The sequence below is a fragment of the Allobosea sp. TND4EK4 genome (assembly GCF_900156025.1).
Lineage (GTDB): Bacteria > Pseudomonadota > Alphaproteobacteria > Rhizobiales > Beijerinckiaceae > Allobosea.
This window is the reverse complement of record NZ_FTMO01000008.1, coordinates 55,756-113,426: the sequence shown is the minus strand read 5'-3', so window position 1 is coordinate 113,426 and position 57,671 is coordinate 55,756. Positions and strand designations below refer to the sequence as shown.

The 57,671-nt window shown below is 67.7% G+C and carries 42 protein-coding genes, 2 tRNA genes and 1 pseudogene (2 of these 45 only partly in view); 19 read left to right on the top strand and 26 right to left on the bottom strand.

All coding sequences use genetic code 11. From position 1 onward, the window contains the following. Positions 1 to 343, top strand: partial view of a YHS domain-containing (seleno)protein gene (locus BW981_RS14815; protein ID WP_083712380.1) — the 3' portion only. 155 nt of this gene lie to the left of the window's left edge; only the last 343 of its 498 coding nucleotides appear in the window; its start codon lies off the left edge, out of view; it ends in the stop codon at positions 341 to 343. 81 nt (positions 344 to 424) lie between these two features. Here BW981_RS14815 and BW981_RS14810 read toward each other — a convergent pair whose 3' ends face one another. Both BW981_RS14810 and BW981_RS14805 read right to left on the bottom strand, forming a co-directional pair. Then, positions 425 to 1,126, bottom strand: a complete 702-nt coding sequence (locus BW981_RS14810) for a glutathione S-transferase family protein (RefSeq protein WP_076440509.1) — start codon at positions 1,124 to 1,126, stop codon at positions 425 to 427. Continuing rightward, a complete protein-coding gene (locus BW981_RS14805; RefSeq protein ID WP_083712379.1) occupies positions 1,123 to 2,100 on the bottom strand; it encodes a DMT family transporter in 978 nt (325 codons plus the stop codon). The genes BW981_RS14810 and BW981_RS14805 overlap by 4 nt, the downstream gene beginning before the upstream one ends. Before the next feature lie 267 nt (positions 2,101 to 2,367). Here BW981_RS14805 and BW981_RS14800 point away from each other — a divergent pair, with 267 nt between their 5' ends. Continuing rightward, positions 2,368 to 2,967, top strand: coding sequence for a TetR/AcrR family transcriptional regulator (locus BW981_RS14800; protein WP_076440507.1), 600 nt, complete (start codon positions 2,368 to 2,370; stop codon positions 2,965 to 2,967). Positions 2,968 to 3,387: 420 nt separating this feature from the next. Beyond that, positions 3,388 to 3,741: a LysR substrate-binding domain-containing protein gene (locus tag BW981_RS23105; RefSeq protein ID WP_244560341.1), complete on the top strand. Its 354-nt coding sequence runs from the start codon at positions 3,388 to 3,390 to the stop codon at positions 3,739 to 3,741. A gap of 106 nt (positions 3,742 to 3,847) precedes the next feature. Here the strand turns inward: BW981_RS23105 and BW981_RS14785 are convergent, their stop codons facing one another. From BW981_RS14785 to BW981_RS14775, 3 genes are all read right to left on the bottom strand, one after another. Then, entirely contained in the window at positions 3,848 to 4,213 is a 366-nt protein-coding gene (locus BW981_RS14785; protein ID WP_076440501.1) for a DUF1850 domain-containing protein, read from the bottom strand. Continuing rightward, positions 4,210 to 6,210 (bottom strand): TRAP transporter permease, encoded by a 2,001-nt coding sequence (locus BW981_RS14780; protein ID WP_244560340.1) that lies wholly within the window; start codon positions 6,208 to 6,210, stop codon positions 4,210 to 4,212. The genes BW981_RS14785 and BW981_RS14780 overlap by 4 nt, the downstream gene beginning before the upstream one ends. Before the next feature lie 376 nt (positions 6,211 to 6,586). Further along, positions 6,587 to 7,540 (bottom strand): TAXI family TRAP transporter solute-binding subunit, encoded by a 954-nt coding sequence (locus BW981_RS14775; protein ID WP_076440499.1) that lies wholly within the window; start codon positions 7,538 to 7,540, stop codon positions 6,587 to 6,589. 231 nt (positions 7,541 to 7,771) lie between these two features. On the opposite strand from BW981_RS14775, the gene BW981_RS14770 reads away from it, so the two are divergent. Then, positions 7,772 to 9,040 (top strand): DUF2254 domain-containing protein, encoded by a 1,269-nt coding sequence (locus BW981_RS14770; RefSeq protein ID WP_076440497.1) that lies wholly within the window; start codon positions 7,772 to 7,774, stop codon positions 9,038 to 9,040. A gap of 85 nt (positions 9,041 to 9,125) precedes the next feature. Here BW981_RS14770 and BW981_RS14765 read toward each other — a convergent pair whose 3' ends face one another. Both BW981_RS14765 and BW981_RS14760 read right to left on the bottom strand, forming a co-directional pair. Beyond that, positions 9,126 to 10,589 carry a M81 family metallopeptidase gene (locus BW981_RS14765; RefSeq protein ID WP_076440495.1) on the bottom strand — a complete coding sequence of 488 codons (1,464 nt, stop codon included), beginning with the start codon at positions 10,587 to 10,589 and terminating at the stop codon, positions 9,126 to 9,128. A 62-nt stretch (positions 10,590 to 10,651) separates the two neighbouring features. Beyond that, positions 10,652 to 12,232, bottom strand: a complete 1,581-nt coding sequence (locus BW981_RS14760; protein ID WP_076440493.1) for an ABC transporter substrate-binding protein — start codon at positions 12,230 to 12,232, stop codon at positions 10,652 to 10,654. Between the two features lie 43 nt (positions 12,233 to 12,275). On the opposite strand from BW981_RS14760, the gene BW981_RS14755 reads away from it, so the two are divergent. Continuing rightward, positions 12,276 to 13,292 (top strand): LysR family transcriptional regulator, encoded by a 1,017-nt coding sequence (locus BW981_RS14755; protein WP_083712377.1) that lies wholly within the window; start codon positions 12,276 to 12,278, stop codon positions 13,290 to 13,292. A gap of 329 nt (positions 13,293 to 13,621) precedes the next feature. On the opposite strand, the gene BW981_RS14750 is transcribed toward BW981_RS14755, so the two are convergent. Together BW981_RS14750 and BW981_RS14745 are read right to left on the bottom strand one after the other, a co-directional pair. Then, entirely contained in the window at positions 13,622 to 18,109 is a 4,488-nt protein-coding gene (locus BW981_RS14750; protein WP_076440489.1) for an Ig-like domain-containing protein, read from the bottom strand. A gap of 135 nt (positions 18,110 to 18,244) precedes the next feature. After that, positions 18,245 to 19,156, bottom strand: coding sequence for a LysR family transcriptional regulator (locus BW981_RS14745; protein WP_076440487.1), 912 nt, complete (start codon positions 19,154 to 19,156; stop codon positions 18,245 to 18,247). Positions 19,157 to 19,306: 150 nt separating this feature from the next. Here BW981_RS14745 and BW981_RS23415 point away from each other — a divergent pair. Further along, positions 19,307 to 19,512: pseudogene (locus BW981_RS23415) on the top strand (IS5/IS1182 family transposase); the annotation flags it as partial. A 208-nt stretch (positions 19,513 to 19,720) separates the two neighbouring features. Here BW981_RS23415 and BW981_RS14740 read toward each other — a convergent pair. Beyond that, positions 19,721 to 20,767 (bottom strand): helix-turn-helix domain-containing protein, encoded by a 1,047-nt coding sequence (locus BW981_RS14740; protein ID WP_076440485.1) that lies wholly within the window; start codon positions 20,765 to 20,767, stop codon positions 19,721 to 19,723. Positions 20,768 to 20,799: 32 nt separating this feature from the next. Here BW981_RS14740 and BW981_RS14735 point away from each other — a divergent pair, with 32 nt between their 5' ends. From BW981_RS14735 to BW981_RS14725, 3 genes are read left to right on the top strand one after another with little or no spacing between them, the layout of a single operon-like run. Beyond that, positions 20,800 to 22,212 (top strand): MFS transporter, encoded by a 1,413-nt coding sequence (locus BW981_RS14735; protein ID WP_139333771.1) that lies wholly within the window; start codon positions 20,800 to 20,802, stop codon positions 22,210 to 22,212. Next, positions 22,209 to 24,386, top strand: a complete 2,178-nt coding sequence (locus BW981_RS14730; RefSeq protein ID WP_076440481.1) for a TonB-dependent receptor — start codon at positions 22,209 to 22,211, stop codon at positions 24,384 to 24,386. The genes BW981_RS14735 and BW981_RS14730 overlap by 4 nt, the downstream gene beginning before the upstream one ends. Beyond that, complete coding sequence (locus BW981_RS14725; protein ID WP_076440479.1) at positions 24,386 to 27,976, top strand: ABC transporter ATP-binding protein; 3,591 nt, start codon at positions 24,386 to 24,388, stop codon at positions 27,974 to 27,976. The genes BW981_RS14730 and BW981_RS14725 overlap by 1 nt, the downstream gene beginning before the upstream one ends. Positions 27,977 to 28,286: 310 nt before the next feature. On the opposite strand, the gene BW981_RS14720 is transcribed toward BW981_RS14725, so the two are convergent. The 3 genes from BW981_RS14720 to BW981_RS14710 all read right to left on the bottom strand — a co-directional run bounded on the left by BW981_RS14720 (position 28,287) and on the right by BW981_RS14710 (position 29,144). Continuing rightward, a tRNA-Arg gene (locus BW981_RS14720) sits at positions 28,287 to 28,363 on the bottom strand. A 119-nt stretch (positions 28,364 to 28,482) separates the two neighbouring features. Beyond that, complete coding sequence (hisE, locus tag BW981_RS14715) at positions 28,483 to 28,851, bottom strand: phosphoribosyl-ATP diphosphatase (RefSeq protein ID WP_076440477.1); 369 nt, start codon at positions 28,849 to 28,851, stop codon at positions 28,483 to 28,485. An 80-nt stretch (positions 28,852 to 28,931) separates the two neighbouring features. Further along, complete coding sequence (locus BW981_RS14710) at positions 28,932 to 29,144, bottom strand: hypothetical protein (RefSeq protein ID WP_076440475.1); 213 nt, start codon at positions 29,142 to 29,144, stop codon at positions 28,932 to 28,934. A gap of 273 nt (positions 29,145 to 29,417) precedes the next feature. On the opposite strand from BW981_RS14710, the gene ykgO reads away from it, so the two are divergent. Continuing rightward, positions 29,418 to 29,543: a type B 50S ribosomal protein L36 gene (gene ykgO, locus BW981_RS14705; protein ID WP_038363015.1), complete on the top strand. Its 126-nt coding sequence runs from the start codon at positions 29,418 to 29,420 to the stop codon at positions 29,541 to 29,543. A 138-nt stretch (positions 29,544 to 29,681) separates the two neighbouring features. Then, positions 29,682 to 30,311: a tetratricopeptide repeat protein gene (locus BW981_RS14700; RefSeq protein WP_076440473.1), complete on the top strand. Its 630-nt coding sequence runs from the start codon at positions 29,682 to 29,684 to the stop codon at positions 30,309 to 30,311. A 30-nt stretch (positions 30,312 to 30,341) separates the two neighbouring features. Here BW981_RS14700 and pyk read toward each other — a convergent pair whose 3' ends face one another. The 3 genes from pyk to BW981_RS14685 all read right to left on the bottom strand — a co-directional run bounded on the left by pyk (position 30,342) and on the right by BW981_RS14685 (position 33,583). Further along, positions 30,342 to 31,781: a pyruvate kinase gene (gene pyk, locus BW981_RS14695; RefSeq protein ID WP_076440471.1), complete on the bottom strand. Its 1,440-nt coding sequence runs from the start codon at positions 31,779 to 31,781 to the stop codon at positions 30,342 to 30,344. Positions 31,782 to 31,847: 66 nt separating this feature from the next. Continuing rightward, the gene (locus BW981_RS14690; RefSeq protein ID WP_076440469.1) at positions 31,848 to 32,303 is read right to left on the bottom strand and encodes a DUF1036 domain-containing protein; all 456 of its coding nucleotides are present in this window, start codon (positions 32,301 to 32,303) and stop codon (positions 31,848 to 31,850) included. Positions 32,304 to 32,308: 5 nt separating this feature from the next. Further along, positions 32,309 to 33,583, bottom strand: a complete 1,275-nt coding sequence (locus tag BW981_RS14685) for a glycerate kinase type-2 family protein (protein WP_244560337.1) — start codon at positions 33,581 to 33,583, stop codon at positions 32,309 to 32,311. Positions 33,584 to 33,852: 269 nt separating this feature from the next. Here BW981_RS14685 and BW981_RS14680 point away from each other — a divergent pair, with 269 nt between their 5' ends. Continuing rightward, positions 33,853 to 34,095, top strand: a complete 243-nt coding sequence (locus BW981_RS14680) for a DUF2312 domain-containing protein (RefSeq protein WP_076440465.1) — start codon at positions 33,853 to 33,855, stop codon at positions 34,093 to 34,095. A 143-nt stretch (positions 34,096 to 34,238) separates the two neighbouring features. On the opposite strand, the gene BW981_RS14675 is transcribed toward BW981_RS14680, so the two are convergent. From BW981_RS14675 to BW981_RS14665, 3 genes are read right to left on the bottom strand one after another with little or no spacing between them, the layout of a single operon-like run. Beyond that, a complete protein-coding gene (locus BW981_RS14675) occupies positions 34,239 to 36,935 on the bottom strand; it encodes a response regulator (RefSeq protein ID WP_076440463.1) in 2,697 nt (898 codons plus the stop codon). A 51-nt stretch (positions 36,936 to 36,986) separates the two neighbouring features. Continuing rightward, on the bottom strand, positions 36,987 to 39,533 hold the full coding sequence (locus tag BW981_RS14670) for an HWE histidine kinase domain-containing protein (RefSeq protein ID WP_076440461.1): 2,547 nt from the start codon (positions 39,531 to 39,533) through the stop codon (positions 36,987 to 36,989). Further along, a complete protein-coding gene (locus BW981_RS14665) occupies positions 39,530 to 40,072 on the bottom strand; it encodes a biliverdin-producing heme oxygenase (protein WP_076440459.1) in 543 nt (180 codons plus the stop codon). Before BW981_RS14665 ends, BW981_RS14670 begins: the two co-directional genes overlap by 4 nt. A 292-nt stretch (positions 40,073 to 40,364) precedes the next feature. On the opposite strand from BW981_RS14665, the gene BW981_RS14660 reads away from it, so the two are divergent. Then, positions 40,365 to 40,973, top strand: coding sequence for a glutathione S-transferase (locus BW981_RS14660; RefSeq protein WP_076440457.1), 609 nt, complete (start codon positions 40,365 to 40,367; stop codon positions 40,971 to 40,973). Between the two features lie 18 nt (positions 40,974 to 40,991). Here BW981_RS14660 and BW981_RS14655 read toward each other — a convergent pair whose 3' ends face one another. The 3 genes from BW981_RS14655 to BW981_RS14645 form a co-directional block, all read right to left on the bottom strand. Further along, positions 40,992 to 42,758, bottom strand: a complete 1,767-nt coding sequence (locus tag BW981_RS14655) for a peptidoglycan L,D-endopeptidase MepK (RefSeq protein WP_076440455.1) — start codon at positions 42,756 to 42,758, stop codon at positions 40,992 to 40,994. Between the two features lie 240 nt (positions 42,759 to 42,998). Continuing rightward, positions 42,999 to 44,972 (bottom strand): L,D-transpeptidase scaffold domain-containing protein, encoded by a 1,974-nt coding sequence (locus BW981_RS14650; RefSeq protein ID WP_076440453.1) that lies wholly within the window; start codon positions 44,970 to 44,972, stop codon positions 42,999 to 43,001. 156 nt (positions 44,973 to 45,128) lie between these two features. Beyond that, on the bottom strand, positions 45,129 to 46,625 hold the full coding sequence (locus BW981_RS14645; RefSeq protein WP_076440451.1) for a sigma-54-dependent transcriptional regulator: 1,497 nt from the start codon (positions 46,623 to 46,625) through the stop codon (positions 45,129 to 45,131). Positions 46,626 to 46,839: 214 nt separating this feature from the next. Between BW981_RS14645 and BW981_RS14640 the strand changes: the two genes are divergently transcribed. Next, on the top strand, positions 46,840 to 48,687 hold the full coding sequence (locus BW981_RS14640; protein WP_076440567.1) for a M3 family oligoendopeptidase: 1,848 nt from the start codon (positions 46,840 to 46,842) through the stop codon (positions 48,685 to 48,687). 120 nt (positions 48,688 to 48,807) lie between these two features. On the opposite strand, the gene BW981_RS14635 is transcribed toward BW981_RS14640, so the two are convergent. Then, positions 48,808 to 50,331: an outer membrane beta-barrel protein gene (locus tag BW981_RS14635; protein ID WP_244560336.1), complete on the bottom strand. Its 1,524-nt coding sequence runs from the start codon at positions 50,329 to 50,331 to the stop codon at positions 48,808 to 48,810. A 155-nt stretch (positions 50,332 to 50,486) separates the two neighbouring features. Here BW981_RS14635 and BW981_RS14630 point away from each other — a divergent pair, with 155 nt between their 5' ends. From BW981_RS14630 to BW981_RS14620, 3 genes are all read left to right on the top strand, one after another. Further along, positions 50,487 to 51,461 (top strand): KpsF/GutQ family sugar-phosphate isomerase, encoded by a 975-nt coding sequence (locus BW981_RS14630; RefSeq protein ID WP_083712372.1) that lies wholly within the window; start codon positions 50,487 to 50,489, stop codon positions 51,459 to 51,461. Between the two features lie 171 nt (positions 51,462 to 51,632). Then, a complete protein-coding gene (locus BW981_RS14625) occupies positions 51,633 to 52,844 on the top strand; it encodes a sensor domain-containing phosphodiesterase (RefSeq protein ID WP_076440447.1) in 1,212 nt (403 codons plus the stop codon). A gap of 179 nt (positions 52,845 to 53,023) precedes the next feature. After that, the gene (locus tag BW981_RS14620; protein WP_076440445.1) at positions 53,024 to 53,248 is read left to right on the top strand and encodes a DUF378 domain-containing protein; all 225 of its coding nucleotides are present in this window, start codon (positions 53,024 to 53,026) and stop codon (positions 53,246 to 53,248) included. Between the two features lie 211 nt (positions 53,249 to 53,459). Here BW981_RS14620 and BW981_RS14615 read toward each other — a convergent pair. Further along, positions 53,460 to 53,535: transfer RNA gene (locus BW981_RS14615), tRNA-Ala, on the bottom strand. 113 nt (positions 53,536 to 53,648) lie between these two features. On the opposite strand from BW981_RS14615, the gene BW981_RS14610 reads away from it, so the two are divergent. Then, complete coding sequence (locus BW981_RS14610) at positions 53,649 to 53,939, top strand: YggT family protein (RefSeq protein WP_076440443.1); 291 nt, start codon at positions 53,649 to 53,651, stop codon at positions 53,937 to 53,939. Between the two features lie 106 nt (positions 53,940 to 54,045). After that, a complete protein-coding gene (locus BW981_RS14605; RefSeq protein ID WP_076440563.1) occupies positions 54,046 to 55,641 on the top strand; it encodes a gamma-glutamyltransferase in 1,596 nt (531 codons plus the stop codon). 67 nt (positions 55,642 to 55,708) lie between these two features. Here BW981_RS14605 and BW981_RS14600 read toward each other — a convergent pair whose 3' ends face one another. Next, complete coding sequence (locus tag BW981_RS14600; RefSeq protein WP_076440441.1) at positions 55,709 to 57,295, bottom strand: ABC transporter substrate-binding protein; 1,587 nt, start codon at positions 57,293 to 57,295, stop codon at positions 55,709 to 55,711. Between the two features lie 68 nt (positions 57,296 to 57,363). Further along, positions 57,364 to 57,671 carry the 3' portion of an amidase gene (locus BW981_RS14595; RefSeq protein WP_076440561.1) on the bottom strand. Its footprint extends 1,186 nt past the window's final position, so 308 of the gene's 1,494 nt are visible here — the last part of the coding sequence; the start codon falls outside the window, past its right edge; the stop codon is at positions 57,364 to 57,366.

The window sequence follows — 57,671 nt, the reverse complement described above, 5'->3', positions numbered from 1 at the left end:
CGATCCCGTCGCCTATGTCCGCGAGGGTGTGCCCCGACGGGGGCTTCCCGAACACAGCATCGTCCGCGACGAGGCCCTCTGGTGCTTTGCGAGCGCCGAGAACAAGGCGCTCTTCGCGGCCGATCCGTTGCGCTATCTGCCGGCTTTCGGCGGCTTCTGCGCCTATGGCACCTCCCGGGGCTATCTGGTCAAGACCGAGCCCGAGGCCTGGAGCGTCGTGTCCGGTCGGCTCTATCTGAACTACGATCTCGGCACGCGGGCGACCTGGCTCCGTGACACGGCGACCTATATCGCCCGGGCAGAGCGGCTCTGGCCGACGCTGGGCCAGCGCGACATCCGCTGACCGCCGTGCTGCCGGACGGCCAGTCGCAGGCACGATGTCCGCCGGCCAACCTCGCAGCCGGTCTGGACGGCGGCGAAGGGCTCAGGCGGCGGGATAGTTCGACGGGAACAGCGCACGGCGCGCCTCCTCGTCGATCGTGGTCTTGAAGCTGTGGCCGGTACCCACCGCTTTGGCCCGTGCCACGGCGGGACGCCGCTCGACGGCGGCGAACCAGCGTTCGAGATGGGGAAAGCCCGCCAGAGGCCGTTCCGGCGTCGCCAGCACCCGCGCCGCGCGGCCGAGCCAGCCCCAGGCCGACATGTCAGCGACGGTGAAGGTCTCGCCGACGATGAACTCCCGGCCCGCCAGATGATCGTCGAGCACCTTGTAGTGGCGTTCGATCTCGCGGCGATAGCGGTTGATCGCATAAGGCAGAGGCTCCGGCGCCGCATGCTGGAAATGCACCGCCTGGCCGGAGAAGGGCCCCAGGCCCGAGGCAATGAACAGCAGCCAGGAGAGCAACTCCGGACGGTCTTCGGGCTCGCCGAGGAAAAGGCCGGTCTTCTCGGCAAGATAGAGCAGGATCGCGGTCGAATCGAAGACGCGGGCCTCCCTGCCGCCCGGCCCCTCGGTATCCACGATCGCCGGAACCTTGCCGTTGGGATTGATCGCCCGGAAAGCCGGCGCGTGCTGCTCGCCCTTGCTCGTATCGACCGGGATCACCTCATAGGGCAGGCCGCTCTCCTCGAGGAACAGCGAGACCTTCGCCGGGTTCGGCGTCGGGTGAAAATAGAAGCGGATCATGCGGCACCTCGTTGTGCGGTGGAGGATGAGCGGGACGCCAGCAACACGCCGGCGACGATCACGGCTGTGGCAAGGGCGTCCGACCAGGTCGGAGTCTCGCCGAGCACGGGATAGGCCAGAACGGCGGCCATGGCCGGCACCAGCGCAATGACGGCGCTCGCCGCCGCCGGTCCGAGCGCCGCGATGGCCCGGTTGAATGCCACGATGGACACGCCGCCCATCAGCACGCCCTGGTAGACCACCTGGATTGCGATCTCGCCCGGCGCGGCGAGAGACAGCCGGCTGAGCCCGAAAAGAAGGTAGATCGGCAGGAGCAGCGCAGCCGACCAGAAGCAGATCAGGGCCGCCGACTGCAGCGGCGTCAGGGTGCTGCGCCGAAACAGCAGCGTGTAGATCGCCCACAGCGCCGCCGCGGCGACCAACGCCATGAGGCCGGCTGGGTCCAGCGCGGCACCGTTCGGACCGGCGACGATGAGCCAGCACAGCCCCGCGAGAATTGCGGCATAACCGCCCCAGCGGATCATCCCCTGGCGCTGCCGGAGCAGGACGGCGCCCAGAATGCCGGCCCAGACCGGCATCAAGGTTGGGGCGATCGCAGCAGCCCTGGCAGCCGATGTGCGCTGAAGTCCGAAGGCGATCAGCAGCACGAAAGGCGCGCCCCAGAGCAACATGAACAGCAGGCCCTCGCGCCAGGCCCTGCCCGGCAACCGGTTGCGTCCTGCCAGCAGGACCGGAGACAGCAGGACCGCACCGATGCCGAAACGCAGCATCGCCACGTCCCATGCGGAGAGGTCCCGCGTCACGCTGAACCGCGTCACCACGAACCAGCCCGAGAAGATCAGGACGGACAGGCTGGCCCAGGCCAATCCCGATAGCCGTCGCATCCGCCGGCCGCGGATGCCCGGATCGAGGAGCCCTGCATCCGCAGTCACGATCTCGGCGGTCACGATCTCGGCGGTCTTGCGCGCTGCCATGGTGGTCGGCCTTCGGGCTCGCGCAAGCTCCCCCACTCCGGCGGGACCAACTCGCTTGCCTCCTGATGAGATTCTAGATCATATGTTCTAAAATGAACTGTGTCACCTGCTTCATCGGCGGCCTCGCTTCTTCCGGTGCCAGGCCGAGGCGCCTCTCGCGACGGGCGCTGCGCAGCTGGGTGCCCGCTCCCACGCGGAGAGCCGTCGCGATAGGATTGCGGCAGAGCGAGATCGTGCCGGTCGCTGACCGGGCAGGTTGAGGATGCGATGGCCAGACCGAGGGAATTCGACGAGGAGGCCGTGCTCGACGCGGCGATCGGCTGCTTCTGGTCCCGCGGCTATGAATCGACCTCGGTCCGCGACCTCGCGACGCAGATGGGCATCACCGGGGCCAGCCTCTACAATGCCTTCGGCGACAAGCGCTCCCTCTACGAAACGTCGCTGCGGGCTTATGTCGAGCGGCGTTTGATCGACCGTATCCGTCGCTGCGAGACACTGCCGCCCCGTCAGGCAATCGCGCAGTTCCTTGGCGAGGTCGTCCAGCATTCGGTGACCGACGCCGACTGCAAGGGCTGCATGCTGATCAATGCCGCAGTCGCGGGCATTCCCGAGGATCCCGCCTTGCGCGCCCTCGTGACCGCCGCGCTCGGCGAGATCGAGAGCTTCTTCAGACGCATGGCCGAGCACGGGCAGCGGGACGGGTCGATCGCCATGCGAAGCACGGCGGACGATATCGCGCGCCATCTGCTCGGTGTCCTGATCGGGGTGCGGGTGCTGGCAAGATCGCGACCCGAGCCCGCCCTGCTGAACGGCATCGTGCAAACCGCCCTGACCGCGCTCGAAGACCCGGCCAGGCGCAGGGAATGACCCGGGCGGCGGGGCCGCCGCGTCGCCCCACTGCAGCAATCAGCCGGCGCCAGCGCGACCGGGAGATGCTGGACGAAAGCTGAGGGCCGGCTTCGGGCTACGCGCTCACGCGGAGATGATCGCGGAACCGGTCGCGGGTCTTCGCGTCTGCCAGCGCGACGCTCCCGCCTTTTCGTCAGGATAGCCGCGCCAGGCGCGCTTTCACCTCCGACAGCTCCCGCTCCAGCGCCACGATCCGCTCATCGCGAAGGGCGAGCGCCTGGGCGACATCCTGCGCCTCGAACCGTTGCGGGATATGCTGGGGGCAGTTGAAATCGAAGGTCTCGACGTCGAAGACCAGCGCGCGCTCGGGGCGGGCCCGTCTGCTGCGCCGCGCCGGACTATCTCGCGGCCCGCGGGCGTCCGGACCATCCGCAGGCGCTGCAGGGCCACGACTGCATCGGCTTCGAAGGCGCGTTTTCCGGCCGGGAATGGCCTTTCCTGATCGCGGGCGAGCGGCGCAGCGTCAGCGTCGCGCCGCGGCTCATCGTCAACACCGCCGAAGCGGCCGTCGACGCCGCCATGGCCGGCTCGGGCATCACCCGGGTGCTGTCCTATCAGGCGGCGGAGGCGGTTCGGCTGGGCCGCCTCGAAACGGTGCTGGAGCCCTTCGCGCTGCCAGCCTGGCCGGTCCAGCTGGTGCATGCCATGCGCGGGCTCGCGCCCCAGAAGCTCAAGCTCTTCATGGATTTCGCAGCTCCGCGCTTGCGCGCGAGGCTGATGGCTCACCGCTGATACGGGCTGCCGCAACCTTCCGCCATCCGCACTTGCCGTTCGGCGGGGCCTGCAACCGGCCCTCCACCGCGTGCCGCATGGATGTGCCTGCCGCGATCTCCCGCTTTCAGCGGCAGATGGCGAGCTTGACCGGGTCGGCCTCCGCAGGCAGATAACTGCCGAGCGCACGGCACGTATCCCTGATGCAGATCTGCCAATCCGCCGTGGCCCCGGACCGCCGCATGACCACCTCGCGGAGCGCCGGCAGATCGGGATGCCATCGCCAGAACCCGTCGATCAACTTGGCGCCATCCGGCGGATCCATGCCGGCACCCGACCCCTCGATCCGTGCTTCCGTGAGCGCAAGGCCATCCGGAGTCTCGCGCCAGGTCTCCTGCCAGAGCGTCTTCTGCACGGAATGACGCCAGCTCAAGGTAATCTCGGGGCTCCCGAACGAGACGGCTATCGCGCCGGCGAGCAGACAAATGCTCATACGGCCGCTGGCGCCGCGCTGCGCGCGCGCCAGAGATGCTGGCCGATGACGACTGCCGCGATGGCGAAGCCGATCTCGTCCGTAATCGGCAAGGCGAGCACCAGCGACAACACCCCCAACGTCGCCAGGGCGCGTTCCCACATCGCCATCTCGCGCCGCATGAAGCCGATCGTGGCGGAGCCCCACAGCACGATCGCCAGCAACGCCTTGAAGATGATGTAGGCAGCGGCCAGCGCATAAGCCCCACCCGAAAGGCCCTCCTGAGGCTGCAGCATCAGGGCCGGGTCGTAGACCGCCATATAGGGGATGACGAAGCCCGGCATCGCGATCTTGAGCGCCTGGAAGCCGATCTTGAACCCCGATTCCTTGGCGATCGGCGCCGCCGCGAAGGCGGCCAGCGCGACCGGGGGCGTCAGGTCCGCCATGATGCCGAAATAGAAGACGAACATGTGGCTGACGATGAGCGGAACGCCGAGCTTGAGCAGGATCGGCGCCGCCAGGGACGAGGTGATGATGTAGTTCGGGATCGTCGGGATGCCCATGCCGAGGACCAGGCTGACGATCATGGCCAGGACCAGCGCGAGGAACAGCGAATCCTGGCCGACCGCGACAACCGCATTTCCGAAGACGGTACCGATCCCGGTCAGCGTCATCGTCCCGATGACGATGCCCACGACGGCACAGGCGATGCCGACGGGGATCGCCTGCCGCGCACCATCCGCCAGCGCCTCACGGCAGGCCGCGACGGTTTCCGCGCCACCCTTCGTCCGCAGGTTCGCAAGGATCAGCACCACGACCAGCGCGACGATGACGAGGATGCCGTACCAGAAGAACAGGCCGCAGAGCAGGCCGAGGCCGACCCAGAAGAGGACGCGAACCGCCAGCGCCCCGACTCCCAGCATCAGCGACCCGCCGAGGATGAGCACCACCGTCAGCGCCAGGCCGACCGAGCCGGAGAACAGCGGCGTGTATCCGGCGAAGAGCAGGTAGACCAGCACCGCCAGCGGCAGGATGAGGTACCACTTCTCGGCGAGGGCCTTGCCTGCGCTGGGCAGGGCCGAGCGCGGCATGCCGACCAGGCCGCGCTTGCCGGCCTCCAGATGCACGGCCAGGAAAGCCGAGGCGTAATAGAGGATCGCGGGCACGATCGCGGCCTGCACGACGGCCGCGTAAGGAACGTCGATCGTCTCGGCCATGATGAAGGCGACGGCACCCATGACCGGCGGCATGATCTGCCCGCCCATCGAGGCCGTCGCCTCGACGCCACCCGCGAAAGCCGCGCGGTAGCCGAAACGCTTCATCAGCGGAATGGTGAACTGCCCGGTCGAGACCACGTTCGCGACGCCCGATCCCGAGATCGTGCCCATCAGCGCCGAAGAGAAGACCGCCACCTTGGCCGGCCCGCCGCGAGCCCCGCCGAAGAGGCCCATCGCGACGTCGGTGAAGAGCTGGATCATGCCGGCGCGCTCCAGGAACGAGCCGAACAGGATGAACAGGAAGATAAAGGTGGCCGAGACGCCCGTCGGCGTGGCGTAGACGCCTTCCGTCCCGAACGACATGTGCTCGATGACCTGTTCGAGCGAGTAGCCGCGATGGTTCAGCGGCGACGGCAGATACTGGCCGAGCAGGCAATAGGCCAGGAACAGCCCGGCGACGATCGGCAAGGCCGGCCCCATGAAGCGCCAGCAGATGACGAAGAGCACCACGATGACCGCGACGCCGGTGACGAGGTCTGCTTCAGTCAGCTCGCCTGCCCGCGCGATCAGGTCCTGGTAGAAGTACCATTGATAGAGCCCGATAGCGAAGCCGGCGATCGCCAAGGCCCAGGCGAACCCGGCGCTGGCGCGGGAATGGCTCTTGTGCTGGGCGAGCAGGCCGCCGGCGACGAGGCACAGCATGCCGACGTGAAGCGCGCGGAGCACCTGGTTGGGGATCGAGCCTTCGAAGAAGGCGAGAAGTTCGACGACGGAGGCGATGGGAATCCAGGCCAGCGCCATCTCGTGCCAAGGCGCGCGTCGGGCCGCCTGAACGACGATGGCGACCGCCCAGAGCGCGATACCGGCGCGCAGCAGGTCGATGATGTCGATGCCGAAGAGTCGCTGGCCGAGCGGCACGTTGAAGGCGGTGGCGATCTGGAACAGCGAGAACCCCACCGCGATCCAGAACAGCAGGCGCCCGGCCCAGCCGGGGCCGAAGCCCGGCGGCAGGCCGTGTTCCGGATCGACGATCGGCTCGATCGCCGCGCTGGGCACGCCGCCGACATCCGGCGTTGCCAGAGGCTTGTGTTCGTCTTTGCTCATGCCGCCCCCGCCAGGGATATAAAAGGGCGGGGCCGATGGGCCCCGCCGGAGAGATGCCGACGCTGAAAGGCTCTCAGGAGCCGACCTTCAGCCCCTTTTCCTTGAAGTACTTCGCCGCGCCCGGATGAATCGGGATCGGCATCCCCTGCAGCGCGTTCTCGAGCTTGATCGACTTGCCGGCCGCATGGGCGGCGGCGAGATCGCCGAGGTTCTCGTACATCGCCTTGGTCATGGCGTAGACGAGGTCGTCGCTGACGCCCTGATGCGACACGAGGTAGTTCACCACAGCCGCCGTCTGCACGGCCGCCGTCTGGCCGCCATAGGTGTTCGCGGGGATCGTCGCCTTGACGAAGGGAGCCCCGGCCTTGTCGACCGTCGCAGCCGGCACCTCGACGACGGTGATCTCGACCGATGTCGCCAGATCGCGAAGGGAAGCGACACCCAGCCCCGCCGATTGCAGCGTGGCGTCGAGCTGGCGGTTCTTCATCAGCTCGACCGATTCAGCGAAGGGCAGGTACTCGACCTTTCCGAGGTCCTTGTAGGACAGCCCGGCGGCGGCCAGGATCGCACGGGCGTTGAGCTCGGTCCCGGATTTGGGCGCACCGACCGAGAGCCGCTTCCCCTTGAGATCGGCCAACGTCTTGATGCCGCTGTCCTTCGAGGCGACGATCTGGACGTAGTTCGGATAGATGGCGGTAACGCCGCGCAGCTTCTTCAGCGGCGCCTTGAAGCCGGCCTCCTCGTCGCCCTTCCAGGCTGCATCGAGCGAATCGCCGAGCGTGAAGGCGATCTCGCCCTTGCCCTGCTGCAGCAGGACCAGGTTCTCGACGGAAGCCTTCGTCGCCTGCACGGTCGGGCGCACGTCCTTGATCTTGTCGCCATAGATCTTCGAGAGCGCGACACCCATCGGATAATAGACGCCCGAGGTTCCGCCCGTCAGGATGTTGATGAACTGTTCGGCACGTGCCGAGACCGGCGACAGTGCCATCAAGGCGGCAGCGGATAGGGCAACCAGTTTGGTTCGCATCGAAGTCCTCCCTTATGTCATTCGTTCCAAGGCCTAACCGATTATCTCCGGTTGTAAACCCGCTGCACAGTCCGCAGGGCTTCGGTTGATGCTGATGCCGGAGCCGATGCCGGCCGAACGGCCGGGCAGGAAACGCCGCGATCGGTCTGACATGCCGTCGCGACCTCGAACTTGCGGCCCTGTGCGGGGTTCAGCATCGACGCAGCGACGCAACCGGGTATCGGATCAGCGATGTCGAAATGGCTTTGGCTCCTGTCGCGGATCCTCCGCAGGACATGGTTCCGCGCGACCATGTTTTCGCTTCTGGCCGCAGCGACCGCGCTGATCGCCATCGTCGTCGAGCCCTACATCCCGCGGGACCTGCCCACCAAGATCGGCGCGGACGCTGTCGACAACATCCTCGGCATCATCGCATCGAGCATGCTGGCCGTGACGACCTTCTCCTTGAGCACGATGGTCTCTGCCTACTCGGCGGCCACCAGCAACGTCACGCCGCGGGCGACCACGCTCATCATGGAGGATTCCACGACACAGAACGTCCTGTCGACGTTCCTTGGGTCATTTCTCTTCAGCCTTGTCGGCATCATCGCCTTGAGTACCGGGGCCTATGGCGAGGCCGGGCGGGTCGTCCTGTTTGCCGTCACGATCCTCGTCATCGCCCTGATCGTCGTGACGCTGCTGCGGTGGATCGACCATCTGTCGAGATTGGGCCGGGTTACGGAGACGACCGCACGCGTCGAGGCGGCGGCGGCGAAGGCCATGAGGCTGCGGTTTGAAACGCCTCATCTCGGCGGCCGTGCTCCGATTGACCCGCCGGCATCCTCGACAGCGGTTTGCAGCGAGCGCATCGGTTACGTTCAGCATATCGATGTCGGCGCGCTGTCCGATCTCGCCGACGCGAATGAAGCTCGGATCATCCTCGCAGTGTCGCCGGGAGCCTTCGTCGACCCCAGCCGACCCCTCGCCTGGATCGACGCAGAAGGCGCCTGCGATCTGGCGGACCCGGTCGAAGGCTGCTTCACCATCGAGGATACACGCTCGTTCGATCAGGATCCGAGGTTCGGCGCGGCGGTGCTGGCTGAAATCGCCTCGCGCGCGCTATCGCCGGCGATCAATGATCCCGGCACTGCGATCGATGTCATCGGGCGGGCGGTCCGGCTCCTCGCGATAGCGGCCGGCCCCACCGATGAGACGAAAGCGATCGCGTATCCTCGCCTCTTCGCTGCCGACATGAGTCCGGACGATCTGTTCGATGACCTCTTCAATCCGATCGCCCGCGATGGCGCGGCCATTGTCGAGGTCGGGATGCGGCTTCAGAAGGCCCTGCTCTCCTTATGCCAGCTTGGGCCCCCGGCCTTCGCGCGAAACGCCGCTCGCCATTCGCGATTGGCGCTGAAGCGGGCTGACGCCGCACTGGCCCTGGACGAGGACAGAGCGATCCTGCGCGAACTCGGCGAGGCGGTCGCCCGGGCCGCGATCGAACGGCATAACCGCCCTTAGCAGTCGATCGCCGGGGCGCTCTCGAGCACGCGAAGCAGCCCGGACTTGGCCCGGCCCGCGCCCTCAGGGCCGGCACCGCATCCGATCAGGGCGCGCTGAGAGGGAAAAGGTATCGCGTCGCGGTCTTGTAGTCGAAGCGTTCGAACTTGAACGTGGCGATCCCTGGCGTGTCCACGGTCACGATACGAGCAGCGACGGGCTCGAAGAAGGCGCGGAAGTGCTGGCTCGATTTGATGGCGATCACCTTGTAGTCGGCCATCTTCATGCCGTGGATCTTCATCATCTCGTCGTCGAGCAGCTGGGATTTCAGCTCGGTCACGACGACATCGACATTTCCGATCCGCAGACGCGTCGACAGCCCGAGATCGCGCTGGCCGCCCTTGCCCATCGGGGAACTCGCGACGAACCGGCAACGGGTGTTGAGGACGACTTTCGCCTCGACCGAAAGCGGCTCGCCATGCAGGCGGTCGGCCTTGCCGCCGAGCGCGACGGCGATGGTGCTGCCTTCCCCGGCCTTGTGAGCCGCCGCGACGACCTCGGCGTCCGCCATATGCACGAAGCAGGTGCGTGGCGCGTCACGCTTGATCATCGCCGCGAGCAGGCCGGTGCCGTCACCGGGCGCACCGGCGCCGGGATTGTCCGAGGTCTCGTTGACGATCACCGGCTCCGCGTCATGGCCGAGGGCGATGTCGAGCCCTTCTTCGGCACCCGGCAGGTCGATCAGCAGCGAGTGCCGCATGCCCCAGATCAGGTCGGCGACGTCGCGGGCCGCCGACATGGCCAGGTGCCAGTCGCCATCGGCGATGGCCAGGACGGACACGCAGCCGGCCGAGGTGTCGGCATAGGGAAAGCCGTGGAAGGCGGCGCAGTGCACCATTCCGGCCCTGGCCTCCCATTCGGCGCAGCGTTCATTCACCGCCTTCAACGGACCATGGAACGTCGTGGTCGTGGGCATGACCATCGGCAGGCGGACCAGCGCCATGCGGGGATCCAGCCGCCCCTTCATCATCATGTCGAGATGACGGATCGCGTCCTGTCCCCGCTCGTACATGTCGATATGCGGGTATTCCTTCACGCAGAACAGCATCGTCGCATTGTCGATCATGCGCTCGGTCATGTTGCCGTGCAGATCGAGCGTCGCGACGATCGGGATCTCCTGCCCGAAGGCGTTGCGCAGGGCCCGCAGCAGATCGCCCTCGATATCATCGGCATTCTCGGCGACGCCGGCACCGTGCAGTTCGAGGCAGATCGCATCGATCGGGCCAAGCCGCCCGATGCTCTCGACGACCTTCGCCTTGATCTCGTTCCACGTCTCGGCGCGGATATAGCCGGAGGGCGACGTGATGGCACCGAAGGTCGGCAAGAGCTCGATTCCGCCGATCCGCTCGGCCTCGTCGATCATGCCGCCGATATAGTCCCGCACGCCACGATGGCGTGCGAGAAGTTCGTCGCCTTCGACCCAGGACCGCAGGCTGAAGGCCGCCTTGTCCGTCAGTTCGCTCGAGAAGGTATTGGTCTCATGGGAGACTTGGGCAAGAGCCACGCGCATGACAGATCCTCGAGCGCTGCGCGCTCAGTTCGCTAAAGATGCTGACGGATTCGCTTTTCGGGTCAGGCGAACCGGGCGCCCCAGAAGGCGGAGATACCTTCGGGAACATCGACGAGCCGCTTCGAATAGGCCGTGTGATTAAAGAACTGGCCCGTCGGGATGTAGACGGCTTCGCGCAGTGCCACGGTCTGGATATCCCTTGCGAGCTTCTTGCGCTCCGCCTCGTCGGGCGAGTCGATCCAGGCGAGGCGCAGCTTCTCCAGCTCCGGAATGTCCGGCCAGCCAAAATAGGTCTGTGTGCCCGAGGCGCGCAGCATCTGGCTGACACCGGGATTTGCCAGGTCCATCCCGTTCCAGGTGGTGTTGAACATGCTCCATCCGCCGGCGCTGGGGGCTCCCTTGTTGGCGCGACGCTGCACCAGCGTCCCCCAGTCCGTCACGACGTAGTCGACATCCATGCCGAGCTTGCGCAGCACGTCGTTGGCGACTTCTCCGATGGCAGAGAGGACGGGGTTGTCGGATGCCGCCATCAGCACGACGCGCTCGCCCTTGTAGCCTGCGGCCTGCAGGGCCTTGCGCGACGCCGCCAGGTCACGAGGCTTGGTCATCGCCTCCAGCCCGGCATCATTGGCCATCGGCGTATCCGGGGGGAACACCCCGACGCCGGCGCGCCACTGATTGGGATCGCCCGCGGCGGCGGCCATGCAGTCTTCCTGCGAAAAAGCCTCCAGCACCACGCGGCGGATCGACGGATTGTCGAACGGCGCATGCAGGTGGTTGAAGACCCCCGTGCCCAGCAGGCCAAGGGGGCTGCTGCGGCGGATCGACAGGCGCGGCGAATCGGCAAGCACCGGCAGCAGGTCGTTGGGCGGGTTCTCCCACCAGTCGACCTCGCCGCTGCGCAGCGCATTCATCGCCGTGCCGGAATCGGGCATCACCAGCCATTCGATCCGATCGATGTGAGGCACCTTGGGGCCGGCGGCCCAGCTCGGGGTGCCATCGGGGCGCGGCACGTAGTCGACGTTGCGGTCGTAGACGGTGCGGGCACCGACGACGCGCTCGGCGGCGTTCCAGCGATAGGGGCCCGAGCCGATGATCTCCTTGATCTGCTCGGTCGAGGGCGTCTTGGCCAGCCGCTCCGGCATGATCAGCAAGGCGGGAGGCCCGAGCCGTCCGAGCGCGTTCAGGATGCCGGCGAAGGGCTTCTCCAGCCTGATCACGAAGCGGTCGTCCGCGGGAGCCGATATCTCGGCGACACGCGACATCAGCAGCCCGCCTTCCGCATTGCGCTCGGCCCAGCGCTTGATCGATGCGACGCAGTCGCGCCCACGGACAGGCTCGCCGTCATGGAAGCGCAAGCCCGGCCGCAGCGTGAAAGTCCAGCGCTTGCCGTCATCCTCGACCGTATGCCCTGCCACCATCTGTGGCTGTGGCTGAAGATTTGAATCGAGGCCGTAAAGCTGGTCCCAGATCAGCAGCGCATGGTTTCGCGTGACGTAGGCCGTCGTGAAGACCGGATCAACGACCGTGAGGTCTGCCTCCGGCACGAATTTGAGCACGCTCGTCTTGGATTGGGCCAAGGCCGGAGCGGCGAGTCCCGCGGCAAAGCTGGCGCCGGCCGCCAGGAATGTTCTACGCCTCATCGCAATCCCCTTATCGTTGAAGTGCCGCGGAAAAGGCGGCGCTATGCTGCGCCTGTCGCTTTTCAGCCGTGAAGCTAGGGCGGCGCCGCTCTATCCATCAACGACAGCGCGGGATAAAATTGTTGCCGGAACGTCAACAGTCGGGTCGGCCGGAATGCTGGACAGGAAGCGCTGCGAAGCCGTGTATTTCGTCGTCAAGGAAGGCGGCGTCAGATCGGCCGCCGAGGCGATGAACATCGACCCCGCGGCCGTCAGCCGGCACATCGCGCGTGCGGCCGCCGATATCGGCCTGCCGCTCTTCGAGAGGCGCGGACGCATTCTGACCCCGACGCCGGTCGCCACGGCGATCAGCGCCTATTTTGAGGATCAGCAGCAGGGAGCAGCATCGCTGGCGGCGAGGATCGCCGCCATGCGGGGCGCCCAGGCCGGCCTTGTCAGGCTCGGCGTTGGTGAAGGTTATGTCACCGAATTGGTCACCGGCCCGGTCGGCGAATTCATGCGCGCGCATCCGGGCGTGCGGGTCAGGATCGAGACGTTGTCGGTGGACGAGATCATTTCCCGTTTGCAGGAGGGGCGGCTCGACATCGGGCTGGCCTTCAACCCGACACCCGCCCCGCAGCTGAAGCTGTGGGCGCGGCGCCGGGTGCCGGTGAAGCTGGTCGCAGCCCCGCATCATCCGTTGTTGCAGCGGCGGGCGAAACTCACACTGGCCGATCTCGTTCCATATCCGATCGGATTGATGATGGCGGGTTACGGCCTTCGCAAGCTTGTGCAGCGCGCGGAATACGTCGAAGGCGTCAAGCTCGAGCCAGGCTTTGAAACCAGTTCGTTGACCGCGCTCAACACTTACGTGTTCACCCATTGCGGCGTGAGCATCCTGGCCGAGAAGGGCGTGGAGATCGAATGCCGCGCAGGGCTGGTCGGATGTGCAGACATGGCTCTCGACATCTTTGAAGCCTCGGAAGTGCATCTCTTCAGCGCGGCCAATGTCAGGCTGATGCCGGCGGTCGACGCCCTGCTGCGCACCCTGGCGGTGCATTTCAGGAAACCACAGGCCTAGCCCTGCCGGCGGATGTCGGCGCACCCATCCGGCGCGCGCGAAGGCGTGGCGCCGATTCCGGCCGAGGCCGATAGGCTTCCGGGCGTCACGGGTTCGGCAAACCTCAGATACGCACGATACGAGGGGAACAGCCCCTTTTTCGAGAGTCTGGCTGTGCAATGAGCCTCGGGTTGCGTGGCGCCGATCATGATGCGCTGGGGCCTCGGCTCTGTCCTCAGATCATACGCGCCACAGTGCTCGCCATCTGCAAGCACGCGTCACGCCGGGACACACGAAACAAGAAGGGCGCCTTGCGGCGCCCTTCCCATTTAGCCGGTCGTCCCGATCTGTCAGACGAAACGGAAGTCGTCCTGGGCGAGGCTGGCGAGCTGTACGCCCTTGAGGATGAGGCTCGTGTCGGCGTCGATGGTGAAGACGGTGTCGGTGCCGATCTGGGCCGCCGCGCCCATCGCATCGTCGAAATCGGCGAAGAGGTCGATGTCGAACTCCAGCATGTCCGAGCTCGAGCCCGTCGTCTTGAAGTCGCTGATCGCATCTTGGCCGAAACCCGCCGCGAAGACGAAGACGTCATGGCCGGAACCGCCGGTCAGGATGTCGTTGCCGGCGCCGCCCTCGATCCGGTCGTCGCCCGAGCCGGCATCGACCAGGTCATTGCCCGCACCCGCCAGGACCGTGTCGTTGCCGGAGCCGGCATCGACATCGTCATTGCCCTCGCCGGCCGTGATCGCGTCGATGCCGGAGCCGCCCTTGATCACGTCATTGCCGAGGCCGCCGTCGACGACATCGTCGCCCGAGCCGCCGTCGAGCGCATCATGGCCCTCGCCGCCCGAGAGCGTGTCGTTGCCGGCGCCGCCCTTCAGCGTATCGTTGCCGGCGCCGCCATCGAGCGCCTCGTTGCCATTGCCGCCGGTGACGATGTCGTCCCCGGCACCGAAGAGCAGCTTCTCGATGCCACTGAAGCTCTCGGTGCCGATGCCGGTGCCCGAGACCAGGCCGCGGTTGAAGTCGACCGAAAGAGGGCCCGTCGCCGCCGAGAGATCGAGCGTATCGAAACCCGCGCCGCCGTCGACGACGTCGTTGCCGGCGCCGGCAATGATCAGGTCGTCGCCCGCCCCGCCCTGCAGCGTGTCGTTGCCGGCGCCGCCATCGAGGCGGTTGGCGAGATCATCGCCGCTGATCAGGTCGTTCCCGGCTCCGCCAATGACGTTCTCGATGTTCGCGAGCGTATCCGTTCCGGTAGCGTCGCCATCGGCCGCCCCAGCGGCGAGATCAACCGTGACGCCAGCGCCGTCGCCCGAGTAATCGGCCGTGTCGATGCCCGCGCCGCCGTCGAGCGTGTCGTCATCGGCGCCGCCGACGAGAGTGTCGGCGCCGCCCCCGCCGAGCAGCGTGTCGTCGCCGACGCCGCCCTTCAGGAGGTCGTCGCCATCCTCGCCGGCAAGCATGTCGTCGCCCTCGCCGCCATCCACGCTGTCGTTGCCGGCACCGGCGGAGACCTCGTCATCGCCGAGACCCGCCACGATCTCGTCCGCGCCCGCCGTGCCGGTGAGCACGTCGTCGCCGGGAGTGCCGACCGGCGCCTGATTGGCGACCGAGAAGTTCCAGGCGGCCGGATCGGCGATGCCGGCGAAGGCATTGCCGTGCGGCTCGGGCGTCGTGCCCTTGACCACGATGTTGTCGAGCGCCCACCACCAGTTGTTGCCGGACTGCATCATGTCGAAGGCGATATTGGCCTTGGTGGCGCCCTGCGGAATGTCGATCGCCAGCGTGACGGTCTCGTTCGTGGCCGGACCCTTGTAGAAGGGGCTGCCGGAGGTGGAATTCCAGTGCAGCAGCTCCGCGGTCGCGCCATTGTCGAAGGTCACGACGAGGCGCACCTCCTGCGGCTCTTCCGGCAGCCAGGAGCTGTCGAACGTCAGGGTCGCCTTGTTGTCCTGAAGCCCGGTGACGGCGAAATCCGCCGTGCGCAGCAGCGTCTTGTACAGGTTGGGACCGATCGAGCGGCCATCGTCATACTCGTCGCCATCGGCCACCGCGACGACGCCCTGGCCCTTGGTGAAGCCGCTGCGACCCTGGTCACCCGCCGTGGCGGTCCATGCCTCCTTGTCGTGGAAGGTCCAGCCGAAGAATTCCTGCGGACCGCCGGCCGGCGTACCGTTGATATGCGTCCAGCCCTCGGGCAGCGTCGCGGTCCAATCGGTCGGGTCGCTGTCCACGGTCTCGGTCGGGCTGCTGTAGGAGTGCAACAGCGGGGTGAGTTCCTCGAAGTTCTCGCTGAACAGCACCTTCTCGTTGGTCAGGGCGAGGTCCTCGAAGGCCCCGGCGGTGACCGTCACATAATAGTCGCCGGTTGCGAGCGCCGCGCCCGGCTGGACCGTGACGGTTTTGCCGTCGATCGCGACCGCATCGGAAGCCACGTCGATCGTCTCGACGATGCTGCCATCGGCGCGGTGCAGAACGATCGTGCCCGTGCCCTTGCGCACCGCTTCGTCGAAGGTGACGACGAGGGCCGCGTTCGGCGCGATGTTTCCGGCATCGTCGGCGGGCGCAAGGCTAGCGACGTCAGGCGCATCCTTGTCGGCCGCGGTCGTGAAGTTCCAGGCTGCGGCATCGTCGATGCCCGCGAAAGCATTGCCCTGCGCGGTATCGAGATCGACGAAGGCGCCGGCATCGATGCTGACATAGTAGCCGGTGCCATAGGCCAGGTCCGCCCCGGGATGCACAGTCACGACTGCGCCCGCGATGCTCACCCGCTCGGAGCCGACCGAGATCGTCTCGGCGATGCTGCCATCGGCCCGGTGAATGACGATCGAGCCCTGTCCGGTGCGCACCGCCTCGTCGAAGGTGATGACCAGCGGGGCGTCGGGCGCGACATTCCCCGCATCGTCAGCGGGAGTGACGCTGACGATCTGCGGCAAGGGCGTGTCGGACGAGGTCGTGAAGTTCCAGCTCGTCGTGTCGTTGATGCCGGCGAAGGCGTTGCCGTCATTCGCACCCGGGCGCAGGGCATCGACGGCGATGTTGTCGATCGCCCACCACCAGTTGTTGCCGGCATTCACCATGTCGAAGCCGATGGTCGCTGTGGTCGCGCCCTCCGGAATATCGATCGTGAGCGTGACCGTCTCGTTCGTCGCGTCGGCCTTGAAGACGCCGCCGGCGCCGGCCCTGCCCGAGTTCCAGTGCATGAGCTCGACCGTCTGACCGTTGTCGAACGTCACGATGACGCGCGCTTCCTGATAGGTCTCCTGCCGCCAGGAGCTGTCGAAGGTCAGGGTCGCCTTGTTGTCCACCAGGCCGGCGACATTGATCGCGGAGGTGGTCAGAAGCGTCTTGTAGCCGCCGTTGGCGAGAATGCCGCTGGTGCCGCCGCCGCTGCTGGCGGCAATGTCGTCATATTCGTCCGGATCCGCCACAGCGACGACGCCCTGGCCCTTGGTGAACTGGGAGCGGTTCTGATTGTAGGCCGTATCGATCCAGGCGTTCTTGTCGTGGAAGGTCCAGCCGTAGAATTCCTGCGGGCCACCGGCAGCGGTACCGCCGCTCATGGTGCCCCTCGGCGTGGTGCCGTTGTCGATCGTCCAGCCGTCCGGCGCATTCGCGGTCCAGTCGGTCGTATCCGCGTCCTTCTTTTCCGTCGCGCTCGCATAGCCCTGAAGATCGGCCGTCAGCTGTTCGAAATTCTCGCTGAACAGCCGCACGGCTTCCGCGCCGCCGACAGCGAAATCGATGAAGGCGCCAGCATCGACATTGACGTAGTACCCGGTGGCGATGGCAAGCGGCGCCGAGGGATGCACGGTGACCACGCCGGCCGAGATGCTGACCTGGTCGGAGCCGACATCGATCGTCTCGATCACGGCGCCGTCGCTGGCGCGGTGGATCGTGATCAGGCCCTCGCCCTTCTGCACGCGCTCGCTCAGGATGAGCGTCAGCGGCGCATCGACCGGCACGTTCTGGAGATCATCGCCCCGGGCTTCGAGCAGATAGGGCGCGCGGATATCGGCCGCATCCTTGTCGAGCAGGGACGGGCCATTGACGCCCGTCGCGTCGAGGCCGAGGAAGTCGAGGATCGTGGCGGCGACCGAGGTCTGTGCCGCCGCGCCGGATGAGGACAGCTCGACATTCGAGGCCATGAAGATCTGGCGTTCGCCGGCCGACTGGCCGCCATGGCCGGTGCCGGCGGCGTTGCGGCCGTGGTCGGTCGAGACGATGACCATCCACTCTTCGCCTGGATTGGCGGCCATCCGCTCCGCCACGGCGACCATGATGTCGTTGACCTGCGCGGCCGTGGTCTTGAGCTGCTGGTCATAGGCGGCGCCAAAGCCGACCGAGTGGCCGACGCCGTCGGGATCGTCGAGATGGAGGAAGGTGAAGTCCGGCGCCTCGTTCGTGATCAGGTCGACGCCGCGCTGCGTCACGGCCGCGTCGGAGATGCCGTGAGCCTCGTAGTCGACGATCGAGCTGCCGTCGCGCAGGCCGGTCTCATCGCCGAAATGGCCGGTGTTGATGTCGCCCCAATGCACGATCGAGGCGATCTTCGCACCCTGAATGCCGCTGTCGATGCGCTCGAACAGGCTCTGCACCGCCGGGTTGATCGGCGAATTCGAGTTGCCGGTGATGCCGTGCTCGTTCGCCCAGACGCCGGTCAGGAGCGTCGACCAGCCGGGCCCGCTGACGGTGCCCTGCTGGGTCGCGCTGCCCTGAACACCGCCGGCATAGCCCTCGAGGTGGTCGAGATTGGTAATGCCGTTTGCGCCGAGCTGCAGCAGCTCGCTGTACTGGACACCGTCAAGGCCCACAAAAACGACGTGCTTGGTCATGTGCGTCTTCCCCGATCGACCGCGCCAGAGAGAGGCGGATGAGGCGGGGTCTATCGACCGCGACGCAGGCGGACCAATGCATATTGGCTATCGTGGCAATAGTTAGAACAACCGTTTGTCGGACGATATCGAGCGCTATCGTCTTGCCTCGGTCACATTTGCCTCGGTCACATTCGAGCCCAGCATCTCCCTGCCGACATCGAGCGCCGCGCGGATCAGCGGAATCCGCTGATGTTCGCTCCGCACAGCGAGATAGCCCTTGGCATAGAGGGCCATCGAGGTTGAATCGATCGGCAGGACGCGGATGCGCAGATCCGGCGGGCACTCCCTCTCGAACATCAGGCTGATGCCGAGCCCCTGCGCCACCGCCTCCCGGATCATTTCGCGGGTGTGAAGCTCGACGATCCGCTGGGGAACGAGTTCGGCCTCGGCAAAGAGACGCTTGACGGCCGCCAGTGTCCGGGAGGTCGGCTCGCGCACCAGCAGGGGCTGCTCGACGATGTAGGAGAGCGGGACCGGATCCGACACGGTCCAGGCGACCGGGACGATCGCGACGAGACGATCGACGTAGAGCGGCACGTAGCTGTAGTCGCTCTGGATGATCGGCTCGCAAATGATCCCGAGATCGATCTGCGCACTGGTCAGCAAGCTGGCCGTCTGCGACGCATTCGCGATCGTCACGCGAAAATGCAGCTGGGGAACGCGCGCCGTCAGCGCCGCGAGAAACGCGGCCGCATAAGGCGGCGAATCCGTTCCAACGCGTAGCAGCCTGTCGCTGTCGATGGCGGCGGCGCCGAGGATCGCATCGATCTCGTTGGCGGTGCCGAACAGCACGTCGGCCTTTTCCATGAGGGCGTGACCCGCCGGCGTCAGCGACAAAGGCGGCCGCCGGCCCTCGAGGAGCTTGATCTTGTGGCGTTCTTCGAGCGCCTTGACCTGCTTGGACAGGGTCGGCTGCGATATGTTGAGACGTCGCGCCGCCTTGGAGACGCTGCGTTCCTTGGCGACGGCATAGAACGACCGCAGATGCAGCAGATTGACGTTCATATTGGCCTATGGCCCTGCAAATCCTGCCACAATTTCTAGGCGTGGGAGTGCGCTACGCATGCACGCTGCCGGTATCAGGCTTGCGCTACCCGATTGTGACATCCGGCGACGGGCGTCCAGAGACACGCCGCAACCCTCGCTGAGACGCAGCGTTGCTGCCTGAAGGAGCCTGCCCGCAAGCTCCTGCGCTCCATCGACGAAGGCGCCCGCGCCATGCGCGCGGCATCGCCGCCACCGATGCCGGCGTAACCCCGCGACGCGAGAGGAAGAAAGTCGGGATGCTGTTTTGCGCCTCTGAAGCGCATCCTGAATTCGATCGGCTGCGCCTGCGAGGACCATGCGGCGCCCGCGACGAGTTGTCCTTGCAGCCGCCGGCCAGAACCCGGGATGGCCAAGCCGATGCCGGCTGGAGCACCGCCCCTGGCGGCATGAGGGCGAACGCCTCTCAGCGATCCCTTCAGCCTCAATCGACCGCCGACCCAGTGCCGACGTCTTCAACACGATCGATGCGACAGCGGACACCCACAGCCCCGCCCGATAGCTTCATCGGCACGGAAGAGGCATTCAGATCCTGTAGTGGATCCGCTCTGCAAACGCGGATGGTGGAAGGCCGGTCGCCTTCCGAAACATCTGCGCGAAATGGCTCGGATTGGCATAGCCGACGGCGAGGGATACCTCCGTGATGCTGCGATGCGGATCACGTGCCAGCATATCGCAGGCACGCTCGATCCGCGCGCGTTGAAGGAAGGCGTGGATCGGAACGCCGAATTCGGCATGGAAGCCGCTTTTGAGACGGGTCAGGCTCATGCCCGCCTGCTGTGCGAGCTGCTCCAGCGGCCATGGTCGCTCCGGGTGTTTGAGCAGATTGTCGCGTAGCCGAACCAGAATCGGCGCATCGCGCAGCGAGGCCCGGCGGCGCCGCGGAGCGGGGGCCGAGAGGCGTTGCATCAGGTCAGTGAAGATGTCGAGGGCGCGGGCCTCCATCTCACCGTCGCGGCAACCGCCGACATCGGTGCGCGACAGGTCGATGATCCGCCGAGCCGAGGCCTGAGCGGCAGCCGAGCTTGTCTCGGCGCCGATCCAGATGCCGGGGGCGTGCAGCCGCGTCATCGGATGCGCTCCCCCCAGGCTGGTCAGCAGCTTCCGCGCTCCGTCATAGCGCCCGAGGAAGTCGCTATCCAGACGCAGTTCGACGGTGAGGAAGCGCGCGCCCTCGTCCGCCCGGTAGCGCCCTTTCGTCTGAAACTCGGTGTAGTAGACGAAGGTGGTGGCCGGAGCGTAGGCGACCGGATTGTTCTGCCCCAGTTCCAGCGGCTCGGTCAGCCAGCCGCCGCCGCTGCCGTCCAGCATGACCGTGAGCGAGAGCCCTGCGGCGCAGGAGCCGGTTCCGAGAAAGTCCCGCCGGGCCCGGGCGTCGCAGGTTGACAGGCTGAAGCCCGGCCTCAGGCCAAAGCGCCGATAGGTGCCCTCGAAGTCATGCGATTGCTCGCCGCGCAGCGCCAGCTCCTCCGCGACGGATGGTGGTTGCGCATCATCGTCCGCATAGCAAAGAAGCCGTTCTGCGATTTTGACGCCATCAGAGTGATAGGTCCGGGTTGTTTGGCCGGTCACGGGAAACGCCTCAGTTTACAACGATTCTATAGTTGGAGGTTATTCGAAGAAAGTCCTGCAAAACGTCTGATCCGGGCCTTCATCTGTCCGATCACGTTAGCATGAATTCAGAGGGGGCCATAACTGCCAGTAACGTGAATGGAAAGCCTGTGGAGGCGGATCAGGTGAGTGTGGCGACGCGCCCCGGCAACGACGTATGGCGAACGGCGCTCGTGTTCGGTGGCCTCTACGCTGCCCAGGGAATCGGCGCGAGCATGGCGCAGTTCGTGGTGCCGACCCTGCTGCGACAGCAAGGAATCGGGCTCGCCCTGATCGGGTTGAGTTATCTCCTCTTCCTGCCGGTGGTTCTGAAGCCGCTCATGGGGCCGGCTACCGATCGCTATGTCGCGGGCTCCGTGCTCCGGCGACGGAAAGCGATCCTGAGGGCTCAGTGCGCGCTCGTCGCTTGTTTCGCGTTCGCCGCGCTGCTGAGGCCCGGCGCCGGGACCATGCCGTGGCTCGCCGCGCTGCTCTTCGTGGTCATGACGGCGATCGCGGCACAGGACCTGTCGACCGATGCCCTCGCCGTCGAGGCAATTCCCCCAACCCGTCGCGGAATCGCCAACGGTGCGCAGGTCGCAGGGGTCTATCTGGGCTATGTCTTCGCCATCGCGCTGGGGTTTCAGATTTACGGCGCGATGGGTTGGGCTGTGGCGCTGCTGGCCCTGGCCTCGAGCTTCGTTGCGATCGGCATCATCGGTTGGGTTGGAAGCGCGACCTTCCAGTCACAGCAGGCCTGGTCGAGTCCCGCCTCTTCCGAGGTGCGGCTTGCATCGGCGTTCCGCCACCGCCCTTTCGTCAACGGCCTGGTCTTCCTGGCCATCTACCAGCTCGGCGGGCGGATCGGCGCCGCCATCATCGGGCCTTTCCTCGTCGACGCAGCGTTCCCTCTGGCCACCATCGGCTGGGTCACGGGGATCGGAATGGGAGCAGCCGGCCTCGCAGGCGCCTTCTGCGGTCCTGTTATGCTCGGGCGGTTTGGCACGACCCGGATGCTCGTCTTCACGGGCCTCGCCCACGCGCTGTGCTTTGCGGGACTGGCCGTCGCGGCGCAGTTCCTTCCTGCCGCGAGCGCTGCGACGACCGTGCTGGTCCTGCTTGAGAGCACCGTCTTCGCGCTGTCCTATGTCGCGCTGTTCACCCTGATGATGAGCCGGGTGCAGCCGCATCAAGCCGGCACGGATTTCGCGCTGCTGCAGAGCGCCGATTCCCTCGTCGCGATTCTGGCCGGAGCCGGCGCGAGCTGGTTTGCCGGCCAGGTCGGCTATCGCGGCGCCTTTCTCGCCGGAGCCGCGCTCCTGACCGTCGCCTGCCTCGGCGCGACGCGCCTCCTCGCCTCCCGTCCATTCTGCCTGCCGAAACTGGAATCGTCGGGCCGTCTTACAGCCCAGGACCGCCTGCCATGATCAGAAACCGCCTGTCGTCGACCGTCAGCCTCGCCGCTCTCGCCGCTCTGCTCGTCGCCGCGCCATCCGCATCCGCCCAACAGCGCCGCCCGCAGCAGGACAAGGCCGGGGAGACGATCGCGCTCGACGAGGTCACCGTGACCGCGCGCAAGGTCGAGGAACTGGCCAAGGACGTTCCCATGAGCGTGACGGCCGTCACGGGAGCCGATCTGGCGAACACGGTCGCCGACGCACCGAATTCGCTGACTCGCCAGGTTCCGAACCTGCATTATTCGAACATCGGCGATCCCACGCAGAGCAATTTCTCCATTCGCGGCATGGGCGCCCTGCTGCGGCCGTTGAACTCCATCGACAGCACCGTGGGCGTGACCTACGACGGCGTGCCGACCTCGCTGATGGGCGCAGGGATTCAGCCGCTCGACATTCGCGACGTCGAAGTCCTTCGAGGACCGCAGGGAACGCTCTATGGCCGCGGCACGCTCGCCGGGGCGATCAACTACATCTCCAACGAGCCTGACGGGACCTACGAGGTTCTCGGGCGCGCCGAGATCGGCTCGCATGGCTACAGGCTCGGCGAAATGACGGTCGGCGGCACACTCGTTCCCGACCGTGTGTTCGGCCGGGCGAGCCTGCGCTTCAGCAATTTCGGCGGCGACATCCGCAACGGCATCATCGGCGGCAGGGACGGCGACCAGAAGCTCTCTGCCGGCAAGGGGGCAGTGCGCTTCACCAATGGCGCCGGCACCACGATCACGATCGGCGGCTTCTACAACAACGAGAAGACCAATATTCCGCAGTTCGTGCTGCGCGGCATGGCCGGTTTTCCGGTCAGTGGAACAGATATCCGCCAGAAGGCCGATCGCGAGATCGCCGGTGGCCACGTCACCATCGTCCATGACTTCGATTTCGCGCGTTTCACCTCCGTCAGCGGCTACCAGCACGTCGATGCGGTGAACCTGGCGGATTCCACCGATTCCTTCCTCTATTCCCGCTTCCTCGGCGGCACGCCGGCCTTCTGGGCCAATCCGCTTCAGGACAAGGGGCGGTTACACCAGCGCGAAAACGTCTTCAGCCAGGAGCTCCGGTTGAACTCCCATGAGGGCAGCGCGATCAAATGGGTCGCGGGGCTGAGCTATTTTCGCTCCGATTACGCGATCGAGCGCAACATGAAGAGCAGCTTCTCGCCGCTCGCCAATGGCGACTTCAACACCGACATTGCGACCAACACCTTCGGCGCTTTCGGCGAAGCCTCCGTGCCGATCGTCGACAAGCTGACACTGACGACCGGCCTGCGCCTGGCCCATGACGACCAGAGGATGAAAGGGCGCTACGTCGCCAACGGCTCCATGCCGGGCGTTCCCTTCTTCAACCAGTCCGACAGCTACGACGACACCTATCTCACGGGCCGGGCCTCGCTGAGCTATGCCTGGACCGAGAAGCTGATGACCTATGCCAGCATCTCGCGCGGGCATTCGTCTGGCGGTTTCGAGATCTTCAACACCAATGCCCCGCTGGGCCGCGCGGAGAAGCCGTTCGAGGCCGCGACGAGCTGGAGCTACGAAGCGGGCGTCAAGTATTCCAGCCTCGACGGACGCTTCGATGCGTCGGGCGCCGTGTTCTTCAACGACGTCAAGAACGGCCCGACCTTCAACTACAATCCGGCGACCGCGACCTTCGCCTTCATGCCTTACGACTATCAGACGAAGGGCTTCGAACTCGAAGGGCGCGCGGCACTGACTGACTGGCTCAAACTGCGTGCCGGCGTCGGCTACACGCATGCCCGTATCGTCAACGTGCCGCTCACCGATGCGGCCGGCGTGCGGAGCGGCAATGTCGTCCCGAATATCCCGGACTGGACGGGAAACCTGTCCCTCGATGCCCGCTACCCGGTGACGCTGGGCCGGTTCAGCGCCCGTCTGATCGGCCGCGCCGAATATCAGTATGTCAGCAGCCGTGCCTCTGACCCGGTCAACAACACCAGGTTGAAGAGTTACAGCATCATCAATCTCACGGCGGGTGTGGAGAAGGACAATGTGAGCGTCTATGGCTTCGCCCGCAATCTCCTCGACAAGCGCTACGAGGCCTTCGCCTCCTATCTGACACCGCAGGCGATCGGCGTCGTCGTCGGCCAGGGGCGGACGATCGGCGTGGGGATGACGGTCAAGCTCAACTGATGAGCGCCTCCCGATCGCGGCTGTCGCAGACGCTCCTGCCCGACAGCCCGCTCTGGCGGCTGTCGGTGTTCCTGCGCCCCCACCGCCTGCGTCTGGCCGCTGCGGCGGGGTTGGGGCTGCTCAACGCAGCGCTGGCGACCATTCCCTTCCTGATCGCCTACCGCATCGCGTCATTGGCGCTGGCCGCCGACATGGCCGTGCTCTCGGCGGAGCTGGTGCCGCTCGCGCTCGGTGCAGCGACCGCGATCCTGCTGCGCAGCCTGACGGCGTCCCGCTCCGGCATGATCGCGCACGAGGCCGCCTATGACGTGATCCGTGATCTCCGGCTGGCTTTGGCCGACAAGCTGACACGGTTGCCGCTCGGGTTCTTCAGCGAGCACGCGACCGGGCGTCTCAAGACGATCCTGCGCGAGGATGTCGAGCAGATCGAGGATCTGATCGCGCATGCGCTGCCGGACATGATCGTGGCGCTCGTGACGCTGCTCGTGTTCGCGGCCGTCATGACCTGGATCGATTGGCGGTTGGCGTTGTGCCTCGTGGCGATGATCCCGCTTCTCGTCGTCTTCTACCGCTCGACCATCCGCAGCAAGCGCGGCCTGATCGGCGAATACGGGCAGGTTCTCGCCGCCTTCAACGCCCAGGCGATCGAGTTCGCGCGCAACATGCCTGCGCTCAAGGCCTATGGGGCGGATGAGCGCATGCGTGACCGGCTGATCGGCCTGACCGAGCGCATGGCCGCGCTCAACGAGAGCGCGCAGGCCGCCAGCCTCTCGTCATGGGCGCTGTTCCTGACCTGCCTGCGCGCCAACCTGGTGCTGATCGTCCCCGTGGGCGGGCTGCTCTATCTCTCAGGTGCCCTCGAGCCCGGGCGCTGGCTGCTCTTCGTCCTGATGGCGCTCGTCTTCAATCAGCCGCTGCTCCAACTCCTCTACACGGCCGGCCCGTTCTTCTGGAAAGTGCATCTCGCTGGACGGAACATCGTCTGGCTGCTCGACTGCCCGGAGCTGGTGCAGGCTGCCGAGCCACGCAAGCCGGCGGATTCCTCGCTCGTCTTCGAGAACGTCACCTTGCGCTACGACGGACGTGAGGTTCTCTCGGATATCGGCTTTTCCGTCGCTCCGGGCACGATGACCGCTCTGGTCGGCCCCTCGGGCTCCGGCAAGAGCAGCCTCGCGCGGCTTGCGGCCCGCTTCATGGACGTTCAGGGCGGGTGCGTCCGGATCGGCGGCGTCGACGTCCGGGAGATCGCGGAGGCGGACCTGCTGGATCAGGTCGCCCTCGTCTTCCAGGAAACCTTCCTCTTCGATGACGGCATCGCCGCGAACATCCGTGTCGGCCGGCCGGATGCGGGTGCGGCGGAGGTCGCTGAGGCCGCGCGGCGCGCGGGCGTGATGGATTTTGCAGGCGCCTTGCCTGCGGGGCTCGACACCCGGGTCGGCGAGAACGGCAACCGTCTCTCGGGCGGGCAGCGGCAGCGTGTCGCCATCGCAAGGGCCCTGCTCAAGGACGCCCCGATCCTTCTGCTCGACGAGGCGACAGCCTCGCTCGACCCCGAAACCGAGGCGCAGGTCCAGGCCGCGCTGGCCGAGTTGATGCAGGGCCGGACCCTGCTGGTCATCGCCCATCGCCTGCACACGATCCGCCATGCCGACCAGATCGTGTTCCTCGACGAGGGCAGGCTCGTGGCCAAAGGTCGGCACGAGGACATTCTGCTCGCCTGCTCCGCCTATGCGGATTTCTGGGCACGGTGTCAGGCCGACGAGGGCATGGTGCCGTTTCCCGCCGATCACGAGGGCGACCTCCGCGACGTGCTGCCGGAACCCGCCGGCCCGCGCCGCGATGTCGCCGAACAGGCGGACGCGCCGGCCCCCGCCGCGGGCGGCATCGCCGCGCTCAAGGTCCTGCCGTCTCTGCTGGGACCATGGCGGCGCCTGCTGGCGCGGGCGCTTCCCCTGCTCGTCCTCGAAGCCATTCTCGCCTCGGCCGCGCCCGTCGTCGCCCTTGTCGGGGTGATCGCGGCCGCAGCCGGCGAACTGACGCTCGGCCGCCTTGCCGAGGCCAGCATGATCCTGATGGCGGCCTTCGCCCTCTGCTTCGGTCTCAATCGCGCATCGCAGGGGATGCTGCTGCGTCTTCAGCGCCTGGCCGTGGCGAACACCCAGAAACAGGTGATCATTCACCTCGCGCGACTGCCCTTCGCCCTTCTCCAGCAACTGGGCAGCGCAGGCCTGACCCACCTGGTCTCGACCCATCTGGCCCGGCTGGATTTCGTCACCCCACCGACCCAGCTCGTCCGGGTCGCGGTCTTGCCCGCTCTCGCGCTCGCCAGCCTGTTCTGGCTCGACTGGCGGATCGGGCTGGCCGCAGGGATCGGACTGCCGGCCTTTCTGCTGGTCCTTCGCAGCGGCGACCATCGTTACCGTCGTGCCCAGGCCGCATTGCTCGCCTGCCGGGAGACAGCCAATACAGCGATGCTGGAGCAGATCCTGGGAATCGGCGTGATCCGCGCCTTCCGCCACGGGCTTGCCTCGACGTCGCGCCTGCACCGGAGCATCGCGAATGAACATGCCGGTTCGATCGCGGCCGCGCGCCCGCTCGCCTGGGGCGCGACCTGGGGACCCGCAGCGCTCGAATGCGGCTTCGTTGCGATTCTCCTCACCGCGAGCCTGCTTCTGGTGCGCGGAGAGATCGCGACGGGTTCCGGCTTGGCGGCCATTCTCTTCGGGCTGCTGGTCTACAGGCCGATGGCGGATGCGCTGGACCTGATCGCACTCGGCCGCAACACCGGACAGTCCGCCCAGGCGATCCGGTCGGTTCTGGACCAGCAGCCCATCCTGGAGCCGACTCGCGATCTCGTTCCGCAAGGTCACGCGCTGAGCTTTCAGGACGTGCAGCTCAGCCGCAATGGAAAAACCATCCTGTCCGGTTTCACGCTCGACATCGCCGATTGCGGGCTGATCGCCTTCGTCGGCCCGTCGGGCTCCGGAAAGACGACCGCGCTTCTGGCTGCTGCGGGCTTTCTCGCTCCCGATGCGGGAAGGATCACGATCGGAGGCATCGATCTGCACGCGATGACGTCCGCCCGCCGACGCTCCCTGATGGCGCCTGTCTTTCAGGACACCTATCTGCTGCGGGACACGGTGCGCGCCAATATCGCATTGGGACGCCCGGATGCGGACGAGGCCGAGATCGTTGCCGCAGCCCGTGCGGCGCAAGCGCATGACTTCATCATGAACCGCCCTGCCGGCTACGCCACCATGATCGGCGAAAGCGGAACGACGCTGTCCGGTGGCGAACGTCAACGGATCGCCCTTGCCCGCGCCCTTCTCTGCGAAACGCCCATTCTGATCATGGATGAAGGCATCTCGGCACTCGATCCCGAAAACGAGACCAGCATTCGCCGGACGCTGCGTCGGCTGGCGCGGCACCGCGCCGTCGTGATCGCGACCCACGACATGCACCTGTCGCGTGACGCGGATGACATCGTGCTGATCGAAAACGGCACGGTGTCCGCAAGAGGGAAACACGAAGAGGTCTTGGCGGAGTCGGTACCGTACCGGCGCTATTGGCGGAGGCTCCGGCCTGCGTAAGCGCAAGCTGCTGTTTCGACGGCCGGTTCAAAAGGGCCAGCTCCGGCCCATCTGGAAGACGCCAATCCGACCGCCCGAAACCGAACGTTTCGCGAGTCAGCAAGGACAGGAGTTTCGCTTGCCAAGTGGGCGGCGGGCGGGCCGATAAGGAAAGGAGCGAGCCATTCAGGCGAGGCTACCAGCGGGCCGGTGCTCGATTGCGCCGAGGTCAATGAGAATCTCGTCCGGCTCATCGGCAACACCCCGCGTTGGCGCAGGCGGTCAAGGACGGCCCGCCGACATGGAGGAAGTTCGCAGATTTGTACCGAAATGGCGCGCCCGAAAGGATTCGAACCTCTGACCCTCAGATTCGTAGTCTGATGCTCTATCCAGCTGAGCTACGGGCGCGTCTCAGAGCGTCATGACGCTTTCGCGTCCGGCCTGATGCGGGGGAGATAGCCGCTCGCTTTCGTCTTGGCAACCCGAAAAATGACGACGGCGTGAAGAAGGCGGATCGGGCCTGCGCCTCATGCGGCGTCGGCGGGCTCCCGCGCCAAAAGCGCCTTGGCGCGCTTGGCGGTGCGATCCTTCGGCAGCTTTTCGGCGATGCCATGCAGCGCCTCTCGCCGGTCGAGCTCGGCCCAGACCTCTCCGGGCGCGATCCCCATCGCGCTCCACAGCACGACGAGATTGTAGATCAGGTCGGCACTCTCGGCGATCGCATCGCGCCTGTGGCCCTGGATCGCCTCGATCCCGACCTCGACCGCCTCCTCGGCAACTTTCTTGGCCATCTTCGGCAGGCCGTCGGCAAAGAGTTTCGCCGTGCGCGACAGGCGTGGGTCGCGCTGGCGCGCGACGAGGACGGCGGCATGGAGTCTCGCGATCGAATCGGCCATCGCGCCAGTATGATCCGCCGCGATGAGCGTTTCATGACAACGCGCCGCACAAGGCGGCCACGCTGTCCGCGCCCTGAAGCTCAGTACCGCGTGGAGCGGCGGGTGGCGCGCACGACGGTCGGCGCCGTGACGGCACCCGCGGCGCCGCCCACGACCGCGCCGACCGGCCCCGCGACCACCGCGCCGGTGCCTGCACCGACCGCCGCACCTCCCACACGCTGTTCGACGGTATTGCCGCAGGCGGCGAGGGCGAGCGTGATGCCGGCAACGGCAAGCAGGGTAAGGGGGCGCATCGGCTTTCTCCCGGTTGGACCAAGAGGCGGAACGCCCGGCGTCTGCACTGGTTCCGTAACGTGACGGCACCGCCCGCCGATAAAGGGCGACGTGCGATAAAGAAGGCTGCTCGGCTGTGATCGCACTTGCGATCCGCGCGAAAATCCGTATACAGCCGGCATCGCATTCAGTCGCGCCATATGCATGGGCGGTGAGGGTCGAGAGGCCCGCGTCGCAGACTGTTGGTTTTTGACCGGTCCGCCTGGCAGAGGCGGGTCGATGGAGTTGAGACGATGAAGATCCGCAATTCTCTGAAGTCGCTGCGCGCCCGCCATCGCGACAACCAGCTGGTCCGCCGCAAGGGCCGCGTCTACATCATCAACAAGGTCCAGAAGCGCTTCAAGGCGCGCCAGGGCTGAGCATCGCGCGCGGCCTTCTCAGGCTGCGCCGATCGGTCCGGATCTGTGCTGAGCGGGGCGTCGCGAGACGCGCCGCTTTTTTGCGTGGCTCGCCGTCGCGTGATTTGACCGTGGATCTCGCCCGGTTAGAGTGGGCTCATGCGTTCCTCTCCGATCGCCCTTGCTCTGCTCCTGACGGTCGTCGCCGCGCCGTCCGCGCTGATGGCCCAGCCCTCGCCGCCCCAGCGGCCCGGCCAGGCGGTTCCGCAGGACAAGGCCGAGAACCCTGCTGCGCCGCAGCGCCGCCCCCCCGCCTCGCTCGAGACGCTGTTTCAGCGCCTTCACGACGCGAAGACGCCGGAAGAGGCCAAGGGCATCGCGACCCAGATCCAGCGGCGCTGGGCTCGCTCCGGCTCCGACACCGCCGATTTGCTGATGACGCGCGCGCAGGAGGCCATCAGGAACAAGCAGACCGAGATCGCGGTCGAGCTCCTCGACCGCATCATCAGCCTGCAGCCGGACTGGGCCGAGGCCTGGAACCAGCGCGCCAACGCCCTCTACATCGCCGGCGACCCCATCCGCTCTCTCTACGACATCGGAGAGACGCTGAGGCGCGAGCCCCGGCACTACGGCGCCATCATGGGGCTCGGCATCATCCTCAAGCAGCAGGGCGACGACAAGGCGGCGATGGCGGCCTTCCGCAGGGCGCTCGACATCTATCCGCAGTTCGAAGCGGTGAAGAAGGCGGTCGACTCGCTGCGCTACGAGGTCGACGGCCGCGAGACCTGAGCCGACGGCTGCAGCACCGCGCCGGCACGCTCAGGCCTTGGCGACATGCTCCTGCGCGATGAAGGCGATGCGGACCATGTTGGTCGCGCCCGGCGTGCCGAAAGGCACGCCCGCCACGACGATGATCCGGTCGCCCGTCTTCGCGAAATGCTCGCGCACCGCGAATTTGCAGGCGCGGAAGGCCATGTCGTCGGCGTCGCTGGCATCCTTGGTGACGATGGCGTGGACGCCCCAGACCAGCGTCAGCCGCCGCGCCGTGGCGCGGTTGGGCGTCAGCGCGATCACGGTCGAGTTCGGCCGTTCGCGGGCGATGCGGAAGGCGGTCGAGCCCGACGAGGTCCAGGCGCAGATCGCCTTGAGATGCAGCGTCTCGGCGATCTCGTGGGCCGCCTTGGCGATGGCGTCGGCGCCCGTCGCCTCGGGCTCCGCGCGCTGGGCCTCCAGGATCGAGCGGTAGACTGTCTCGCTCTCCACCTCCTCGGCGATGCGGTTCATCATCGTCACCGCCTCGACCGGATACTGGCCGGCCGCGCTCTCGGCCGAGAGCATCACGGCATCCGCGCCCTCGAACACCGCCGTCGCGACGTCCGAGACCTCGGCGCGGGTGGGCACCGGGCTGGTGATCATGCTTTCCAGCATCTGCGTCGCGACCACGACCGGCTTGCCCTTGCGGCGCGCCATGCGGGTCATGCGCTTCTGGGTGCCCGGCACCTTCTCCAGCGGCATCTCGACGCCGAGATCGCCGCGCGCGACCATGATCGCGTCGGAGGCGTCGATGATCTCCTCAAGCCGCAGCACCGCCTGCGGCTTTTCGATCTTGGCCATGACGGAGGCCCGGCCGCTGACGATCTTGCGCAGCTCCGCCATGTCCTCCGGCCGCTGCACGAATGAGAGCGCGATCCAGTCGACCCCCACCTCGGCCGCAACCTCGGCATCGGCGCGGTCCTTCTCGGTCATGGCCGAGACGGCGATCGTGGTGTCGGGCAGGCTGACGCCCTTGCGCGAGGACAGCCGCCCCCCGATCAGGACCTTCGTCACCGCCCGCTCGGGCGAGGCCTCCTCCACGACGAGCCGCAGCTTGCCGTCGTCGAGGATCAGGTGATGGCCGACTTCCAGCGCGCTCAGGATCTCGGGATGGGGCAGATGCACCCTTTTGTCGTTGCCCGGAGCGGGGTCGGAATCGAGAACGAAGCGCGCGCCCTTCTCCAGCAGGACCCCGCCATCGCCGCCGAAGGCGCCGACCCTGAGCTTCGGCCCCTGCAGATCGGCCAGGATGCCGACCGGGCGCCGGAACTTGGTCTCGAGCCCCCGCAGCATCGCGACCTTCTCGGACAGCGTCTCGCGCTGGGTGTGGCTCATATTGATGCGGAACACGTCGACGCCGGCAGCGAACAGCTTGGCGCACATCTCCTCGTTGGAGGAGGCCGGCCCCAGCGTGGCAATGATCTTGATTCGACGTTCGCGCTTCATCGTTTCCCCTGCGGGCGGTGCACCGCCCGTTCGTTTGGACCATCGGCGACCCGTGGCCGGCTCGGCTCAGGGCCTGGGCGGCGGTGGCGGCGGTGCAGCCGCGCCGTCCGTGAGCTGGATCGTCCAGCTCTTCTGTTCGCCGGTATCGACCTCGAAGAAGCCGGCACGGTCATAGCCCCGCGCCAGGCAGTCCTCGATACCATGGATCGTGAATTCCTTGTTGCGCACGCACATGACGGATTTGCCCGTCCATTCCCCGCCCTTGTCGTAATCGACGGCGTGGACGTAGTAGTAGCGTGCCGCCAGCGTGCCGCGCAGCAGCGTCTCGCAGCCGCGCGGGCTGATGTTCCACCAGCCTTCCGTCGTCCAGCCCTGCGCGTCGCGGTAGCCGATCGCGACCCCGACCCGGCTCGGCGTGGTGTTGCACATGCGCAGATCCGCCTTGGCGGGGCCCGCTGCCATGACCGTCAGCACGGCAGCGGCTCCGAGCAAACGGGCGCTGGAGAAGAAAGGACCCGGCATGCGTCTCAGGGCTCGATCAGGATCACGCGGCAATCGTTGACATTGGTCAGCGTCGGGCCCGGCTGCAGGAGATCGCCGAGGCGCTCGAAGAAGCCGGTCGAATCGTTGTCGGCGAGGGATCGGGCAGGATCAAGGCCGATGGCGGCGGCGCGCGTCAATGTTTGGGGATCGACCAGGGCCCCGGCCGGGTCCGTCGCTTCGCCGCCCCCGCCATCGGTGCCGTCGGTATCGCCCGCCAGCGCGACGATGCCCGGCTCGCCGCCCAGCGCCAGCGCCAGCGCCAGAGCATATTCCTGGCTCGGCCCGCCCCGGCCCGAGCCGCGCAGCGTCACGGTGAGTTCGCCGCCGGACAGGATCGCCGCGCGCCGCCCCTCGGCCTTCAGGGCCTTGGCGCGCTCGGCATGGGCGGCCGCGACCTCGCGCGCCTCGCCTTCGAGATCGGGACCGAGATCGAGCACCGCGTAGCCCGCCGCCTCGGCGGCTGCCCGCGCCGCGGCGAGCGCGTCGGCCGGGCGCGCGATGATGCGGTATTCGCTGTTCGCGAAGGCCGGGTGGCCCGGCTTCGGTGTCTCGTTGGCATCGTCCGCAAGCAGGGCTTCGGCAGCCGGCGGCAAGGCGAGGCCATAGCGCGAGACGATGGCGCGCGCATCCGCCATGCCGCTCGGGTCGGGCACCGTCGGCCCCGAGGCGATGGCGGCCGGATCGTCGCCGGGCACGTCCGAGATCGCCAGCGTCAGCAGGCGCGCCGGCGCGGCCGCCAGGGCAAGCCGCCCGCCCTTGATTCCGGAGAGACGCTTGCGCACGACGTTCATCTCCCCGATCGGGGCGCCGGAGCGCAGAAGCGCCTTGGTCACCGCCTGCTTTTCGGCGAGCGTCAGGGCGCCGGCCGGGGCCACCCAGTTGGCCGAGCCGCCGCCCGAGAGCAGCACCAGCACGAGATCCTCCGCCGTCGCGGCACCGGCCAGCGCCAGCGCCCGCTCGGCACTGGCGACGCTGCCCTCGTCGGGAACGGGATGACCGGCAGCGACCATCGGAATATGCCGCGTCGGCGCCGTATAGCCGTGACGCGCCACGGCATGGCCGAGCAGGCGCTCCTTCGGAAACCCTCCGTCGAGGTAGTGTGCCTCGGCAAGCGCCGTCATGCTTCCGGCCGCCTTTCCGGCAGCCAGCAGGATCAATCGCCCCGTCTCGGGCGCCCGCGGCAGATGATCGGCCAGGCATCCGGCCGGGTGGGCCCGCGCGACGGCAGCGTCGTAGATCATGCGGGCGGTGGCGCGCATCGACGCACTGTCGTCCCTCGATCCGTGCATCCCTTGCCCCCCGCTTCGAGCCGTTCGTCCGGCAGCCTTTGCGATTCGTTCTAGGCCTGCAGGCGCCGGGCGTCATCCCGCTCCGCTGATAAAATCATACTTATCTCGACCCCGTCATCCGGCTGTTGAGCACTGGGCTGCGAGCGGGCCTGCCGGCTTGACGCGCAGGGGCGATCCGGGCGAACGCTGCCGGCCGAATTTCATGGGACATCCGGTCCCGCACCCCGAAAGGATATGAGATGGACGATCCGGTTCAGGGCGATCAGCTCAAGAGCATCGTCGAGCGCATCGAGCGGCTCGAGGAAGAGAAGAAGACGATCGCCGACGACATCAAGGAGGTCTATGCCGAGGCCAAGGGCACCGGCTACGACGTCAAGGTGCTGCGCAAGGTCGTCGCGCTGCGCAAGCGCGACCTCGACGAGCGCAAGGAGGAGGAAGCCATCCTCGACCTCTATCTGCAGGCCGTCGGCGAAACCGCCTGAATCGGGCCTGCCTCGCGACGCTCGATCCACGGCCTGCGGGACTTCGGTCGCGCAGGCCGTTTTCGTCGGGAACGCTTTGACGGATCCCGGATCGGCGCGGCTTCGCCGCCTGACCCGGAATGACGCCGTGGTTCCCGCTGAGCTCAGCGGATCAAAGGCACCGCTGCCGGCGCCGTTGCGGCCCTGGCCTCTTCGAGCATCTTCAGGAGCTGCGCTTCGCCATAGGGCTTGGTCAGCACCTGCGCCTGGGTGTCGCCTGCGACGGAGGACGCATCGCCGCTGGCGTAGATCACGGCGATGCCCGGCTGCAGTTCACGCGCCTGAGTGGCCAGCTCGCCCCCTGAGAAGCCCGGCAGCTTGATGTCGGTGAGCAGCGTATCGACCCGCATCGTCCTCAGCGTTGCCAGCGCCTCTTCCGCGCTTGCCGCCTCGATGACGACATAGCCGGCGCCCTGCAGCATGTCGCTGGTGTTCATTCGGATCAGGGCGTCGTCCTCGACCAGCAGCACCGTGGCCGGCTTGGGCTGCACAGCCGCCCGCTCGATCGCGGGCCCCGGCAGCAGCTCCGTCTCCGACTCTGGCTCCGGATTGGGCGGCTGCGCCTGCATCGCGGAGGCCTGCCCGCGCTGCTTCTCGTTGCCGAGCACATGGCGGATCTTTCGCGCCAGCGTCTCGCGGGTATAGGGCTTGGAGAGCAGCTCCACGCCGGCATCGAGCTTGCCGCCGTGAACGATCGAGTTCTCGGTGTAGCCGGAGGTGAAGAGCACGGCGATGCCCGGCAGCCGGGCCCGCGCCTTGCGGGCGAGTTCCGGGCTCTTCAGCTCGCCCGGCATCACGACGTCGGTGAAGAGAAGGTCGATCGGGATGCCGCTCTCGATGACGTTGAGCGCGCTGCCCGCATCGGACGCCTTGAGCACGCGATAGCCGAGATCGGACAGCATCTCGATCACCGTGGCCCGGACCTCCTCGTCATCCTCGACGACGAGCACGGTCTCCGTGCCACCCGCGACGGGTCCGGCCGCGAGATCGACGACGACGTCCTCGTTCTCCATCGAGCGCGGCAGATAGAGCCTGATGGTCGTGCCATGGCCGACCTCGGAATAGATCTTGATGTGTCCGCCGGACTGCTTGACGAAGCCATAGACCATCGAGAGGCCGAGCCCCGAGCCCTTGCCCTCGCTCTTTGTCGAGAAGAACGGCTCGAAGACCTTGTCGACGATCTCGGGCGCCATGCCGCTGCCCGTGTCGGTGACCGCCAGCATGACATACTGGCCGGCGGTGACCTCTTCATGCTGCCGGGCATAGTCGTCGTCGAGATGCGCGTTCGAAAGCTCGATGGTGAGCTTGCCCTCCCCGTTCATCGCGTCGCGGGCATTGACCGCGAGGTTGAGCAGCGCGTTCTCGATCTGGTTCGGGTCGATGAAGGTGTTCCACAGCCCGCCGCCGACAACCGTCTCGATCTGCACGGTTTCGCCCAGCGCACGGCGCATCATGTCGTCCATCTCCTGGACGCGGCGGCTGATGTTGACGACCTTGGGTTCGAGCGCCTGCCGGCGGCCGAAGGCCAGCAGCTGGGCGGCGAGCCTGGCCCCGCGCGAGACGCCGGCCATGGCGCTGGCGACCCGCTTCTCGGCCCGCTCGATGCCGGCGACGTCCTTGGCGAGGAGCTGGAGATTGCCGGAGACGACCTGCAGCAGGTTGTTGAAGTCATGCGCGACGCCGCCGGTCAGCTTGCCGACCGTTTCCAGCTTCTGTGCGCGGAGCAGGCGCGCCTCGGCCTTGCGCCGCTCCTCGATCTCGGAAATCACCCGCGCCTCGAGGCTTTCGTTGAGCTGGCGCAGCGCCCGCTCCGCGGCCCGCCGGTGGGTGATGTCGGTGTGGACGCCGACCCATTCCTCGATCTCGCCGGTCTCGTCCAGGATCGGCAGCGCGCGGATCGCGAAAATCCTCCAGGCCCCGGCGCGGTCGCGCACGCGGTGCTCATGGATGAACATCGACTTGGCGGCGACGGCTTCGTTCCACGCCTTGACCGAAGTCTCCTGGTCGTCCGGATGGACTGCTTCGGCCCAGCCGAAATCCTGGTACTCTTCGAAGGCCTGTCCCGTCAGAGCGGCCCAGCCGGGCTGTTCTCCCAGCATTCGCCCTTCAGCGCTGTTCGTCCAGAGCACGCCGTGGACGGCATTCATCGCCGTGCGGAAGCGGCGGTTGCTCGCGGCCAGCCGCCGCTCCATCGCGACCCGCTCAGTCTGATCGATCACCGTGCACATCACGCCACCGACCTCGCCGCAGGCGTCGTACACCGGGGTATAATGAAGGTCGAAGACGAAGCCGCGCCGGCTCCCCCGCAGGTCCAGGACCATCGGCACGTCGCAATGGGAGACCAGTTCGCCGCGATAGCCCGCCTCGAGGATCGGCCGGTTCCAGTCCCACACCTCCGGCAGGGCGGTGGCGGTCGGCGCGCCCATCAGCTCCGGGTGACGATCGGCGACGATGTCCCGATAGGCGTCGTTGTAGATCAGCCGGTGGTCCGGCCCCCACATCAGCACCTTGGCGACCGGCGAATTCAGGATGTTCTGCACCGTCGCGCGCAGTTCCAGCGACCAGCGCTCGGCCGGGCCCAGCGGCGTTGCAGACCAGTCGAGGTTGCGGATCAGCTCGCCGCATTCGCCCCCGCCATGCGGCCAAAGCTGGCCGGTCCGCAGCTCGGCTTGCTGCAGCCCCCTCAGCGCCTCGGTCAGCGCCGCCTGCGCCTCGGCTGCCGGGCGCTCCTTCAGCCAGGCGTCGAGCAGGGTCTCAAGCTCGGCTGTCCATGCGGTGTTTGGCTTTGTCGGCGCGCTCATCGGTCGTCTCTGAAAGCCGGGGTTGAAAACGTCAATGCCATGCCAGGCCGATCATGTCCCGGACTCGCGCTTGCCCAGCAGCCGGCTCAGGCCGGCATCGAGAGCCGCAAGGCTATAGGGCTTGCGCAGGGTCGCCGCATCGCTCAGCCCCGCCAGCGCGAGATCGTCGTATCCGGTGGCGAAAATGAACGGCACGCCCGCCTCGGCCAGGCGCTCGGCGACCGCATGCGACGTCCCGCTGCCGAGATTGACGTCGAGAATGGCGACATCCGGCAGGGCCCGGTCGAGGCAGGCCATCGCCTCCTCGACACGCGAGCAGACCTCGACCTTGTCGGCGCCCAGCCGCAGCAGCATGTCCTCGCAATCCATCGCGATGATGAACTGGTCCTCGAGGATCAGGGCAAGCCGTCCCGCGAGAGGCTGCCCCGTCTTCGCCGGCGGATCGGCCGCCGGGGATGGCGCCAGCCTGTCCTCGCCGTCCCAGCGCACGAAACGCGCCGGAATCCGCAGGACCGCCTGCAAGCCCTCCGGCCGATAGTCCAGATCGCTCGCTCCGCCGAGATCGAACGGGATGCTGCGCGAGATCAGGATGGTCCCGAAGCCCTGCCGCGCCGGCGGCGCGACGCGCGGACCGCCGCTCTCGCTCCAGCGGATCTCGCAGTCGCCCACGGCGCTCCGCGACCATTCGATCGCGAGACGGCCGCCGGGCACGGAGAGGGCGCCATATTTGGCGGCATTGGTGATGAGCTCGTGGATGACGAGGGCGAGCACCGAGAACGCCCGCGCATCCAGCGTGGCGGGCGGGCCCTCGATCGCGACCGCGGCGTCGACCGCGCGATAGGGCGATGCCTCGGCCGCGACCAGATCGCGCAGCAGGCCGCCGCCGCTCGCTCGCATGGCCTGGTCATGCGCCACCGCAAGCGCCTCCACCCGCCCCTTCAGCGCGGTGACGTAAGCCTCGATGGTCGCCCCTTCGGCGAGCGGGTGCGCGACGATCGACTTGATCAGGGAGAGGATGTTCTTGACCCGGTGATTGAGTTCCTCGTTGAGGACCTTCCGGCGCATCTCCGCCTTGTTGCGTTCGTCGGCCAGGAGTTCGCTCTGTCGCAGCACGACCTCGATCAGCGTCCGGCGCGTCGATTCCGCGAGTTCGCGCTCGACAGGCGTCCAGGCGCGCGAATGCCCGGCCACGGTCTGCTTCCAGACGGCGAAGCTCTGCCGCGGCGTCAGACGGTCCCCATGAGGGCCGGAAGGATAGGTCTTGGTGGGATCGCCGCCCCATTCGATCGTCTGGACGAATTCCTTGCGGAAGAAGAAGAGGTAGTCCCGCGGAATCTGCGACAGCGGCACGACCAGCACGCCGGCGAAGCGGCCGGCATGGGCCCGGGCCGCTGGCATGGCCTCGACCAGCGAGGTGCTCGCCCAGATGCGCCCCTCGCAGACCGTGCCGGCGAAGCTCGCCAGCTCCTCCGCGAAGGTCGCGGATGGCACGCTGCCCTCGGCGCGCCATTCGCCGTCGATGAAGATGCCGACCCCGTCACTCTCGACCAGCCCGCGAAAAGCCCCGAGATGGCGCCCGAGGAACTCGGTTGCATCCGTCACATGAGAGGCGGACGACAAGAGCCCGTTCAGGAAATCGCGCGCCTGCTCCGCCGCGAGCAGCAGCTGCTTCTGCGTCAGGGCGCCGAGCTGGAGCGCGAAGAACTCGCCGAAGATCTCGGCGGCGATGCGCCGGTTCATCGGGAGCGAGCGCGGGCTGTAATGATGGCAGGCGATCAGGCCCCAGAGCTTGCCCTCCAGAATGATCGAGACCGACATCGAGGCGGCGACGCCCATATTGCGCAGATATTCGCAATGGATCGGCGAGACGCTGCGCAGATGGGCATAGGAGAGGTCGAGCGGCTCGCCCGCGCCGTCGAGCTCGGGCACGATCGGAAGGCGCTCGCCGCTGCTGTTTGAGACGATGCGGATCGGGTTGAGCAGATAGAGCTGCCTGGCCTGTTGGGGGATGTCGCTGGCCGGAAAATGCTGGCCGAGGAAGCTCTCCAGGTTGGGCCGCTTCGCCTCGCTCATCACCTTGCCCGAGCCATCGGGCGCGAACTGGTAGATCATCACCCGGTCATATTGCAGCACGGCGCGCAGCAGCCGGGCCGCACTCTCGATCAGCTGGCTCGGCGAGGTGACGGCCGAGAGGCGGCCGACCAGCGTGCGGGCGAACTCTAGCGGCGATATCGGCCCGTCCGACGCCGCTTCCTCGAACTCGATGATCGTGTTGCCCTTGAAGGAATGGATCGACACGTCGAAGCTGCGGCCCAGCGTCGCGACCTGATGGCGCGGCATCAGCCCGGCCCGTGACGGCGCGCTCGACCGCGCCAACGCGTTGCGCATCTCGTGGACGGCCGGCCCGCCGAGGATGTCCTCCAGCGTTCGGCCCACCAGCTCGAAGGTCCTGAGCCCGAGAAAGGCGCCGGCATTGACCGAGTGCCTGAGGACGGTCACGACCTCCGCGTCGCAGACGATCATGCAGCCATGCGGCTGGACGCTTCCGGGAATGTGGATCGGTTCGCGATCGCAGTTCGTCAGGTCGACGGTCGTCATGAGGCCGGCAGTTCGAGAGGAGAGAAGGCCTGGATGGCGTGGTCGAAGACCTGACGGGCCCCGCGCGCGGCGAGGCTCCAGCGGGCCCTCTCCAGTCCGTCCAATCGCACCAGAAGTTCGCGCCAGGACGTGATCGAGCCGGCCTGCGCCGACAGATAGCGCGCGCCATGGGCCGCCCCCAGTCCCAGCGCGGCCGCGGACTTGACGAGCACGCGGGCTCCCAATGCCGACCCTTCAAGGACATAGGTGGCCCCGAGCAGGCAGGCGATGTCTTTTGACAGGACGAGCCGCTCCGCCGCAGGCACGGGAAGACCGAGATCGGCGAGGTCCCGCCGCAGTTGCGGCACCAGCTGCCTCGGACCGAGGCCGAGCGCGTCGGCCTCGACGCCGATGGCGGCTTCCGCCGGAGCGCGGTGCCGGAAGCTGCCAGCGAGGAAGCGGGTGTAATCGTCGAGGCTCGTGAAAGCGCCGATCAGGCCGTCGAGCTCCTCGTGCAGGTCATGAGTTTCCGCGCGCAGGAAGCTCCTCAGATCGTTCATTCGTAACCCCGACGAGAACTGAAAAGCCAGTCCGACGCGGCCCACCTTCTTGCCGCCTCTCCGGCGCCTTCAAGGCATGATCGCTACGGCTCATCGAGGCGTTCATGCGCGGGGCGCAAAAACGGTCGACGCTGCGGCAACGCGCAAATCCTCCGCCGGTTCCCCGCGTGGCCCACGTCGCGTTGCAAACGCCACAGCCTCCATCAATCCGGGTGATCCGTCAGATCATCCGATTTGGCGTGGCGTTTCGCTCGTCCTCGGGCACTCTTCGCCAGCGCCAATGGAGAGGCCCATGCTGCTGGTCGGAATGCTCGACAGTCCCTATGTCCGCCGCGCCGCGGTTACCGCCACCCTGCTCGACGTTCCGGTCGAGCATCGCTCGGTTTCGGTCTTCCGCCACATGGACGAATTCCGCGCGATCAATCCGCTGATCAAGGCCCCGAGCCTGGTGACGGACGCGGGGACGGTGATCAGCGAATCGCTGCTGATCATCCAGCATTTCGAGGATGTCGCCGGCCGCTCGCTGCGCCCCGTCGAATCTGCGGCCCGCGAGCGCGACCTCGCGCTGACCGGCATCGCCATCGTCGCCGCCGACAAGGCGGTGGCGATCGAGTACGAGCGCAAGCGCCCGGAAGCGCAGCGCTACGCGCCCTGGCAGGAGCGCATCGTCACCCAGCTCCACACTGCGCTGGATCTGCTCGACGCCGCCGCAAAGGAGGGCGCCCTGTCGGCTGGCCCCGAGCTCCTGCCGTGCGACATCGCCGCCGCCATCGCCTGGGGCTTCTGCCGCTTCGTCATTCCCGATGTCGCACCGGCGGAGCGCTGGCCCGCTTTGGCGGCGCAGGCTGCGGCCTGCGAGGCGCTGGAGGTGTTCAAGACCTGGCCGATCGACCGGGAGTAAAGCCCGGAGCCCCGGCGCTCAGTTCTGCACGAAATTCGTCGGCAGCGGTCTGACGGCCGGCCCGCTGAAGCGTCCCGGCTTGGCATCCACCGGGTCGGTCTGGCTGAAGCCGAGCGAGGCCGCCGGGCTCGGACCGGCGATCGGCGCGGAACTCGTCTTGTCGGAACGGGCGCGGGCGGTCGCGACATTGACCGGGCGGCCGGCCGGCGGGGAATGAGGCCGTGCCACCGCCGTGAACAGCGATTCCAGCCCGGTCCGGTCCATCCCCTGCGGTTCCTCCACCGGCACCCGTGGCGAAGCGGCGACCGGCGTGGCTTGCCGCGTCGCCGTGGCGAAGCCGGGGCCGACATCGTGCGGGCGGACGGGCGGCAAGGCATGGCTGACCGGCACCAGGCGCCCTCCGACGGCCGCCGGTGCCTCGCCGAGATCGGTGCCTCTCAGGGCAGCGACCGCAACGCCCATCAGCTCGCTCGGGCGGGCAGGCGGCAGCGGCGCGTCGACGGAGGGGCCGGCCAGGACCGGTGTGATCGAGGCCGTCATCTCCTCCGGGCGCCGCGGCGGCAGGGAGGCGAGCACGAGCCTCTGGTCGGCGCCGGGCCCGGTCTGCGCGAAGGTGAGCGCCCCGGCGCTCGCCGGGAGGGCGGCGATCTGCGTGCCGTCGATGCCACCGGGCGCGGCGAGATCGCGGGGGCGCGCCAAGGGCAGCGGCGCGTCGATCAGCTGGGCCCGGCGGGCCGGCTCCGGGGCCGGCTGAGGTACGGCCGACGCGACGGCGGCTGCCGCCACCGGTGCCTCCTCCTGCACCGGCTGCGCCTGCGGCGCCAGGCGTTGCGAGCGTTCGCGGGTGACGGCCCGCGAGGTCGGCTCCGGCGCCGCAGCGGAGACCAGGAAGCGCCCGGCACTGTCGGAGGTGCTGTCGTCGCGGCGATTGGCATAGGCCATGACCGTCGGCTGCGGCGGCGGCGCGCCGCGGCGCTGCCGGGCCGGCCGGGCATCCGCCTCTTCCTCGTCGCCGCCGAAGAGCATCGCCCACAGGCTCTTGCGGCCCGAGGCCTGAACCGCGCCCTCATCCGCATCGGCCACGGCATAGCCGCCGACGGAGCCGCCGCCGGCCATGATCTCCGCGCGGGCCATCTCGTAGCCGGCGAGCGGCTGCCCGTCCGCCGGGATGTGCACGGTCTTCTGGTCCGGGAACAGCCGGACGAGCTGGTCGCGCGTCATCCGCGGCCAGGACCGGACCGAGCCGACATCCAGATGCACGAAGGGAGTATGGGCGTTCGGATAGAAGCCGACGCCGCCACGCTGCAGCCGCATGCCGATCTCCCGGATGCGGGCGGTGGGCACGTCGGGCAGATAGAAATCCATCGCCTTGCCGAGCATGTGCTGGCTGTGCTTGGCGACGGCGCGCGAGCGGCGGCGCAGCATCGCGTTGGTGTTCGGCGAGCGATAGGCCGAGACGACATGGAAGGGCTGCTCGGAGCCGAGCTGGCGCTGCACCTCCCAGACCACGTCGAACAGGCGCGGATCCATCCGGATCGGCTCGTCGCTGCGCCAGTCGCGCAGGGCCCAGTTCAGCTTTTCGAGGGCGGAAGAAACGTAGCGGCCATCCTGCTTGAAGGTGACGGTCGTCTCCTCCTTGGTGTGCATATGCATGATGGTGATGGTGCGGGTGTCGCCGTTGGCGACCGCGTTCTGCGTCCCGCGCACGCCGATCAGCGAAGCCGCGACCGCAAGCGCCGCCGTGACCAGACGTCGCCCTCCTGCGCCGGAGCCGAAGCGCGTCACTCCCCGAAGCGTGGCGTCAACCCAGCCCAATCTGCCTGCCCAATCTGCCTGATCCGTCTCGGAGCGCCGCCGAAGCGAAGCGTTAACGTGAACGAACAGTTGCGGAGAAGCCTTAACGACTCGTTAGCAAGCCGGCCTTTGCCGCGCCAGATATTTCCGTCGCGGTCGGGGCAGGCCGTGGGTAGGTATGGATCGTGGCGGAAAGGTGCCTTTTTCAAGGCACCTGCCCTGCGTGAGCTGTCAGCCCTGTTGCTCGAGCGCCTGGCGCACGAGCCGGTGGAAGCCGTAGACATCGTCGAAGCGGGTGATCTTGCCGTCCGCATCGACCACCATCGTGTTGTAGACGAGATGGATCGCCAGCGGCTGGGGCAGGTTGATCCGCCGCTCGCCCTTGCCGATGAGGCTTTTCAGCCGCGCGCTCGTCCACTCCGGCCCGAGCAGCTGGTCCGCCAGCGCGAAGGGATTGTCGACGCGCACGCAGCCATGGCTGAAGGCCCGCCGGTCGGCGCCGAAGAGGCGGCGGTTCGGCGTGTCGTGCAGATAGACCGCATGCTCGTTGGGGAACATGAACTTGATCCAGCCGAGCGCATTGCGCTCGCCGGGCGGCTGGCGCACCGAAATGCCGCCCCCCTTGGTCCGCGTCACCACATAGCCGCGCCTGGCGGCATAGTCCGGATCGGCCGCGAGGCCGGGCAGGAATTCCTTCTTCAGGATCGAGGGCGGCACATACCAGGACGGATTGACGATGACGTGGTCCATCCGGTTCGAGAAGATCGGCGTCGCGGATTCCGGCTTCCCGATGATGGCACGGGCCTCGTGAACCACCTTGCCCGAGCGGATGACGCGCACGCGCATCTCCGGCACGTTGACCATGATGTGGTCGGTGCCGAGATCCTTCGGCAGCCAGCGCCAGCGCTCCATCTGGGCGATGACGTCCTCCTCGCCCTGCGCGGTGGCCGGCCTGCCGAGCGCCGCGACGGTGCGCTCGCTCAGGATACCGTTCGCAGGAAGGCCCGCCTTCTTCTGGAAATCGGCCAGCGCCAGCGCGGTCGAGCGGTCGAACACCGCGTCGTCGCTGGGGCCGAGGCCGAGCCGCGCCCGCACCAGCGGCACGCGCTCGTCGCGCATGCCGACCTTGAGCGCGGGTCCCGCCGGGATGCGCACCAGCGGCGTGTCGTCGAGATGCTCGCGCAATTCCGCGAGCTTCGCCTTGAGGCGGCGATACTGCTCGTGCGGCGGGTTATAGGCCGCGAGCGCAGCCCCCGCATCGCCGGCACCTGCGAGCGTCGCCAGCACCTCGCCGGCGGACGGCACGTCGAGCTTCGGCGTGATCAGCTTGGACAGCTTGCGCGGATCGAGCCGGCCGCCGCGCGCATCTCGGGCATAGAGCACGGCGAGCGCGGAAAGGCGGATATCCGCTTCCGCAAGCTTGGTCCTGTCGCTGAGCTCGAACACCGGCAGCGCATAGTCGGTCGGGCGCAGGCCGTCGTCGGCGGCATGCTCGAGCTGCGCGACGATGCGCTTGCCGGCCGCGGTCCAGCCCTTGGCGTCGATCCAGAACGGCTTGTTCTGGTTGGCCTGGTAGGCGGCGACGATCTCGGCGCGCTCACGCTCGCCGAGCCGGCGAACGGCGACGGCCTCCCCCGCGCGGGCCGCGATGTCGGCGGCGAAGGCAAGGCCGGGCTCCACCTCGACAACGACCTTCGGCATGTCGGGCGCCGGGACGACCGGCTCCACGGCCCGAAGTGGCCCCTGGATGGCGGGAGCAACCGTCACCGAAGCCTGCATCGGTTTCTCGGGCGCGGCTTCGGTCGGCATGGCCTGCACGGGCGCCGGCGGCGCCGCGGCAGGCACGGGCTCGGGCGAGCGGACGGGCGGGACGAGAGCCGGATCGGCGGAGGGCATCTCGATCGCCGGGATATCGAGCGTCACCGGCTCGGTGCCGATCTCGACCGGAGCGGTCGCATCGACCGAAGCCGGATCGCGCGGCCGGCTCGAAGACGAGACCGTCCCGGTCACGATTTCATGGTCAGGCGCGGCGGCGGCCGTGACCGGCGGCTCGGACGGGGTGGCCTCCGGGAGAGCCTCTGCGCTGCGCGCTGCTTCGGTGGCCGGGGCCTCGCTGGTGGAGGTCTGCGCAAGGCTGCCGGCACAGCCCAGCATGATCGCCAGGGCCGAGGCCGTGGTCAGATTCGCCCAATGGCGACGACTCATTTCGCTGATCCCGTGAGGTGCCCAACCCGCGCCATTCCTTGCGCGTGCCGGGGTGCTTCGACAAGATGCGGCGGCGCAACAGGCCGACGCTTTTCGCTGGCCGCCCCCGCCCGCCCTGCCAGGCCGTTGCGGAGGCTGCCGATCGTTGGTCGCGGCTCAGGCCGCGTCGGTTTCCTCGGAGGCGCCCTCGCTCTCGATCAGCCCGTAATCCTTGAGCTTGCGATAGAGCGTCGAGCGGCCGATACCGAGCTTGCGCGAGACCTCGGACATGTGTCCGCGGTAATGCGCCAGCGCGAAGGTGATGATGTCGCGCTCCAGCTCGTCCAGCTTGCGCATGTCGGAGCCGGAGACGAGTTCCAGCGAATTCGGGTCGCGCACCGGCATGTGGATGATCCGCGGCGGCGCCTCCGCATGCGGCTCGGTCCGCGGAGCGGAGGCCGGGGCCGGCGGGATGTGGACGTCGTAACCCTCCATCTGCGCCGCGATCTGCGGAAACTCGGCGACGCCCAGCTCCGGCCCGTCGGCCAGCACCGTGGCGCGGAACATCGCATTCTCGAGCTGGCGGACATTGCCCGGCCAGTCGTAGCTCGCGATCAGGCGCAGCGCGTCGGCGGAGATGCCGTCGAGCTTCTTGCCCTCCTCGGCGGCGAAGCGCGCGAGGAAGCGCCGGGCAAGATCGGGAATGTCCTCGCGGCGCTGACGGAGCGGCGGCAGCGTGATCGGGAAGACGTTGAGCCGGTAGTAGAGGTCCTCGCGGAAATCGCCGCGCTTCACCTGGTCGAGCAGGCTCTTGTTGGTGGCGGAGATGATGCGGATGTCGACGCGGACCGATTTCTTGCCGCCGACAGGGTCGACCTCGCTCTCCTGGATCGCGCGCAGCAGCTTCACCTGGGCGTCCAGCGGCAATTCGCCGACCTCGTCGAGGAACAGCGTGCCGCCATTGGCCTCGACGAACTTGCCGAGATGGCGCTCGGTCGCGCCGGTGAAGGCGCCCTTCTCGTGGCCGAACAGGATCGATTCCACGAGGTTGTGCGGGATCGCGCCGCAGTTGACCGTGACGAAGGGCTTGCCCTTGCGGTCGCTCGAGCCCTGGATCGCGCGCGCCAGCACCTCCTTGCCGACGCCGGATTCGCCCTCGATCAGGATCGGGATGTTGGATTTGGCCGCCCGCTCGGCCAGCCGCACGACCCGGGCCATGTCCGGGCTCTTGGTCGCCAGGTCCCGAAAGCCCAGCGTATTCGAGGCGCGCCGCTTGATGTGGCGCAGTTCGTGCTCCAGCGCACCGAGCTTGAGCGCATTCTTGAGCGAGACCTGCAGCCGTTCGGCGCCGACGGGCTTGACCACGAAGTCGATCGCCCCGGCGCGCATCGCCGAGACGACCGTCTCGATCGAGCCGTTGGCGGTCTGCACGATCACCGGCGTCGCGATCTCGCGCTCACGCAGCGCGGCGAGCAGGCCCATGCCGTCGAGGCCGGGCATGTTGAGGTCGAGCACGATCGCGTCGATCCGCTCACTGTCCGTCCCGCCGACCAGGGCGAGCGCCGCCTCCCCGTTCTCGGCCGTGACGACGCCATAGCCGGAGCGCTTCAGCATCGCGTCGAGCAGCCGGCGCTGGACGGGATCGTCGTCGACGACGAGGACGGTAGCGGTCATGTCACCTCGGCAGAAGGCTTCGGAAGCGACGGCGGGCGCCACATGGGCGGGAATCGCCTGTTCCGTTCTGGGGCATCCTCGGTCACAAGGGTTAAGCGCGGTTTAAGCCCCGGGGACGCGACGCTCGGGCAGTGGCTGCGATTGATCGCAGCCACCCCGGCCCCTAAGTGGTAAGCCCAAGGGGCGAGATGGAGTGATCATGCTGTTTGCGACGATGCGGGACGCCGGAACGCCCGCCCGGGCCGTTTCCCATGGCGGGCAGGCCGGTGCGGCCGAGGCCAGGGCGCTGGGCGAGTTGCCGGAGTGGAATCTCGACGATCTCTATCCGGGTCTCGATTCGCCCGCCTTCACAGGCGATCTCGAGCAGGCGTTCACGCGGGCGCAGGCGCTTGCCGAGCGCTATCGTGGCAAGCTGGGGGAACTCGCCGCCGCGCCGGACGGCAGCGCCCTGCTCGCCGAAGCGGTCAAGGCTTATGAGGCGCTGAGCGATCTGCTCGGCCGCATCGGCGCCTATGCGGGACTGGTCTATTCCGGCGACACCACCGATCCCCAACGCGCCAAGTTCTACGGCGACACGCAGGACAGGCTGAACGCAGCGATCACCGAGCTGCTGTTCTTCGAGCTGGAGCTGAACCGGATCGAGCCCGAGCAACTGGCGAAGGTCACGTCGCAGCCGCCGCTCTCGCATTGGAAGCCCTGGATCGAGGATCTCTCCAAGGACAAGCCGCATCAGCTCGACGACCGGCTGGAGGCGCTGTTCCACGAGAAGTCGATGACCGGCGCCGCTGCCTGGAACCGGCTCTTCGACGAGACCATCGCCTCGCTGCGCTTCGACATCGACGGCGAGGAGCTGACGCTCGAGCTCACGCTCAACAAGCTGCAGGATACCGATGGCGAGGTGCGCCGCAAGGCGGCCGAGGCGCTCGGACAGGTCTTCCGCAAGGAGCTGCGGACCTTCACGCTGATCACCAACACGCTCGCCAAGGACAAGGAGATCTCCGACCGCTGGCGCAAATTCGAGGATGTGGCGGATTCGCGCCACCTCGCCAACCGGGTCGAGCGCGAGGTGGTCGATGCGCTGGTCGCCGCGGTCCGCGAAGCCTATCCGCGCCTCTCCCATCGCTATTACCGGCTGAAGGCCAAGTGGTTCGGCCGCGAGGCGCTGGATTTCTGGGACCGTAACGCGCCGCTGCCGCAGGTCGAGCAGCGCAGCATTCCTTGGTCGGAAGCGCGCGACACCGTGCTCTCGGCCTATGGCGCCTTCTCGCCGAAGATGGCCGACATCGCCCGCCGCTTCTTCGACGACCGCTGGATCGACGCGCCGCCGCGGCCCGGCAAGGCGCCGGGCGCCTTCGCGCATCCGACCGTTCCGTCCGCGCACCCCTATGTGCTGCTGAACTACCAGGGCAAGCCGCGCGACGTGATGACGCTCGCCCATGAACTGGGCCATGGCGTGCATCAGGTGCTGGCGGCGCCGAACGGCGCGCTGATGGCCCCGACCCCGCTGACCCTCGCCGAGACCGCGAGCGTCTTCGGCGAGATGCTGACCTTCCGCCGCCTTCTCGATGCGACCACGGACGCAAAGCAGCGCAAGGCGATGCTGGCGGCCAAGGTCGAGGACATGATCAACACGGTCGTGCGCCAGATCGCCTTCTACACCTTCGAGCGGAAGGTCCACGAGGCGCGCCGCCAGGGCGAGCTGACCGCCGAGGCGCTCTGCGAGCTCTGGATGAGCGTTCAGGCCGAGAGCCTCGGCCCCGCGATCCGGCTGTCGGGCGGCTACGAGCCGTTCTGGTGCTACATCCCGCACTTCATCCATTCGCCCTTCTACGTCTATGCCTATGCCTTCGGCGACTGCCTGGTGAACTCGCTCTACGGCGTCTATCGCAACACGCCGGAGGGGTTCCAGGATCGCTATTTCGCCCTGCTCGCAGCGGGCGGCACCAAGCACCACAGCGAGCTGCTGAGGCCCTTCGGCCTCGACGCGAAGGACCCCGGCTTCTGGCAGATCGGCCTCAAGATGATCGAGGACATGATCATCGAGCTGGAAGGAATGGAATGAGCCGCTGTCGCCATGCCCGGGCTCGGGCCCGGGCATCTCGTGACAAGGAGGCTTTGAAGCCTTGTTCTGCGAGAGAGTCTCGGGTCCGGGCTTCATCGGCCCGAGAATGACGATGCAGCTTCAGAACTGCACCCTGAGCCCCACCTGCGACACGTTCGCGGTGTAGTCCGCGCCCGTCGCGGTCGAGTTCAGCCGCTCATGGGTGAAGCTCGCGCGGACCGCGAAGGTCCGCGTCAGCTTGTATTCCAGCCGGGCCCCGACATTCATCAGGTCTTCGCGCAGGCTCTGCCCCTCATATTCCGTCCGCGCGAAGTTCGCGAAGCCGGTCAGGGTGAGGTTGCGCCGCAGCGCGTGAGCCACCTCGATCGTCGCCCGGCGCGCCGTGGTTCCGGACGAACCGGCCACGGTGGTGTCGCCGAGCTCGGCCGCGCCGCGCAGCGTCACCGTGGTCAGGGGCGTCGGCGACCAGAGCAGCGCGGCATCGCCGACGAAGCCGCGCAGATCCCTCAGGCGGCCATCCTCGTAGCGGCGGTTCTGGTAGCCGCCGGAAACCTCGCCGGTGAGCTGGCGGCTGAACTCGAAGCTCGAGCCGATCCGGCCGGTCAGCCCCTCGGAGGAGCGCATATAGCCGCTCGAATCGACCTTCTCGTCGAAATCGCGCCGGTCGATCTCCGCCTGGACGAAGGGCTTGAAGCCGGGCGTGACCTCGTAGGCCGCCCGCAGCCTCAGGCCGTATTGCGTCTGGTTGCGGTCCTTCTGCGACAGCACCCGGCCGCTGGACAGCTGCGCATCCTCGTAGTCGCTGCGGTCGGCCGAGCCGCGCAGCGTCAGTTGCAGCCGGTTGAAATCATGCTGGACCCCGGCGGAGCCGCCATATTGCCAGACCTGCGGCCGGCCCTGCACGGCTGCCGTCAGGTCGGGCGATCCGGGCCGCTGCGTATCGAGACGCGCGCGCGTCTCCAGCAGGATGCGGGTGTCGCGGGAGGCATCGAGGCGCAGATCGAGAGTCCCCTCGCCATCCGGCCGGGAGGCCGGACGGTTGCGCAGATAGTCGATGTAACCGCCGCGGATCTGGCCCTTCAGCTCATGCACGTTCCAGTCCGACTGGATGCCGAGCTCGGCATCGTAGCGCTGGAAGAGCGAGCCTTTCACCCCGGCCGCCGCGCTGCGTTCCGGATTGGTGTCGTAGCCGCCCGATGCGGTGATCGCCGGCCTGAGCACAAGGGAGCCGAGCCTCACCCCGAGCGGCGCCCACGGGTCCTCGTCCCTCGGCGGGCGCCTGCGCGGAGGGGGCGGGGCCGCATCGGCTGTCGGCAGGCTGGTGATGGACGCTTGCGGCGGGCGCAGGTCGCGCTGCGTGGTCCCGCGCAGGGCGGGCGCCTGCACCGGCTTGCTCGCGCGCCGCGGCTGGCCGCGGGAAATGGCGGTGGCCGTGGCTGCTGCGGTCCCGGGCGCATCGGCGGCCGGCTGGCCGCCGGTGGAGCCCGGCATGGCGCCGGCAGCTGCCGCATTCGGCACGGTCAGGCTCGGCGTGCCCGTTCGCAAGATCCCGCCTTGCAAGGCCTGGCCGCTCGCGCCGCCGGCGAGCGCGAGCCCGGCCAGCGCCGTGCCGGTCAGCAGCAGGTTTCTCGCACGGCCGGACAAGGGCGCCTCGGGCTCCACGCAAAAGGGGTCGCGCGCCATCGGGGCGCGCATGGTTAACGGAGTTAGAACGAACGAGGTTAAGGAGCCGTCAACGCGGCAGGCGCGGCGGCTTGTCCGGTGGAACTCGTGGCGGGCCGCGTGCTAAAGCGCCCGCCATGACTGACGAAATCCGCGCCTCGGCGCTCCGCACCATCGCCACCGAGCGCGCTGGGCTCGACACCCTTCACGCCGCCCTCGCGAACGGGCTGGGCCAGCCCTTCGCCGAAGCCGTCGCGCTGATCCGCGGCGCCGCCGGTCGCGTCATCGTCTCGGGCATGGGCAAGTCCGGCCATGTCGGGCGCAAGCTCGCCGCAACCCTCGCCTCCACCGGCACGCCCGCGCATTTCGTCCATCCGGCCGAGGCGAGCCACGGCGATCTCGGCATGGTCCGCCCGGAGGACGTCGTGATCGCGCTCTCCTGGTCGGGCGAGACGGCGGAGCTCGCCGCCCTCGTCGGCTATACCCGCCGCTTTCGCGTCGGGCTGATCGCCTTCACCGCCAATCCCGACAGCACGCTCGGGCGCGAGGCCGATGTCGCGCTGGTCCTGCCCAAGGCGACCGAGGCCTGTCCGAACGGGCTGGCACCGACCACCTCGACGACGATGCAGATCGCGCTCGGCGACGCGCTGGCCGTGGCGCTGCTGGAAGCGCGGGGCTTCTCCCGCCAGGACTTCTTCGTCTATCATCCCGGCGGCAAGCTCGGCGCCCAGCTCAAGACCGTCGACGCCATCATGCATCGCGGCGCCGAACTGCCCCTTCTCGGGCTCGACACGCTGTTGCCGGACGTGATCGCGATGATCTCGCAGAAGGGCTTCGGCTGCGCCATGGTGACCGGCCTCGACGGCCGGCTCGCCGGCGTCGTCACCGATGGCGACCTGCGCCGCAAGGCGACGATGCCGGGCGGCGCCTCGCTGAGAGCCCGCGACATCATGAGCACCCAGCCCCGCCGTGTCGGTCCCGACACGCTGGCGGCCGAAGCGCTCGAGCTGGTCAACCGCCTGCGCATCACGGCGCTGATCGTCGTCGACCCCGAGGAGCGGCCCGTCGGCCTCATCCATGTCCATGACCTTCTGGCCATGGGCGTCGCCTGAGACACTCCAGCGCGGCTCGGGCGCAGGGCTCTGCCGAATATTGGGAACGGGCTGACGTAACGCTCGTCAGTACGGTCAACCGGGAATTTGGAACAACTTTACCAAGCAACTAAAGAAGATTACAGATGAGCGGGCGACCAAGATCAACCCAACAGGCCGCTCGCACATCAGATGCTCGCGCACGCTTCGCATTGGAGCCAGGCACCGACGGCGATTTCGCCGCATGTCGCAGAGAATATCGACAGGGTCCTGCGCGCCGTCCGTACCTTGCTCCACATGGACGTGGCCTTCATCTCCGAATTCCTCGGCCAGAACCGGATCTTCCACAGCGTCGACAGCGACGGGAGCGATGAGGCGCTCAAGGCGCACGACGTTATCCCGCTCGCCTCCGGTTATTGCCGGCATGTCGTCAACGGCGACCTGCCGCAACTGATCCCGGATACCAGCAAGCTGCCGCTGGCACGCTCGATCCCGGAAACCTATTCCATCCCGATCGGCGCTCATTCGAGCGTGCCGATCAATCTCGAGGATGGGCGCGTCTTCGGCACCTTCTGCTGCTTCAGTCACCGCCCGCAGCCGGGCCTCGGCGAGCGCGACCTTGCGCTGCTGCGCACCTTCGGCAGCGTTCTGGCCACCGCGATCGCGGCCGATGTTCGCCATGACACGGAGCGGCGCGCATCGCTCGGGGCAATCCAGTCGGCGATGGAAAGCGGCGATCCGCAGATCGTCTTCCAGCCGATCCGGAACCTTGCGGACCGCGCGCTGGTCGGCGTCGAATGCCTCGCGCGCTTCTCGGCCCTCCCGCACCGGAGCCCCGACCACTGGTTCGCCGAGGCCCATGCCGTGGGGGTCGGCGGTGAACTGGAGCTTCTGGCGGCACGGAAAGCCCTGCTGGCCTGCGCCCTGCTGCCGGATCCCCTGACGGCCAGCATCAACATCTCGCCCGATACGCTGATCACGGCGCCGGTCGCGGAGGCTCTCGCCGGCTTCGACCCGGCACGGATCGTGATCGAAGTGACCGAACATGTCCCGATCGCCGATTACGAGCCGATCCTGACCGCGCTCGCCCCCTTGCGTGCACAGGGCATGCGCGTCGCCATCGACGATGCCGGCGCCGGTTATTCGAGCATGCGCCACATCCTCAGCATGCGGCCGGACGTGATCAAGCTCGACCTCAGCCTGACGCGGGACATCGACCACGACCCCGTGCGCAAGGCGCTGGCCGCGGCGCTGGCCGAATTCGCCCGCCGGGCGGAGACCATCGTCGTGGCCGAGGGCATCGAGACCGAGGCGGAATTCGAGACCCTGCGCCAGCTCGGCTTCCATCGCGGGCAGGGCTACCTGCTGGGTCGCCCGCAGGCGCTGGCCGAGATTCTGGCCTGACGGCGCCGGACGCCGCCCCTCGTCTTCCCGTGATGGGGCCGTCGATATGCCGGCACCACCGCTCCACTGGATCACCCGCCTGGCGCGACTGTACGCCAGCGCCCCATGCGTCCGCGCGCGGCAACCGCTCCCGGCCGCCGGTGTTGCCGAAGCATCACCGCTGTTCTGGAGGCGCCATCATGAAATCCATCAATCTTGTCACGCTGTTGCTCGTCATCATCGGCGGCCTCAACTGGGGCCTCGTCGGCTTGGCCGATGTCGACCTCGTCGCGGCCCTGTTCGGCGCCGGCTCGATGCTGTCGCGGATCGTCTACGTGCTGGTCGGCGCGTCCGCCCTCTGGCAGCTCTACCCGCTCACCCGCGCCACGCAGGTCGGCGAAACGCTGGCCGAGGCCGGTCGCTGAACCGCAGGCTTCTGACCTGTTCCAGTGAGCCCCGTCCGGCATGCCGGGCGGGGTCTTCTGTGACAGCGCCTCGTGCTAAAGCGCAGAACGAGCGAATCCGGCGGAGCGCCCGCGCCGCGTTCGGATCAAGGCCGGTCCGCGCCCGGCGGCGGCAAGACACAAACCTGCCGGCCATCCGGCGCCGACAACATCACGATGTGAAGAAAAGCCTTGGTGGAGCTGAGGGGATTCGAACCCCTGACCTCTGCAGTGCGATTGCAGCGCTCTCCCATCTGAGCTACAGCCCCAAGGCGCTGGCCTTCTAGGCCGTGCGTCGCGTGGATGTCAATCGGGTCCGTCGCTGTTTCGACGCGAGCCGCGATATTCTGCGTCCTGGTCCGCTGCCTCATGAGGAAGACTGATGCGTTCCGTGCTCGACGTGGTTCTGCTCGCCCTGCAGATCTATGTGTGGATCCTGATCGCCTCGGCGATTCTGAGCTGGCTGATCGCCTTCAACGTCATCAACACCCGCAACCAGTTCGTCGCCACGGTCTGGGACATGGTCTACCGGCTGACCGAGCCGGCGCTGCGGCCGATCCGCAACCGGCTGCCCAATCTCGGCGGCATCGACATCTCGCCGATCATCCTCCTGCTGCTGATCTATTTCCTGCAGAGCGTGATCCTGCGCTACATCTATCCCAACGTCTTCTGATCCGCGCGCCCTGCGCGGGGCGCGTCCCGGGCCGGGCGCGGATGCATTCGACCTGCCGCGGGGCGGTATGCAGTATGGCCTCCGAGAATCCTCGGAGAATGCCGTCATGGTCGCGCCCACCCCCGTCTACCGCAGCCAGAACTGGACGCTGAGGAAGCCCGCCGCCCGCGGGCGGAACGGCATCGTCGTGTCGCAGAGCCGCGAGGCGGCAGAGGCGGGCACGGCGATCCTCGAACAGGGCGGCAACGCGGCCGACGCGGCGGTTGCCGCCTGCTTTGCCTTGGCTGCGGTCGAGCCCTGGAACAGCGGCCTTGGCGGGATCGGCTTTGCCGTCGTCCTCAAGGCGGGCGCCACGCAGGCTGAGGTCGTGGATTTCGGCCCCATCGCGCCGCGCCGGGCGGACCCTGCGGATTACCCGCTGACGGGCGAGGTCAAGAAGGACCTGTTCACCTGGCCGGAGGTGGTCGGCGACGTCAACATCCACGGGCCCCTTTCCTTCGTGACCCCCTCCTCCGTCGCCGGCTACGCCCGGCTGAAGGAGGCCTTCGGCACGGAGCTGCCGCTGAAGGACATCCTGGCTCCCGCCATCGCCCTGGCGAAGCGCGGGCTGCCGGCCGATTGGTACACGACGCTCAAGATCGCCTCCTCCGCCGCCGTGCTCCGGCTCTACGGGGAAAGCGCCCGCATCTATCTGCCGAACGGGCTGCCGCCGGTACCGCCCTATCAGGGCTCGCCCGGCTTCATGCGGCTCGGCGAATTGCCGGCGACGCTGGAGCGGCTGGCTGAGGCCGGGCTGGACGACTTCTATCGGGGCGACATCGCCCGCAGCCTGGCGGCGGACATCGCCTTGGCCGGCGGCGTGGTCGATGCGGGGGATCTCGCGAACTGCAAGGCCGAGATCAGGCCGGCCCCCACCATCGACTGGCGCGGCAGCCATCTCGTCCACACGGCCGGCGGCCTCACCGCCGCGCCGACGCTCGCCGATGTGGTCAAGGGCATGGCCGATGCGCCGCTCGATGCAGCGGGTCCCTCGCCCGCCTGGTATGCGCAGCTCTCGCAGGTCATGCGGCAGGCCTATCGTGACCGTCTGGAAGGGCTGGGCGCCGCGACGGCCGCCAAGGAAGCCGGCGACACCTGCACCACCCATCTCACTGTCGTCGATGGCGAGGGCAATCTGGTCGCGGTGACGACCACCCTGCTCTCCTCGATGGGCAGCCGCGTCGTGTTGCCTTCCACCGGCGTGCTGATGAACAACGGCATGATGTGGTTCGACCCGCGCCCCGGCAGTGCCAATGCCATCGCGCCCGGAGCCCGGCCGCTCTGCAACATGTGCCCGGTCGTGGTGACGCCGAAGGAGGGCGGCTGGCCGCGCCTCGCCGCCGGCTCCTCGGGTGGCCGGCGCATCCTCGCCAGCGTGTACCAGACGCTGGCCTGGCAGCTCGATTTCGGAATGGGGACGGAGGAGACGGCGCATCAGCCGCGGATCGACGTCTCCGGTCCGGATTCGACCAGCGCCGACCTGACGCTGCCGGCGGAGACGCTCGCAGCCTTGCAGCAGGCGGGGCCGACCACGCTGGTCGAGCACGCCGTCCTGCCGATCAACTTCGCCTGCCCGAACTTCATCCGTGTCGACCGCGACGGCGCGGAAGGCTCGAGCGACGCGGCCTCGCCCTGGTCGGCGGCGGTCGCGGCAGCACGCTGAACAACGGCAAGCGGCCCGGCTGATCGCCGGGCCATTGTCGGGCTTGACCCCAGCATGCGTTCCGAAGTCAGACGCGCTTGACGCCCCAGGGATAGGGCGCCGAGCCGGCCAGAACCCCGGTCAGCGTCTTGCGATACGCCGTGCGGCTGAGGAACTGGCCGAGCGGGATCGTCGCCACCTCTTCCATCGCCAGGCGGTTGAGCTCCTTGGCTTTCGCCTTCTGCGTCGCCTCGTCGGGCGCATAGAGCCAGGCCTCGGCCAGTTCCTCCGCCTTGTCGCTCTTCCACCAGCCGAACCAGCCCTTTTCGCCCTGGCCCCGGATGATGGTCGACTGGGCGGGATCGCCCCAGCTGATCGCCGAGCCGGTGGTGTGGAAGATGCTCCAGCCGCCCTTCTCGACCGGCTCGCGGCTGCCGCGGCGCTGCACCACGGTGCCCCAGTCGCTCGCCGCCATCTCGACATTCATGCCGAGCTTCTTCAGCAGTTCGAAGGTGACCTCGCCGAGCGGCCCGATATCCGGGAAGTCGGTCGGGTTGATGATGACGACCTTCTCGCCCTTGTAGCCGGACTCCTTCAGCGCCGCCTTCGCCTTGTCGAGGCTCTGCGGCATCAGGTCCTCCTGCTCCCCGGCATAGTAGGGCGTGCCGCGGAACCACAGGCTGCGGCAGGTCTGCCAGAGCGAGGTGTCGTCGCCCTGCGTCGCCCGCATATAGTCTTCCTGCTTCACCGCCATCCGCACGGCCGCGCGAATCTTCGGGTTGTTGAAGGGCGGCTGCAGATGGTTGAGGCGCATGATCGCGCCGCGGCCGGCCTTGTCGATCACCTCCTGCTTGATGTCCGGGCTGCTGGCGAGCATCGGCTGCAGATCCGCCAGCGGGCGCTCCCACCAATCGATCTCACCCGTCGTCAGGGCTGCGGCGGCGGTCGCCGGGTCGGGCAGGATGGTCCATTCGATGCGCTTGAAATGCGCCACCTTGCCGCCGGCATTGCGGCTCGGCGCTTCGCTGCGCGGCTTGTAGCCATCGAATTTCTCATAGGCGACGCGGCTGCCGGAGACGTAATCGGCGGCGATGAACTTGTAGGGCCCGGACCCGACCATCTCGGTGACCTGCGTATTGGCATCGGTCTTGGCCAGGCGCTCGGGCATCATCACCGGCGGCTGGTCGGTCTTGGCGAGGCATTCCAGCATTCGCGGGAAGGGCCGCTTGAGCTTGATCTCGATCGTGCGCTCGTCGGCGGCGCCGAAGCTCTCGGTCGCGCGGCCGAGAAGCTGGCCGTAGGAATCGCGCTGGGTCCAGCGCTTGATGCTGGCGGCGCAGTCGGCCGCCTTCACCGGCGTGCCGTCATGGAAGGTCAGCCCGTCGCGCAGCTTGATCCGCCAGGTCAGGCCATCGGCGGAGACCTCGTGGCTTTCCGCCATCTGCGGCTGCGGCTTCATGGCTTCGTCCGCGCCATAGAGCATGTCGAAGACGTAATAGGCGTGGTTGTTGGTCACCGTTGCGGTGGTCCAGATCGGATCGAGCGACGACAGGTTGGCCTGCGGGGCAAACTTCATCAGCGTGGCCGAGGCCTGCTGCGCCCAGGCCGCTTGCGGCAGCGAGGCACCGGCGAACCCGAGCGCTGCGGTGCCCATCAGAAATTCACGACGTTTCATTGGTAATCTCCCCGTTATGGTTGAAGACCGGCCCTGAATGGGCCGGCCCTGGTCGATGTCGCGCCCGTTCAGTCGAAGCCGAGGAAGTTCGGGCTTTCGCTGATCGGGCGGGCTTTCATCAGCCCGGCGATGTCGGGCACCGGGCGCGCCGTCAGCGGATCGCCGGCGAGCGCGGCTTCCAGCGCCGCCGCCACTGCGAGGACCTTGGCATCGCCGCCGCGCGGCCCGACGATCTGCAGGCCGAAGGGCATGCCCTTGCGGTCGAGCCCGACCGGCAGCGAGATGGCCGGATGGCCGACGATCGTCACCGCATAGGCCATGGCGAGCCAGTGGAAATAGGTCCGCGTCGGCTGGCCGTCGATCTCGGAGGGGAAGA

Bases quoted from the DNA above. Each gene is read 5' to 3' on its own strand.
- BW981_RS14810 (WP_076440509.1), bottom strand. From the start codon at position 1,126: ATGATCCGCTTCTATTTTCACCCGACGCCGAACCCGGCGAAGGTCTCG.
- BW981_RS14805 (WP_083712379.1), bottom strand. From the start codon at position 2,100: ATGGCAGCGCGCAAGACCGCCGAGATCGTGACCGCCGAGATCGTGACT.
- BW981_RS14800 (WP_076440507.1), top strand. From the start codon at position 2,368: ATGGCCAGACCGAGGGAATTCGACGAGGAGGCCGTGCTCGACGCGGCG.
- BW981_RS14785 (WP_076440501.1), bottom strand. From the start codon at position 4,213: ATGAGCATTTGTCTGCTCGCCGGCGCGATAGCCGTCTCGTTCGGGAGC.
- BW981_RS14780 (WP_244560340.1), bottom strand. From the start codon at position 6,210: ATGGCGCTGGCCTGGATTCCCATCGCCTCCGTCGTCGAACTTCTCGCC.
- BW981_RS14775 (WP_076440499.1), bottom strand. From the start codon at position 7,540: ATGCGAACCAAACTGGTTGCCCTATCCGCTGCCGCCTTGATGGCACTG.
- BW981_RS14770 (WP_076440497.1), top strand. From the start codon at position 7,772: ATGTCGAAATGGCTTTGGCTCCTGTCGCGGATCCTCCGCAGGACATGG.
- BW981_RS14765 (WP_076440495.1), bottom strand. From the start codon at position 10,589: ATGCGCGTGGCTCTTGCCCAAGTCTCCCATGAGACCAATACCTTCTCG.
- BW981_RS14760 (WP_076440493.1), bottom strand. From the start codon at position 12,232: ATGAGGCGTAGAACATTCCTGGCGGCCGGCGCCAGCTTTGCCGCGGGA.
- BW981_RS14755 (WP_083712377.1), top strand. From the start codon at position 12,276: ATGCTGCGCCTGTCGCTTTTCAGCCGTGAAGCTAGGGCGGCGCCGCTC.
- BW981_RS14750 (WP_076440489.1), bottom strand. From the start codon at position 18,109: ATGACCAAGCACGTCGTTTTTGTGGGCCTTGACGGTGTCCAGTACAGC.
- BW981_RS14745 (WP_076440487.1), bottom strand. From the start codon at position 19,156: ATGAACGTCAATCTGCTGCATCTGCGGTCGTTCTATGCCGTCGCCAAG.
- BW981_RS14730 (WP_076440481.1), top strand. From the start codon at position 22,209: ATGATCAGAAACCGCCTGTCGTCGACCGTCAGCCTCGCCGCTCTCGCC.
- BW981_RS14725 (WP_076440479.1), top strand. From the start codon at position 24,386: ATGAGCGCCTCCCGATCGCGGCTGTCGCAGACGCTCCTGCCCGACAGC.
- hisE (WP_076440477.1), bottom strand. From the start codon at position 28,851: ATGGCCGATTCGATCGCGAGACTCCATGCCGCCGTCCTCGTCGCGCGC.
- BW981_RS14710 (WP_076440475.1), bottom strand. From the start codon at position 29,144: ATGCGCCCCCTTACCCTGCTTGCCGTTGCCGGCATCACGCTCGCCCTC.
- ykgO (WP_038363015.1), top strand. From the start codon at position 29,418: ATGAAGATCCGCAATTCTCTGAAGTCGCTGCGCGCCCGCCATCGCGAC.
- BW981_RS14700 (WP_076440473.1), top strand. From the start codon at position 29,682: ATGCGTTCCTCTCCGATCGCCCTTGCTCTGCTCCTGACGGTCGTCGCC.
- pyk (WP_076440471.1), bottom strand. From the start codon at position 31,781: ATGAAGCGCGAACGTCGAATCAAGATCATTGCCACGCTGGGGCCGGCC.
- BW981_RS14690 (WP_076440469.1), bottom strand. From the start codon at position 32,303: ATGCCGGGTCCTTTCTTCTCCAGCGCCCGTTTGCTCGGAGCCGCTGCC.
- BW981_RS14685 (WP_244560337.1), bottom strand. From the start codon at position 33,583: ATGCGCGCCACCGCCCGCATGATCTACGACGCTGCCGTCGCGCGGGCC.
- BW981_RS14680 (WP_076440465.1), top strand. From the start codon at position 33,853: ATGGACGATCCGGTTCAGGGCGATCAGCTCAAGAGCATCGTCGAGCGC.
- BW981_RS14675 (WP_076440463.1), bottom strand. From the start codon at position 36,935: ATGAGCGCGCCGACAAAGCCAAACACCGCATGGACAGCCGAGCTTGAG.
- BW981_RS14670 (WP_076440461.1), bottom strand. From the start codon at position 39,533: ATGACGACCGTCGACCTGACGAACTGCGATCGCGAACCGATCCACATT.
- BW981_RS14665 (WP_076440459.1), bottom strand. From the start codon at position 40,072: ATGAACGATCTGAGGAGCTTCCTGCGCGCGGAAACTCATGACCTGCAC.
- BW981_RS14660 (WP_076440457.1), top strand. From the start codon at position 40,365: ATGCTGCTGGTCGGAATGCTCGACAGTCCCTATGTCCGCCGCGCCGCG.
- BW981_RS14650 (WP_076440453.1), bottom strand. From the start codon at position 44,972: ATGAGTCGTCGCCATTGGGCGAATCTGACCACGGCCTCGGCCCTGGCG.
- BW981_RS14645 (WP_076440451.1), bottom strand. From the start codon at position 46,625: ATGACCGCTACCGTCCTCGTCGTCGACGACGATCCCGTCCAGCGCCGG.
- BW981_RS14640 (WP_076440567.1), top strand. From the start codon at position 46,840: ATGCGGGACGCCGGAACGCCCGCCCGGGCCGTTTCCCATGGCGGGCAG.
- BW981_RS14630 (WP_083712372.1), top strand. From the start codon at position 50,487: ATGACTGACGAAATCCGCGCCTCGGCGCTCCGCACCATCGCCACCGAG.
- BW981_RS14625 (WP_076440447.1), top strand. From the start codon at position 51,633: ATGCTCGCGCACGCTTCGCATTGGAGCCAGGCACCGACGGCGATTTCG.
- BW981_RS14620 (WP_076440445.1), top strand. From the start codon at position 53,024: ATGAAATCCATCAATCTTGTCACGCTGTTGCTCGTCATCATCGGCGGC.
- BW981_RS14610 (WP_076440443.1), top strand. From the start codon at position 53,649: ATGCGTTCCGTGCTCGACGTGGTTCTGCTCGCCCTGCAGATCTATGTG.
- BW981_RS14605 (WP_076440563.1), top strand. From the start codon at position 54,046: ATGGTCGCGCCCACCCCCGTCTACCGCAGCCAGAACTGGACGCTGAGG.
- BW981_RS14600 (WP_076440441.1), bottom strand. From the start codon at position 57,295: ATGAAACGTCGTGAATTTCTGATGGGCACCGCAGCGCTCGGGTTCGCC.